The organism is Nostoc linckia z4, from assembly GCF_002608075.1.
Lineage (GTDB): Bacteria > Cyanobacteriota > Cyanobacteriia > Cyanobacteriales > Nostocaceae > Nostoc > Nostoc linckia.
In genome coordinates, this window is the sequence record NZ_LAHA01000005.1 from 1 (window position 1) to 57,671 (window position 57,671).

45 protein-coding genes (1 of these 45 running past the window's edge) are annotated in these 57,671 nt (G+C 40.9%); 20 read left to right on the forward strand and 25 right to left on the reverse strand.

Going from position 1 to position 57,671, the window contains the following annotated elements; genetic code table 11:
- Positions 1 to 351 precede the first annotated feature (351 nt).
- The 3 genes from gcvP to gcvT all read right to left on the reverse strand — a co-directional run bounded on the left by gcvP (position 352) and on the right by gcvT (position 5,403).
- A complete protein-coding gene (gcvP, locus tag VF06_RS06630; protein WP_099069403.1) occupies positions 352 to 3,279 on the reverse strand; it encodes an aminomethyl-transferring glycine dehydrogenase in 2,928 nt (975 codons plus the stop codon).
- A gap of 191 nt (positions 3,280 to 3,470) precedes the next feature.
- Positions 3,471 to 3,860 carry a glycine cleavage system protein GcvH gene (gcvH, locus tag VF06_RS06635; RefSeq protein WP_099069402.1) on the reverse strand — a complete coding sequence of 130 codons (390 nt, stop codon included), beginning with the start codon at positions 3,858 to 3,860 and terminating at the stop codon, positions 3,471 to 3,473.
- A 406-nt stretch (positions 3,861 to 4,266) separates the two neighbouring features.
- A complete protein-coding gene (gcvT, locus tag VF06_RS06640; RefSeq protein WP_099069401.1) occupies positions 4,267 to 5,403 on the reverse strand; it encodes a glycine cleavage system aminomethyltransferase GcvT in 1,137 nt (378 codons plus the stop codon).
- Between the two features lie 245 nt (positions 5,404 to 5,648).
- On the opposite strand from gcvT, the gene VF06_RS06645 reads away from it, so the two are divergent.
- Both VF06_RS06645 and VF06_RS06650 read left to right on the forward strand, forming a co-directional pair.
- Positions 5,649 to 6,143: a pentapeptide repeat-containing protein gene (locus VF06_RS06645; protein WP_099069400.1), complete on the forward strand. Its 495-nt coding sequence runs from the start codon at positions 5,649 to 5,651 to the stop codon at positions 6,141 to 6,143.
- A gap of 228 nt (positions 6,144 to 6,371) precedes the next feature.
- Positions 6,372 to 11,666: a trifunctional serine/threonine-protein kinase/ATP-binding protein/sensor histidine kinase gene (locus VF06_RS06650; RefSeq protein WP_099069399.1), complete on the forward strand. Its 5,295-nt coding sequence runs from the start codon at positions 6,372 to 6,374 to the stop codon at positions 11,664 to 11,666.
- Here the strand turns inward: VF06_RS06650 and VF06_RS41940 are convergent.
- A complete protein-coding gene (locus VF06_RS41940; RefSeq protein ID WP_180267338.1) occupies positions 11,638 to 11,814 on the reverse strand; it encodes a hypothetical protein in 177 nt (58 codons plus the stop codon). The genes VF06_RS06650 and VF06_RS41940 overlap by 29 nt on opposite strands.
- 74 nt (positions 11,815 to 11,888) lie before the next feature.
- Here VF06_RS41940 and VF06_RS06655 point away from each other — a divergent pair, with 74 nt between their 5' ends.
- Positions 11,889 to 13,331, forward strand: coding sequence for an ATP-binding protein (locus VF06_RS06655; RefSeq protein ID WP_099069398.1), 1,443 nt, complete (start codon positions 11,889 to 11,891; stop codon positions 13,329 to 13,331).
- A 240-nt stretch (positions 13,332 to 13,571) separates the two neighbouring features.
- Here VF06_RS06655 and VF06_RS06660 read toward each other — a convergent pair whose 3' ends face one another.
- Entirely contained in the window at positions 13,572 to 13,868 is a 297-nt protein-coding gene (locus VF06_RS06660) for a DUF3288 family protein (RefSeq protein WP_099069397.1), read from the reverse strand.
- A 410-nt stretch (positions 13,869 to 14,278) separates the two neighbouring features.
- On the opposite strand from VF06_RS06660, the gene VF06_RS06665 reads away from it, so the two are divergent.
- Positions 14,279 to 16,735, forward strand: a complete 2,457-nt coding sequence (locus tag VF06_RS06665) for an ATP-dependent Clp protease ATP-binding subunit (protein ID WP_099069407.1) — start codon at positions 14,279 to 14,281, stop codon at positions 16,733 to 16,735.
- 386 nt (positions 16,736 to 17,121) lie between these two features.
- Here the strand turns inward: VF06_RS06665 and VF06_RS06670 are convergent, their stop codons facing one another.
- Positions 17,122 to 18,198: an ATP-dependent 6-phosphofructokinase gene (locus VF06_RS06670; protein ID WP_099069396.1), complete on the reverse strand. Its 1,077-nt coding sequence runs from the start codon at positions 18,196 to 18,198 to the stop codon at positions 17,122 to 17,124.
- Between the two features lie 493 nt (positions 18,199 to 18,691).
- On the opposite strand from VF06_RS06670, the gene hoxE reads away from it, so the two are divergent.
- The 12 genes from hoxE (at position 18,692) to VF06_RS06730 (ending at position 29,345) form a co-directional block, all read left to right on the forward strand.
- Positions 18,692 to 19,213, forward strand: coding sequence for a bidirectional hydrogenase complex protein HoxE (gene hoxE, locus VF06_RS06675; protein ID WP_099069395.1), 522 nt, complete (start codon positions 18,692 to 18,694; stop codon positions 19,211 to 19,213).
- A complete protein-coding gene (locus VF06_RS06680; protein ID WP_099069394.1) occupies positions 19,191 to 20,819 on the forward strand; it encodes a NuoF family protein in 1,629 nt (542 codons plus the stop codon). The genes hoxE and VF06_RS06680 overlap by 23 nt, the downstream gene beginning before the upstream one ends.
- Before the next feature lie 64 nt (positions 20,820 to 20,883).
- Positions 20,884 to 21,714, forward strand: a complete 831-nt coding sequence (locus VF06_RS06685; RefSeq protein ID WP_099069393.1) for a DUF6920 family protein — start codon at positions 20,884 to 20,886, stop codon at positions 21,712 to 21,714.
- Between the two features lie 82 nt (positions 21,715 to 21,796).
- Positions 21,797 to 22,513, forward strand: a complete 717-nt coding sequence (hoxU, locus tag VF06_RS06690) for a bidirectional hydrogenase complex protein HoxU (RefSeq protein WP_099069392.1) — start codon at positions 21,797 to 21,799, stop codon at positions 22,511 to 22,513.
- Between the two features lie 36 nt (positions 22,514 to 22,549).
- Positions 22,550 to 23,074 carry a DUF3122 domain-containing protein gene (locus VF06_RS06695; protein ID WP_099069391.1) on the forward strand — a complete coding sequence of 175 codons (525 nt, stop codon included), beginning with the start codon at positions 22,550 to 22,552 and terminating at the stop codon, positions 23,072 to 23,074.
- A gap of 13 nt (positions 23,075 to 23,087) precedes the next feature.
- Positions 23,088 to 23,633, forward strand: a complete 546-nt coding sequence (locus VF06_RS06700) for an NADH-quinone oxidoreductase subunit B family protein (RefSeq protein WP_099069390.1) — start codon at positions 23,088 to 23,090, stop codon at positions 23,631 to 23,633.
- A 373-nt stretch (positions 23,634 to 24,006) separates the two neighbouring features.
- Positions 24,007 to 24,459, forward strand: a complete 453-nt coding sequence (locus tag VF06_RS06705) for a hypothetical protein (protein WP_099069389.1) — start codon at positions 24,007 to 24,009, stop codon at positions 24,457 to 24,459.
- Positions 24,460 to 24,543: 84 nt separating this feature from the next.
- Entirely contained in the window at positions 24,544 to 25,152 is a 609-nt protein-coding gene (locus VF06_RS06710; RefSeq protein ID WP_099069406.1) for a CP12 domain-containing protein, read from the forward strand.
- 46 nt (positions 25,153 to 25,198) lie between these two features.
- The gene (locus tag VF06_RS06715) at positions 25,199 to 25,567 is read left to right on the forward strand and encodes a hypothetical protein (protein WP_099069388.1); all 369 of its coding nucleotides are present in this window, start codon (positions 25,199 to 25,201) and stop codon (positions 25,565 to 25,567) included.
- 383 nt (positions 25,568 to 25,950) lie between these two features.
- Positions 25,951 to 27,420, forward strand: a complete 1,470-nt coding sequence (locus VF06_RS06720) for a Ni/Fe hydrogenase subunit alpha (RefSeq protein WP_099069387.1) — start codon at positions 25,951 to 25,953, stop codon at positions 27,418 to 27,420.
- Between the two features lie 159 nt (positions 27,421 to 27,579).
- Positions 27,580 to 28,440: a sulfurtransferase gene (locus VF06_RS06725; RefSeq protein WP_099069386.1), complete on the forward strand. Its 861-nt coding sequence runs from the start codon at positions 27,580 to 27,582 to the stop codon at positions 28,438 to 28,440.
- Between the two features lie 239 nt (positions 28,441 to 28,679).
- Complete coding sequence (locus tag VF06_RS06730) at positions 28,680 to 29,345, forward strand: tetratricopeptide repeat protein (protein WP_244918136.1); 666 nt, start codon at positions 28,680 to 28,682, stop codon at positions 29,343 to 29,345.
- 307 nt (positions 29,346 to 29,652) lie between these two features.
- On the opposite strand, the gene VF06_RS06735 is transcribed toward VF06_RS06730, so the two are convergent.
- Positions 29,653 to 31,467: a pyridoxal-dependent decarboxylase gene (locus VF06_RS06735; protein WP_218963802.1), complete on the reverse strand. Its 1,815-nt coding sequence runs from the start codon at positions 31,465 to 31,467 to the stop codon at positions 29,653 to 29,655.
- Positions 31,468 to 31,693: 226 nt separating this feature from the next.
- Between VF06_RS06735 and VF06_RS06740 the strand changes: the two genes are divergently transcribed.
- Together VF06_RS06740 and VF06_RS06745 are read left to right on the forward strand one after the other, a co-directional pair.
- Positions 31,694 to 32,143, forward strand: a complete 450-nt coding sequence (locus VF06_RS06740) for a hydrogenase maturation protease (protein WP_099069384.1) — start codon at positions 31,694 to 31,696, stop codon at positions 32,141 to 32,143.
- Between the two features lie 34 nt (positions 32,144 to 32,177).
- Positions 32,178 to 34,985, forward strand: coding sequence for a bifunctional acetate--CoA ligase family protein/GNAT family N-acetyltransferase (locus VF06_RS06745; RefSeq protein WP_099069383.1), 2,808 nt, complete (start codon positions 32,178 to 32,180; stop codon positions 34,983 to 34,985).
- Positions 34,986 to 35,050: 65 nt separating this feature from the next.
- Here the strand turns inward: VF06_RS06745 and VF06_RS06750 are convergent, their stop codons facing one another.
- Positions 35,051 to 35,956: an ABC transporter ATP-binding protein gene (locus tag VF06_RS06750; protein WP_099069382.1), complete on the reverse strand. Its 906-nt coding sequence runs from the start codon at positions 35,954 to 35,956 to the stop codon at positions 35,051 to 35,053.
- A 137-nt stretch (positions 35,957 to 36,093) separates the two neighbouring features.
- Between VF06_RS06750 and VF06_RS06755 the strand changes: the two genes are divergently transcribed.
- Together VF06_RS06755 and VF06_RS06760 are read left to right on the forward strand one after the other, a co-directional pair.
- Positions 36,094 to 36,999 carry an amino acid ABC transporter substrate-binding protein gene (locus VF06_RS06755; RefSeq protein ID WP_099069381.1) on the forward strand — a complete coding sequence of 302 codons (906 nt, stop codon included), beginning with the start codon at positions 36,094 to 36,096 and terminating at the stop codon, positions 36,997 to 36,999.
- Positions 37,000 to 37,299: 300 nt separating this feature from the next.
- On the forward strand, positions 37,300 to 37,545 hold the full coding sequence (locus tag VF06_RS06760) for a hypothetical protein (protein WP_099069380.1): 246 nt from the start codon (positions 37,300 to 37,302) through the stop codon (positions 37,543 to 37,545).
- A gap of 34 nt (positions 37,546 to 37,579) precedes the next feature.
- On the opposite strand, the gene VF06_RS06765 is transcribed toward VF06_RS06760, so the two are convergent.
- The 17 genes from VF06_RS06765 to VF06_RS06845 all read right to left on the reverse strand — a co-directional run.
- A complete protein-coding gene (locus VF06_RS06765) occupies positions 37,580 to 39,865 on the reverse strand; it encodes an FUSC family protein (protein WP_099069379.1) in 2,286 nt (761 codons plus the stop codon).
- A 500-nt stretch (positions 39,866 to 40,365) separates the two neighbouring features.
- The gene (locus tag VF06_RS06770; RefSeq protein WP_099069378.1) at positions 40,366 to 41,703 is read right to left on the reverse strand and encodes an FAD-dependent oxidoreductase; all 1,338 of its coding nucleotides are present in this window, start codon (positions 41,701 to 41,703) and stop codon (positions 40,366 to 40,368) included.
- Positions 41,704 to 41,862: 159 nt separating this feature from the next.
- Positions 41,863 to 42,156 carry a DUF1330 domain-containing protein gene (locus VF06_RS06775; RefSeq protein WP_099069377.1) on the reverse strand — a complete coding sequence of 98 codons (294 nt, stop codon included), beginning with the start codon at positions 42,154 to 42,156 and terminating at the stop codon, positions 41,863 to 41,865.
- 181 nt (positions 42,157 to 42,337) lie between these two features.
- Positions 42,338 to 43,303, reverse strand: a complete 966-nt coding sequence (fabD, locus tag VF06_RS06780) for an ACP S-malonyltransferase (protein ID WP_180267339.1) — start codon at positions 43,301 to 43,303, stop codon at positions 42,338 to 42,340.
- 164 nt (positions 43,304 to 43,467) lie between these two features.
- Positions 43,468 to 43,743, reverse strand: coding sequence for a phosphopantetheine-binding protein (locus VF06_RS06785; protein ID WP_099069375.1), 276 nt, complete (start codon positions 43,741 to 43,743; stop codon positions 43,468 to 43,470).
- Between the two features lie 91 nt (positions 43,744 to 43,834).
- Positions 43,835 to 44,608 (reverse strand): alpha/beta hydrolase, encoded by a 774-nt coding sequence (locus VF06_RS06790; RefSeq protein WP_180267860.1) that lies wholly within the window; start codon positions 44,606 to 44,608, stop codon positions 43,835 to 43,837.
- A 39-nt stretch (positions 44,609 to 44,647) separates the two neighbouring features.
- Complete coding sequence (acpS, locus tag VF06_RS06795; RefSeq protein WP_099069373.1) at positions 44,648 to 45,079, reverse strand: holo-ACP synthase; 432 nt, start codon at positions 45,077 to 45,079, stop codon at positions 44,648 to 44,650.
- A gap of 22 nt (positions 45,080 to 45,101) precedes the next feature.
- Positions 45,102 to 46,097, reverse strand: coding sequence for a beta-ketoacyl-ACP synthase III (locus tag VF06_RS06800; protein ID WP_099069372.1), 996 nt, complete (start codon positions 46,095 to 46,097; stop codon positions 45,102 to 45,104).
- On the reverse strand, positions 46,094 to 46,471 hold the full coding sequence (locus VF06_RS06805; protein ID WP_180267341.1) for a hypothetical protein: 378 nt from the start codon (positions 46,469 to 46,471) through the stop codon (positions 46,094 to 46,096). The genes VF06_RS06800 and VF06_RS06805 overlap by 4 nt, the downstream gene beginning before the upstream one ends.
- A 321-nt stretch (positions 46,472 to 46,792) precedes the next feature.
- Positions 46,793 to 47,830 carry a calcium-binding protein gene (locus VF06_RS06810; protein ID WP_099069371.1) on the reverse strand — a complete coding sequence of 346 codons (1,038 nt, stop codon included), beginning with the start codon at positions 47,828 to 47,830 and terminating at the stop codon, positions 46,793 to 46,795.
- Between the two features lie 320 nt (positions 47,831 to 48,150).
- Complete coding sequence (locus tag VF06_RS43360) at positions 48,151 to 49,899, reverse strand: calcium-binding protein (RefSeq protein WP_099069370.1); 1,749 nt, start codon at positions 49,897 to 49,899, stop codon at positions 48,151 to 48,153.
- A 1,012-nt stretch (positions 49,900 to 50,911) separates the two neighbouring features.
- A complete protein-coding gene (locus VF06_RS06820) occupies positions 50,912 to 52,159 on the reverse strand; it encodes an ISAzo13 family transposase (protein ID WP_099069369.1) in 1,248 nt (415 codons plus the stop codon).
- A gap of 408 nt (positions 52,160 to 52,567) precedes the next feature.
- Positions 52,568 to 53,914: a lactonase family protein gene (locus tag VF06_RS06825; protein WP_099069368.1), complete on the reverse strand. Its 1,347-nt coding sequence runs from the start codon at positions 53,912 to 53,914 to the stop codon at positions 52,568 to 52,570.
- 45 nt (positions 53,915 to 53,959) lie between these two features.
- Complete coding sequence (locus VF06_RS06830) at positions 53,960 to 54,616, reverse strand: glutathione S-transferase family protein (RefSeq protein ID WP_099069367.1); 657 nt, start codon at positions 54,614 to 54,616, stop codon at positions 53,960 to 53,962.
- A 615-nt stretch (positions 54,617 to 55,231) separates the two neighbouring features.
- Entirely contained in the window at positions 55,232 to 56,272 is a 1,041-nt protein-coding gene (locus VF06_RS06835; RefSeq protein ID WP_099069366.1) for an aldo/keto reductase, read from the reverse strand.
- A 334-nt stretch (positions 56,273 to 56,606) separates the two neighbouring features.
- A complete protein-coding gene (locus VF06_RS06840; RefSeq protein WP_099069365.1) occupies positions 56,607 to 57,320 on the reverse strand; it encodes an SDR family oxidoreductase in 714 nt (237 codons plus the stop codon).
- A gap of 169 nt (positions 57,321 to 57,489) precedes the next feature.
- A protein-coding gene (locus VF06_RS06845; protein ID WP_099069364.1) for a glutathione S-transferase family protein crosses the window boundary here: on the reverse strand, positions 57,490 to 57,671 show its 3' end. It continues 469 nt past the right edge of the window; only the last 182 of its 651 coding nucleotides appear in the window; its start codon lies beyond the right edge, outside the window; the stop codon is at positions 57,490 to 57,492.

Genomic DNA, 57,671 nt, shown 5'->3' on the forward strand with positions numbered 1-57,671 from the left:
AAAGGGGAAGGGGGAAGGGGGAAAGGGGGCATGATTTGAAATTTTCGCTTAGCATCATGATGCGCGTCACCCTACCTCGGCTTTGCGATCGCAAAACCTACTGGCGTGTCTAGACTAAAATAGTGCATTAACAAAATCTTGTAGGGTGGGCATCCTGCCCGCCCGGACGGGTGAAGACACCCATTTCACAATAAAATCTCTCCGCGTCACCGCGTCCCCGTGTCTCCATGTCAGTCTAAACAACAAGTCTTTAACCGGACATGATATGACACGCCTCATTGAAGGATTTTTCGTCATACCACCCGATGTAGAGACGTAGCAATGCTACGTCTCTACAAACCAATTTGTGGGTTAATAAGCATCCATTGGCAGACAAGAACACACGAAATTCCTGTCACCAAAGGCTGCATCAATGCGGCTGACAACAGGCCAGAATTTATGTTCCCGCGTCCAAGGTGCAGGGTAGGCGGCTTCTTCGCGGGAATAGGGATGATGCCATTCTCCGCTAAGCAGACTTTCAGCAGTATGGGGCGCGTTCTTCAAAAGATTATCTTGGATATCTGCCTTGCCTGATTCGATTTCGGCAATTTCTTGACGAATAGCAATCAACGCATCACAGAAACGATCTAACTCTTGTTTTGATTCGCTTTCTGTTGGTTCCACCATGATTGTACCTGCCACAGGCCAGGAAACAGTGGGTGCATGGAAACCATAATCCATCAAACGCTTGGCTACATCATCGATTTCGATCGCCGCAGATTTTTTGAGCGATCGCAGATCTAAAATACATTCATGGGCAACTAAACCATTTTTCCCTTGATACAAAACGGGATAGTAAGATTCAAGTCGCTTGGCGATGTAGTTAGCATTGAGAATTGCCACTTTTGTTGCTTGGGTTAAACCAGCTGTACCCATCATGGCAATATACATCCAAGAAATTACCAAAATACTCGCACTACCCCAAGGCGCAGCCGCCACAGCACCAAGATGAGATTTTCCACCTGACTTGTCGATAGTGACAACGGGATGTCCGGGTAGGAACGGTACGAGATGAGAAGCAACACCAATAGGCCCCATACCAGGGCCGCCGCCACCGTGGGGAATACAGAAAGTTTTGTGTAAGTTTAAGTGACAGACATCCGCGCCAATATCCCCAGGACGACAAATTCCCACTTGGGCGTTCATATTTGCCCCATCCATGTAAACTTGTCCGCCGTGGGTATGAACAATTGCACAGATTTCCTTAATTGACTCCTCAAAAACACCGTGAGTCGAGGGATATGTCACCATTAAGGCGGCGAGTTCTGACTTGTGCTTTTCAGCTTTGGCTTTCAAATCCTCAACGTCAATGTTACCTTGAGAGTCGCAGGCAACTGCCACTACCTTCATACCGCACATTACCGCACTAGCTGGGTTTGTCCCGTGTGCTGAGGTGGGAATCAAACAGACGTTGCGGTGTGCTTCTCCCCGGCTTTGATGATATTGGCGAATTACTAAAAGTCCGGCGTATTCACCTTGAGAACCTGCATTTGGTTGCAGAGAAATTCCCGCAAAACCGGTAATTTCAGCTAACCATGCTTCAAGCTGCTGAAACAGAATTTGATAACCTTGGGTTTGGGATGGCGGCGCAAAAGGATGAATCTTGCCAAATTCCTCCCAAGTCACCGGAATCATCTCAGCTGTGGCGTTTAACTTCATTGTGCAGGAACCCAAGGGAATCATCGATGTTGTCAGCGACAAATCCTTGCTTTCTAGCCTGTGGAGATAGCGCAATAACTCTGTTTCTGAGTGATAGCGGTTAAATACTGGATGAGTTAGGTAACTGCTTTGACGAGGGAGGGGGAGATGGGGAGATGAGCAGATGGGGAGATGGGGAGCAAACCATTCTTCCAAGGTGAAAGGTAGTTCTTTGTTCCCTGCGAAAATTGCCAAGATGTCAAGCACATCATCTACTGTGGTAGTTTCATTCAGCGAGATACCAACAGCAGTTTCATCAAAAATCCGTAAGTTAATTTGCAGTTGTTCTGAGGCTATCAGAATATCTTCTAGATTGTGTGTTCCCAGTTCTACCCGCAGGGTATCAAAGAAATATTCCGAATCGATTTTATAACCTAAACGCTTGAGTCCTTCTGCCAGCAATACCGTCAAAGAGTGGATATTTTCGGCTATTTGCTTGAGTCCACTGGGCCCGTGATAAACGGCGTACATGCTGGCCATTACCGCCAGTAGTACTTGTGCTGTGCAGATATTACTAGTAGCTTTTTCCCGGCGGATATGTTGTTCGCGGGTTTGTAAGGCGAGACGTAATGCAGGCTTTCCAAGAGCATCTTTTGATACTCCCACAATTCGCCCTGGAACCGATCGCTTATACTCTTCCTTAGTAGCAAAATACGCTGCGTGAGGGCCGCCAAAGCCCAAGGGTATACCGAAACGTTGGGTGCTACCCACAGCAATATCAGCGCCAAATTCACCCGGAGGGGTAAGCAAAGTTAAACTTAGGGGATCTGCTGCTACCGTCACCAATGCACCCTGAGCATGGGCTTTTTCAATAAAAGCGCGGTAATCGTAAATTGTGCCATCGCTTGCTGGGTATTGCAGAACAGCACCAAAAATCGGTTCCTGGAAATCAAATGTTTGATGGTCGCCGACAATAATCTTAATCCCCAATGGTTGAGCGCGAGTCTGCAACACATCAATGGTTTGGGGATGACAATCACAAGACACAAAATAGCTATTTGCCTTATTTTTAGAAACGCCGTAGCTGAGGCTCATGGCTTCGGCGGCGGCTGTGGCTTCATCCAGTAATGAAGCATTAGCAATTTCCAAACCCGTGAGGTCGATAATCATGGTTTGAAAATTCAACAGTGCTTCTAATCTTCCTTGGGCAATTTCTGGCTGATAAGGAGTGTAAGCAGTATACCAACCGGGGTTTTCTAGGATATTACGTGCAATCACTGGAGGGGTAATAGTGTCGTAATATCCCATACCGATATACGAGCGGAAAACTTGGTTTTTGCTAGCAATTTTTTTTAAAAGTGCCAGCGCTGCGTATTCGCTTTCTGCTTCAGGTAAATTTAGCGGTTGCTTGAGGCGAATTGCCTGGGGCACTGTTTGGTCGATGAGGTCATCTAAACTAGAAAACCCTAAGACTTCAAGCATTTGCTCCATGTCATCAAAGTTCGGGCCAATGTGTCTGGGGGCAAAACTACTTAACTTTTGACTTGTTTCGTTGAGTAGATGGCGATCGCTAGACTTGATATTAGGGAGATTTGATACCACAAATTACTCTCCAAATGATAGTATATTAACATTTTGCAACAAATACTGATAACAAGTTAGTGTAATTTATCAATTTATCCAAATTTGATTTTTGGGGAATGGGGCATGGGGTATGGGGACAAAGAGAATAACTGCTCACTGGTTACTTCCAATGCCCAATGCCCAATGCCCAATGCCCAATGCCCAATTCCCTACTCCCCTTCTACTTGAGCGCGGTATTCATCAGCACTCAAAGCATCGTTTACATCATCGAGGTCATCGACGCGCACTTTTAAAAACCATCCTTCACCGTAGGGGTCATCTGCTATTTGTTCGGGGTCATCAATCAAAGGATCGTTGCGTTCTACTACTGTGCCCGTCACGGGTGAATTTAATTCTTCAACGGCTTTTACTGATTCAATAGTGCCAAATGTCTCTCCTTTTGTCAGTAAATCGCCAATTTCTGGCAGTTCCAAAAACACAATATCCCCCAACTCATTGACGGCAAACTCAGTAATCCCAATGGTGGCAATATCACCATCGAGTCGCACGTATTCATGAGAATCTAAGTATCTAAAATCTTGAGGATAATTAAAAGACATATCACTTCCTCTCCCTTGTCGAACAATTTATTGCCTTAACAGTCATCCAAGCCATATTCAATAATGAACCTTGCTGTAGATTGATTAACTTATACAAGTGATGCCAAGCCATGAGTGAAAAAATGTGATTTTCACTTCTTTACTTACTACTCGAAACTGGACACCACTGAAAGGGAACTCCAAAAAATAAATTATTCTGCTTAAAGCGTTGAACGCCAGTTGCTTCTCCTAAGGGAGAAGCTGCGCGTAGCTTGCTTCCCCAAAGAGGTACAAACCTCTTAACCCATCCAAGGCACTGGCTCCTGTTGACGGTTAACAGTCAACAGTCAACAGTCAACAATCTTTTATGGAATATTTTTACTTGAAAGTCCCAAAACACATTATTCCTCAAAATCCTCAGCACTTATCAGTTCGCGACACGATTCTTTGAGCGATAGAAGGGACGTTTCACCACAACTGCTGGGTAAGCTTTACCGCGAATATCAACTTCTAATTGTTGACCAACAGTTGCTACCTTGGTGGGAACGTAGCCTAAAGCAATGGGATAACCAAGTGTGGGGGATAAAGTACCGCTGGTGACTTCTCCTACAACTTTACCTGCTGATAGAATTTGGTAGCCATGACGAGCAATGTTACGTCCTTGGGTTTGCAAACCTACCAAACGTCGCTGTACTCGCGTAGCTTTTTGCTGTTCTAAAACTGGTCTACCAATAAAATCGCCTTTGGTATCTAGGTGAACTAGCCAGCCCAAACCCGCTTCTAAAGGTGTGGTGGTATCATCGATATCTTGCCCATAAAGTGCCATTGCTGCTTCTAGCCGTAGGGTATCTCTCGCACCGAGTCCACAAGGAATAACGCCAGCATCATAAAGGCTTTGCCACAATTCTACTGCAACATCAGAATCTAACATTACTTCAAATCCATCTTCGCCGGTGTAGCCTGTGCGGGCGATGAAAGCAGGTTTACCCAATACCGTTGCTTGGAGATGACCAAAAGCTTTGATTGGTTGCAAGTCTTGTTGTACAAAAGGTTGGAGATATTGAATAGCTTTTGGCCCTTGCACAGCAATTAAAGCTTTTTCTGGCGAAAGGTCTTGGAATTGCACTTCATTTTGGTCGAGGTGTTGCAATAGCCATGCTTTATCTTTGCCAGTAGTTGCCGCATTGACTATAATCAATACCCTTTGCGTACCACTGGTGTCTTCACCTTGATAATAAACAATAATGTCGTCAATAATTCCCCCTTGGGGATTTAACAACACAGTGTATTGTGCTTGATGAGGTTGCAACCGACTCAAGTCCGAGGGTACTAAAGACTGGAGTTGGGATATGAGGTTTTTCCCTTGGAGGGTAAATTTGCCCATGTGGGAAATATCGAACATCCCGGCTGCATTTCTCACAGCTTCGTGTTCCCGACTAATGCCACTAAATTGTACCGGCATTTCCCAACCACCAAAGCTAGTAAAGCGTGCTTTGAGTTCTACACCCAATTGATATAAAACAGTCCGCGCCAAGGTTTGGGCGTTATCTTCTTGATTAGCCACAGGTATTTATGCGATCGCACTTTAACATCTCTCTATCCTACGAGATGCTTTCCTGTTTGACAGAATATAGAATTCTCGATTTTAGGTTTTGCATAAAAACCAAAGACGAAGAAGACAAGGCGAAATAATTGTTGCAATTTATCTCCCTCGTCTCACCAGTCACCAGTCAACAATTAACAATCAACACTCTGTACTAAGGTTTAATAGTTAATGGTAGAAATGTTGAGATTTGTTAATTTAACATTATGAAGTATCGGCAAATACTCGCTAGCTTGATCTTAGCCATAGCTCTTTTTGTTTTTCCCCTTTCAGCGCAAGCTGCAAGTTCTTCCAGCATTAGCCGTTCTGCTGGAGATGATTTTCAAACCAAGGATTACTCTGGCCAAAGTTTAATCGGTACTGAGTTTACTAATATTGATTTGGAAAATGCTAACTTTAGCAATGCTGACCTACGCGGCGTTGTGTTTAACGGTACTGTGTTAGAGGGAGTAAATCTGCATGGTGCGGATTTTAGTAATGGCATAGCTTACCTGGCAAAATTTAAGAACGTTGATTTAAGCGATGCAATCTTAAGTGATGCAATGATGCTGCGTTCTATATTTAATGATGTCGATGTTACTGGCGCTGATTTCACCAATGCAGTTTTAGATGGAACGCAAGTGAAAAAACTTTGTCAAAAGGCAAGTGGTGTCAATTCTAAAACTGGTGTAAATACGCGTGATTCTCTAGGATGTAAGTAAAATTTTTGTCATACTATTGACATAAATTTTAATTTATGCTGCGTTAGCCTACGACACAATACTGTTGATTGTTGACTGTGAACCGTCAACAGTCAACAGTCAACCACCATGCGCTGTTGTATAATTTCCCCTTCCCCACTGCTAAAGACTCCAGCAAGTTGATGGGTACACTAACTCTAACAAAGTCATTCCGATAGGATTAAGCCACTTTTGAGGAGTACCCAACCTATGCTGACGCTTTCCGGCTATCAAATTATTGAAAAAATCTATGAAAGCAGCAATTCTGTAATCTATAAAGGCTACCGGGAAGCGGATAACAAACCTGTAATACTCAAAACTCTCCGAGAAGCTTATCCTTCGCCAGAAAGCATTGCTTGTTACCAGCGAGAATATGAGATTATTCACAATATCCATCTATCAGGAGTTGTGCAAGTTTACGCTTTGGAAATTCATCAACAACGACCAGTCTTAGTGTTAGAAGACTTTGGTGGTAGTTCCTTAGCTAAATTGCAACTGGCTGGAAAAATAGAATTAGAGCATTTTCTCAAATTGGGTATTTCTATTGCCAAAAATCTGAGAGAAATTCACGCTGCTAATATTATCCATAAAGATATCAATCCAGCAAATATTGTCTTGAATACTCATACAAAACAAATTAAATTTATTGATTTCGGGATTTCTAATGTTCTGTCACGAGAAACTCAATCTTTCAAAAATCCTCATATTTTAGAAGGTACTATTACTTATATTTCTCCTGAGCAAACTGGTCGCATGAATCGAGCGATTGATTATCGCAGTGATTTCTATTCTCTGGGGGTGACATTCTATAATTTACTTACAGGAAAACTACCGTTTCCAGAAAATGATATCTTAGCATTAATTCATTGTCATATTGCCAAACAGCCGCCACTTTTAAGGGACTGGGGACTGGGGACTGCTAACAAAAAAGAAATTCCTCAAGCTATGTGTGACATTGTGATGAAATTAATGGCTAAGAATGCTGAAGACCGCTATCAATCAGCTTATGGTATTCAGGCAGATTTAGAACAATGTTTGCATCAACTACAAACCAATGGCAGAATTGATGTTTTTCCATTGGCGAGGCAAGATGTGTGCGATCGCTTTATCATTCCCCAAAAACTTTACGGACGAGAACAAGAATTAGAAACACTATTAACGGCTTTTCATCGCGTTAGTAATGGTAGCACTGAACTAATGTTAATTGCTGGCTATTCTGGAGTGGGAAAGTCAGCTTTAGTTAATGAAATTCATAAACCGATTACAGCTAAACGCGGTAATTTTATTACTGGTAAATATGACCAGTACCAAAAAAATATTCCCTATTTTGGCATTGCTTATGCATTCAATGATTTGTGTAATCAATTTTTGACTGAAAGTGAAACTATTTTAAAACAATGGCAAGCAAAAATCTTAAATGCTGTGGGCAATAACGGACAAGTTTTAATTGATGTTATTCCTAATTTGAAATTTGTCATTGGCGAACAACCACCCGTGGCTTTAGTAAGCGGACAAGAAGCCCAGAACCGTTTTAATTTTGTTTTTCAAAATTTTCTGAAAGCTATTTGTCAGAACGAACATCCCTTAGTTTTATTCCTTGACGATTTGCAATGGGCTGATAGTACCTCACTGAAATTGCTCAAGATTATTTTATGCGATGGCGATATTCAAAATTTATTCATCATTGGAGCTTATCGAGATAATGAAGTGGATACAATTCATCCATTGGTCATGACTGTTGACGAAATCCAAAAGGATGGAGGAATTGTATCTGAGATTCATCTCAAAAACCTGACTCCCAAGGATGTGAATGCTTTAATTGCCGAAACATTGTCGTCTTCAATCATTTTGACTCATGGATTATCGAATTTAGTTTATGAAAAAACTCAAGGTAATGCTTTTTTTACAGCTGAATTTTTAAAATGTCTTTATACAGAAACATTACTGAATTTTGATTATCAACAAAGAAAATGGTGTTGGAATTTAAAACAAATAGCAGCTAAAGAAATTACTCAAAATGTTGTAGAATTAATGATGGGTAAAATTGTAAATTTAGCACCAGAAACCCAGAAAATTTTGCAGTTAGCTGCTTGTATTGGCAATAATTTTGATTTGTCTACATTGGCTGTAATTTATGAGCGATCGCTAAAGCAAGTCCTAGATGATTTATTCCCAGCACTCCAAGAAGGCTTAATTGTTTTTTTAAATAATCGATATCATCTGAAATTTTTCCGAGATGCCCAAAAAGCCAGCGAAATTAATTGTAAATTTCAGCACGACCGCGTCCAACAAGCGGCTTATTCTTTGATTTCCCAAGACCGAAAACAAGCAACTCATTTGAAAATTGGACGACTGATGTTGAATAATACATCAGCAGCAGACCAAGAAGATAAAATTTTTGAAATTGTTAATCAATTAAACATTGGTGCAGATTTGATTAACAACCAACAAGAACGAAATAAATTAGCCAATTTGAATTTATTGGCGGGACGTAAAGCTAAGGTAGCAGCTGCTTATGAAGCAGCTTTGGCATATTTTTCAGTCGGCATTAAATTACTAGCAGCAGATTCTTGGCAAAGCAACTATAACCTCACCTTGGCATTATCTGAGTCAGCAGCAGAGGCAGCATTTGTGTGTGGTGATTTCACACAGATGAATGCATGGGTAGAAGAAGTATTGCAACACGCTCAAACTTTACTAGACAAATTGAAAATTTATCAACTTCAAATTGCAACCTTTTCCATTCAAAATCAGTTACCAGCAGCTAATACAACTGGTCTAGAAGTGTTGCAAGCCTTGGGAATTAACTTTCCTTCTACTCTCAGTCCCTTAGAATTGAACCAAGTTTTACAGCAAACAGCAAATCGTCTCGCGGGTAGGGAAGTCAAAGACTTAATTAACTTGCCACAAATGCAGCAAGCTGAACAACTCGCAGCGATGCAAATTCTTTTTGGCATCATGGCATCTAGCTATCGCCAAGCAAATGAGCTAATGCCATTCCTGATTTTAAAGATGGTGGATTTATCTCTGGAACACGGCAATACACCACTATCAACAATTGGTTATGTGATGTACGGTTTAATTCTCTGTGGTGCTTTGGGAGAAATTGCATTAGGCTATCAATTTGGTCAACTGAGTTTGAGCTTGTTAGAACGCTACGATGCTCAAAATCTCAAATGTCCCGTCAGTTTGACATTTCATGCTAGCATCTGCCATTGGCAACAACCACTCCAGAAAACCATCAAGTTTTTGAGGGAAGCCTATCAAATTGGTAGAGACCAAGGAAATATGGAACATACAGCTTTTTGTGCTGCCTATGATAGCCTGCATTCCTGGGGGTGCGGACAAAACTTGGTGGAACTGGAAAAGCAAATTGCTAGCTACTATCATGCCTTTAGTAAATTGCAAAATAAAACGGCTCTTGATTATTTAGCTATTCATTGGCAACTAACCTCGAATTTGCTGCAAACACCGGAGAATTCCGATGATTTGAGCAGCGTAGTTTGTCAGCAACAGCAAATACTATCCCGCTTAAAGCAAACTAAAGATCGCACAGCCCTAGCCCACTTTTATTGCTGTCAGCTTTTTGTGTCCTATCTTTTCCAAGATTTTCCCCAAGCCACAGCCAACGCCCAAGAGTTAGAAAAGTGTCTAGATGCAGTAGTGGGGATGGTGATTGTACCAATTTTCAATTTCTATGATTCCCTGACAGCCTTAGCTTTGTATGGTGATGCTAATACATCAGCACAAATAAAATTACTAGAAAAAGTCACAGCTAATCAAGCCCAAATGCACAAATGGGCCCAGCAAGTACCAATAAATTATTTACATAAATTTTATTTAGTGGAAGCAGAACGGCATCGTGTCTTAGGACAAAAATCAGAAGCAATTGAAATGTACGATATCGCCATTGCTTTAGCCACAGAAAATGAATATTTAAACGAGCAAGCCATAGGAAATGAACTCGCTGCTAGATTTTATTTGCAATGGGGTAAAGATAAAATTGCCCAAGACTATCTACTTAATGCTTATTACAATTACGCTCGCTGGGGAGCTAAAGCAAAAGTCAAAGATTTAGAACAACGGTATCCTGAGTTTTTCACCCAAGGCACTCAAAAATCTGACTTTTCCACCTCTAAAACTATCTCTACTAGTAGTACTACTCTATCAAAATCTATAGACCTCAAGAGTTTTATCAAAGCATCTCAGGTTTTGGGACGAGAAATAAAACTCGATACTTTATTAACAAAATTGATGACAATCGTCATTGAAAATGCCGGAGCAGAAAAGGGTTATTTACTACTTCCGCAACAAGATAAATGGCAAATTGCCGCCTCAAAAATTATCGATTTAGATGCCAATCACATTTCAGAACCTATCCACTGGCAAACTGAGGCAATGCTTTCTACTGCCATTATTGATTATGTCATTCGCACCAAAGATACTGTTGTATTGCATGATGCTGCCCGTGAAGGCAACTTCACCCGCGATGCCTATATTCATCAACAGCAACCTAAATCTATTCTGTGTTTTCCTCTCCTCAATCAAAACAGATTGATTGCCATTGTTTACTTAGAAAATAATCTCACAACCGGAGCATTTACCCCAGAACAAACAGAAATTGTAAATCTGCTTTCTTCCCAAGCTGCGATTTCTCTGGAAAATGCTACTTTGTACAATACTTTAGAACAAAAAGTAGCCGAACGCACTCAAGAATTGTCTCAAGCCCTAGAAGATCTCAAAGCTACCCAAAAGCAACTTGTGGAATCAGAGAAAATGGCAGCTTTGGGAAGTCTTGTGGCTGGAGTTGCTCATGAAATCAACACACCAGTGGGTACTAGTATTACAGTTGCTTCCACCTTAGCTGACGAAACTCGTTTGTTGATTGCATCAATGGAACAAGGTTTAAAGCGCTCAGTTTTAAACAATTATTTGGAAATTGCTCAAGAAAGCACCAAATTAATTCTCAGCAACCTCAATCGTGCCGGAGAATTAGTGCAAAGCTTCAAACAAGTAGCTGTAGACCAAACCAGCTTGGAACAACGGACATTTTTAGTCAAGCAATATTTGGAAGAAATTATCACTAGTTTGACTCCCAAACTCAAACAAGCCTCCCATAGCTTAATTGTCACAGGGGATGAAACAGCGAGCATCAACAGCTATCCTGGAGCTTTGGCGCAAACCATCACCAACTTAGTCATGAATTCCCTAACTCATGCCTATCAACCAGGGGAGTCAGGACAATTGCGGATTCACGTCCAACAACAAGACACCCACATAGTAATTGAATACAGTGATGACGGTTGCGGCATTGCGCCAGAAAACTTAAACAAAATTTTTCAGCCATTCTTTACCACCGCCAGACAGCAAGGGGGTAGTGGTTTAGGTCTGCATATTGTTTACAACCTAGTGGTTCAAAAGTTGCAAGGTACTATTGATGTTCGCAGTGAACTAAAAAAGGGAACTCTATTTACAGTCATATTACCTCTAGGTTGGGAATGGTAACTGATGACTGATGACTGATGACTGATGACTGGGGAGATGTAGCTTTAGCTTCTCTTTGAGAGACGCTAGCACGAACCCGCAGGGTGGGAGTAGAAGGAGCAGGGGAGATGAGTTTTCCCCTCTGCTCCTGGAGCCTTTTGTACCCCATGCCCAATGCCCCATGCCCAATGCCCTATCTCCCCATCTCCTGTTTTTGATTTTCCATGACAAAATTAGTTGAAAATGGTTAACGATACCCACATGTCTCTCTCAGCAACAGACGATGAAGTATTTCTGTTTGAAGATGATGAAGATAATACAAGTCAGAAAATTCAATTAACTTCGTTGGAATTCAAAGGTCAGATACAGGAAACTTCTGAAGCTTGGAAACTGATGATTGTAGACGATGATGCTGAAGTTCATCAGGCGACAAAGTTGGCTTTAAGAAGTTTTACATATCAAGGTAAACCTTTAACCTTTATCTCTGCTTTTTCGGGAATAGAAGCAAAAAAATTAATTGCAGAACACTCGGATACTGCATTTATTTTATTAGATGTGGTGATGGAAACTAATGATGCTGGATTAAGGGTAATTCAGTATATTCGGGAGGAATTAAAAAATCAGATTGTGCGGGTGATTTTACGCACCGGACAACCAGGAGATGCTCCAGAAGAATCGGTGATTTTAAACTATGATATCAATGACTATAAACTGAAGGTAGAACTGACTCGGCAAAAGTTAGTTACAACTGCGATCGCTGCTTTAAGGTCATATCGCGATTTAATCACCATTCAAGAAAAAACAGCACAATTAACTAAAGCATTACACGATTTACAACAAACACAATACAATCTCGTGCAAAAAGAAAAAATGTCGGCATTGGGTAACTTAGTTACAGGCATCGCCCACGAGATTAACAACCCAATTAATTTTATTGCAGGCAACCTCAAACCTGCTGAAAATTACATTCAAGACTTATTAAGATTAATCACACTTTATCAACAAACCTTTCCCCATCCAGGAGGCGAAATTGAACAAGTCATCAGCGAAATTGATTTAGACTACCTGCAAGAAGACTTACCCAAACTCATCTCCTCCTTAAAAGAAGGTAGCGATCGCATCCGTGGTATTAGCGCTAGTCTCCGCATCTTCTCTAGAGGTGATGGCGATCGCAAAGTTCCTTTTAATGTTCATGAAGGCCTTGATAGCACACTACTCATCCTCAAACACCGACTAAAAGGCAACGAACATCACCCACTCATTGAAATAGTCAAAGATTACGGCAACCTACCCCCAATAAAATGCTTTCCGGGGCAACTCAACCAAGTATTTATGAATATCCTCGCCAACGCCATTGATGCTTTAGAAGAAACTCACCAAGAAAGAACTTTCCGACAAATCAAAGACAATCCCAATCGCATTACAATTCAAACGAGATTATCTCCAGACCAACATCATGTCTTAATCCACATTCAAGACAACGGATTAGGAATGTCCGAAAACGTCAAGCAAAAATTGTTTGATTACTTATTTACCACCAAACCAGTAGGCAAAGGCACAGGTTTAGGATTAGCCATTTCCCGCCAGATTATCGAAGAAAAACACAACGGTAAACTCACAGTCACCTCAGAATTAGGCAAAGGCACAGAATTAACCATCAACATTCCAGTGGAAAATGGGGAATAGGGCATTGGGTATGGGGCATTGGGCATGGGGCATGGGGCATTGGGAGTGAGGAGTTAAGAGTTAAGAATTAGGAGTTAGGAATTATTCTTTCCCTGTCTCAAGAGCCTCCCCTGGTTACCCTGCTTTCCTCATCTCCCTTGTCTCCCTCATCCCTCTCATCTTAATAGAGTTCGGATAAGCAGTATGAACTTCCCTTGTTGCCTCTCATCACCCCATGCCCCATGCCCCATACCCTATGCCCTAATTCCAATCCTGTTCTTCTTTCTTGCCGCGACTTTTATATATACCGCCCATCTCGTGCAGTTGACGAGTTTTTTCAAAAAGTTGGGCTTCGGTTAAACCCCACTGCTGCAAGACTCGATCTAAATCTTTTTGAATGTCTCTCGCCCCTGGAAAACCTTGATAGCGAATTCGCAATCTAGCTAATTCTGCCAAATTATAGTCTGTCGCTTGTTGAGCGAGTAAGATATCAATAAGGGGACGATCGCGATTATAAAGAGGGTGCTGTTGATCTTTACCGCCCGTTGGTTCACTCATCGTAATTCCTGAATGATAAGTTGGGAGTTGGGAGTTGGGAGTTAGGAGTAAGGAGTTGGGAGTTAGGAGTTAGGAGTTAGGAGTTAGGAGTTGGGAGTGCTGAGTCTTAGTTTTTAAGTTTAGCCAAGAGTACAGGAGCAGAAAACGCAAAAAAATCATCTTCTGCACTGAAAAATTAATTGTCAAATTGAGAACTCCTTACTACTCCTCACTCCTAACTCCTCACTCCTAACTCCTCACTCCTCACTTAATCATTAGACGGCAACTACACCTGGGGTCTTACGGCTCTCACCACTGCCAGTCAATTTTAAATAAAGTTACATTAGTCCATAAGAAAATACAAAAATCTTTAGATGAGGGTGAATTTTATATCACCCAAAGTCGAAGCAGCAAGGGAGCAAGAACCCGCTATGTTTGAACACTTCACTTCCGAAGCCATTAGAGTAATTATGCTAGCTCAGGAGGAGGCCCGTCGCCTGGGACACAACTTCGTAGGAACTGAACAAATTCTCCTGGGTTTGATGGGAGAAGGAACTGGGGTTGCTGCTAAAGTGCTGGCTGAATTAGGTGTTACTCTTAAAGACGCACGCCGCGAGGTAGAAAAAATTATTGGTAGGGGTTCTGGCTTTGTACCACCAGAAATTCCTTTTACTCCCAAGGTGAAAAGCCTCTTTGAGCAATCGTTTAAAGAAGCTCATAGTTTGGGACAGAATTACATTAATACTGAACACTTACTCTTGGGATTAACTGAGGCGGGTGAAGGTGTTGCCGCTAAAGTGTTGCAGAATCTAGGAGTTGATTTCAAGACTGTCCGCAGCGCGATTATTCGCCGTTTGGGTGAAAATGCCCCAGCTTTTGCTGGTGGTAGTGGTAATCAAAAACGCACCACTACCCTAACTATGGAGGAATTTGGCAGAAATTTGACCAAATTAGCCCAAGCAGGTCAACTCGACCCTGTAGTCGGTCGCGAGAAGGAAATTGAACGTGCTGTGCAAATTCTCGGTCGCCGCACTAAGAATAACCCTGTGTTGATTGGGGAACCAGGAGTTGGTAAAACTGCGATCGCTGAGGGTTTAGCTCAACGTATTATTAATCAAGATGTGCCGGAATCGTTACAAGATAAGCAAGTCATCAGCCTGGATATGGGGTTATTAGTGGCTGGAACTCGCTTCCGTGGCGATTTTGAAGAACGAATCAAAAAGGTCGTGGAAGAAGTCCGTTCTGTGGGCAATATCATCTTGGTGATTGACGAAATTCACACCTTGGTGGGGGCTGGTGGTACAGAAGGCGGTTTGGATGCAGCTAACATCCTCAAACCCGCTTTAGCACGGGGCGAACTCCAGTGTATCGGCGCAACCACCCTCGATGAATATCGCAAGCACATAGAACGCGATGCCGCCCTAGAGCGTCGTTTTCAACCGATTATGGTGGGAGAACCTTCAGTAGAGGAAACCATACAAATTCTGTACGGCTTGCGCGGCGCTTACGAACAACACCACAAAGTCACAATTTCTGACGCCGCAGTGGTAGCAGCAGCCAAGTTGTCAGACCGCTATATTAGCGATCGCTTTTTGCCAGATAAAGCAATAGACTTAATTGATGAAGCTGGCTCCCGCGTCCGCCTGCGGAACTCTCAAAGTTCTACCAATAAAGAACTCAAACGCGAACTCGCTAACGTTACCAAAACTAAAGAAGCAGCTGTCAAAGCTCAAGATTTTGACAAAGCCGGACAACTGCGCGACCAAGAATTGCAACTCACAGCTCAATTGCAAGCTCAAATAGCAGAAAATGAGCAAATTGTCAACGCTGCCATCGTTGACGAAGAAGACATCGCTCAAATTGTGGCTTCTTGGACTGGCGTACCAGTGAATAAGCTGACTGAATCTGAATCAGAGTTGCTGCTGCACTTAGAAGACACCCTGCACCAACGGCTTATCGGCCAAGAGCAAGCAGTCACAGCCGTATCTCGCGCCATCCGTCGCGCCCGTGTCGGCTTAAAAAATCCCAATCGTCCCATCGCTAGCTTTATCTTTTCTGGCCCCACTGGCGTTGGGAAAACAGAGTTAGCTAAAGCCTTGGCTGCTTATTTCTTTGGTTCGGAAGAAGCGATGGTTCGCTTGGATATGTCTGAATACATGGAAAGCCATACCGTCTCCAAATTAATTGGTTCGCCTCCTGGTTATGTAGGATACGACGAAGGCGGACAGTTAACTGAATTAGTACGGCGCAAACCATACACAGTGTTGCTTTTCGACGAAATCGAAAAAGCCCACCCCGATGTATTCAATATGCTGCTGCAAATCTTGGATGACGGTCAACTGACTGATGCCAAAGGTCGAAAAGTAGACTTCAAAAACACCTTGATTATTTTGACCTCTAACATCGGTTCCAAGGTGATTGAAAAAGGTGGTAGTGGCTTAGGCTTTGAATTTGATACCGAAGCAAACGCCAGTTACAACCGCATCCGCAACTTGGTGAATGAAGAACTCAAAGCTTACTTCCGTCCTGAGTTCCTCAACCGTCTCGATGAAATTATTGTCTTCACCCAGCTTTCTAAGAATGAAGTCAAGCAAATTGCTGACATCATGCTCCGTGATGTTGCTAACCGCTTAACAGAAAAAGGAATCACTTTAGAAGTTAGCGATCGCTTCAAAGAGCTTGTGGTACAAGAAGGCTATAATCCCAGCTATGGTGCTAGACCATTACGTCGGGCAATTATGCGCCTGTTGGAAGATTCTCTGGCCGAAGCACTGTTGTCTGGTGAAATTGTAGATGGAGACACAGCGATGGTTGATGTTGATGATGACTCTCAAGTAAGAGTCAAAAAATCAACCAAAAGAGAATTGCTATTGGCAAATGTTGGCTAATATTTATACCTAATCACTTTTTGCGGTAATATTTTAGGAACACTCAAGCCTATTGGTTAGGCAGAGAAACAGGGGCATCTCAGACAAACATCAAGTGAAATGGTATTATACTTTCCCCCTCTGGTATTTCTACCAGAGGCTTTTTTTTAGCTATGAAATACAGTGTTTCTCAGAATAACTAAGTCGGCATGAAAAAAACAAACTATATTAAGAAATATTAAAGGGGAAAGGGGAAAGGGGAAAGGGGAAAGGTTTCAAATACATCCTTTACCCCTTAACCTTTTCCCAGACCACAAGGGAAGTTCATACTGCTTATCCGAAGCGTATTGGAAGTGCAAAGATTAAAATTTTAAATTCCAAAGACGCGATTTACCGCGTCTGTTGCTTTAACCGAACAGTATTGACTCTTCTCCTACGTAAATACCTAATGCCCGTGCTGTTTGTACTAAGAAATGATTGGGATTTACAAGACATGGACTAGAAGCCAAAACTGTTTCTAAAGGAACTGCTATAACTTGTCCATTTTGCCAAGCTACCATTTGTGCAGATTGGCCATTAGCTAATAAATCTACGGCGGCTTTACCAAAAGCTGTTGCAATTAAACGGTCTGAAGCTGAGGGAATTCCACCTCGTTGGATGTGTCCTAAAACGGAAACCCGAATGTCAATTTGATGGTTAGTGCAAGAGCAAAGCTCATCGGCAATGTATTGACCGATACCGCAGGATGGCTTTTGAGAGGATGGCTTTTGAGATGAATCAGCAGCTATTTGAACGCCTTCTGCCACAACTATAATTGCAAATCTGCGTCCCCAGCGATCGCGTAATTCTGCTAAATGTTCGCACACACCTTGAATGGTATAGGATATTTCTGGTATTAAAATTGCATCTGCGCCCCCTGCAATGCCAGATTGTAGTGCTAAGTGACCTGCTGTGCGTCCCATGACTTCCACAATCATTACGCGATCGTGACTCGCTGCTGTAAATGTCAAACGATTTAAAGCATCAACTATTGTATTCACCGCAGTATCAAACCCAATTACTTTTTCTGTACTGCTGACATCACAATCAATAGTTTTGGGAATAGCAACAAAGTTCCAGTTTCCTTGCTTTTGCAGTTGGTTGAGAATAGCTAAACTGCCATCTCCACCAATACCAATTAAAGCATCTAGTTCTAAAGCATGGTAGCCAGCAACAATCTCTTCCACATGAGCTAGAGTGTCTCCTTTGTTGATGCTACCCAGAATTGTACCTCCCATATTTAGCAAGGGGTCAATACCACGTAGGTCTAAACCATGTATGCTCAGAGGAATTGCCTTTCTTTCTAAAAGCCCTCTGGTGGCATAAGGAATACCAACTACCTGCCAGTTATAGGTAAGGGTAGCATGACTAACAACCGCCCGAATTACAGCATTCAGTCCGGGACAATCTCCACCACTAGTCAGAATGCCAAGTCGTTTTTGCATGGCCAATGAATTTGAGATTTTGGATTTAAGATTTTATATTGTTAAATTAATCCCACAGATGAATCTGGGGGTCAGGGAATTGCAAAAAATAGTTGTTGACTGTTGAGTGTTGACTGTGAACCATCAACGTTTAACAGTCGATTTTTTCAAAAATCAAATAGGATTCCTGTAGTTAACTAACTTTATGTTTATATTTAAGCCAAAAATTTGAGGAAGCTGTGAGGATCTCACTTTTGCTAATAAAGCTTTTCTATTTTGCTGTAGCAATCCGATTTCAGTTGTGAATAATATCGGTGTTAACTGTCAACAACCCTAACACGTAATATTTCACAAATTATTTGAGATTGCTATAGTTGATACCAAATTCCGATAGGTAGTCACGATCTCAAATCAAAAATTGATTGATTGTCTTCACAAGTTTCTCAAATTGTTCTTTTATCATCTTAACTGCGAGACGTAGAACATCCTGAAGTTCTCAAAAAGGCTCAAAAAAATGAATTTAGCATCTGCTGTTAAAACTCAGAATACAGCAAAAGATAAGCGCTTTAAAATGCTAGATGCAACTATCAAACGCTACCAGTATCAACAGGATGCACTGATTGAAATATTGCATAAAGCACAAGAACTTTTTGGTTTTTTAGAAAACGATGTATTAATTTACATTGCTCACAATCTGAAACTGCCACCTAGTCGAGTTTATGGTGTTGCTACCTTTTACCATTTGTTTTCCCTTGCACCCAGTGGTGTACATACCTGTGTGGTGTGTACGGGGACGGCTTGTTACGTCAAGGGCGCTCAAGCTATCCTGACAAATCTGGAAAAAATAATCCACATCCACCCTGGTGAAACCACGGCAGATAATCAAATTTCACTGCTGACAGCAAGGTGTTTGGGTGCTTGTGGAATTGCACCTGCTGTGGTGTTTGATAAAACCGTTTTAGGCAATCAAACAGCAAAATCAGTTGGCAATCGCATCAAAGGATGGTTGCAAGATGGATCTATCAGAGTTAATTGAAATTGCCCAAAAAGAACGTGCTTCTGAAAAACCCGTACAAATTCGCTGTTGTGTTGCTGCTGGTTGTTTGTCTGCAAATTCACAAGCCGTCAAAGAACGTCTAGAAGAAACTGTAACGGCAAAAAATTTAACGGCAAAAGTGGAAGTTCGCGGTGTTGGCTGTATGCGTTTGTGTTGTCAAGGGCCATTAGTCGAAGTCAGGAGTCAGGAGGAGTCTCAGCAATTTCCACAGAAAAAATTGTATGAAAAAGTAACGCCTAATGATGCACCTTCAATTGTTACTGCTGTGAATGGGGAAGAGACAACAGTTAAACAAGGAAATTTAAGTCATCCATTTTTTACATATCAAATGCCGATTGTTTTAGAAAACAGTGGCAAAGTCGATCCAGAACGCATTCAATCTTACATTGCCGCCCAAGGTTATCGATCGCTTTACCATGTCTTGCGGGAGATGACAGCCAATGAAGTGGTGGATACCATTACCCGCAGTGGTTTACGAGGACGTGGTGGTGCTGGTTATCCCACGGGTTTGAAATGGGCAACGGTGGCGAAAGCACAAGGAGAACGCAAATTTGTCATCTGTAACGCCGATGAAGGAGATCCCGGTGCGTTTATGGATCGCAGCGTCCTAGAAAGCGATCCCCATCGCGTTTTAGAAGGAATGGCGATCGCTGCCTATGCCGTAGGCGCAAATCAAGGCTACATCTACATCCGGGCAGAATATCCTGTTGCCATCAATCGCCTGCAAACTGCAATTCGCCAAGCCCAACGTCTGGGGATTTTGGGTACTCAAATTTTTGATTCTCGCTTTGATTTTAAAATTGATATTCGTATCGGTGCTGGCGCTTATGTTTGTGGTGAAGAAACTGCTTTAATGGCTTCCATTGAAGGTAAACGCGGTACACCTCATCCCCGCCCACCTTATCCGGCCGAGTCTGGTTTATGGGGTTATCCTACTTTAATTAATAATGTTGAAACCTACGCCAATGTTGCACCAATTATCCGTAAAGGTGCTGAATGGTTCGCCAGTATTGGCACAGAAAAAAGCAAAGGTACAAAGGTTTTTGCCTTGGCAGGTAAAATCCGTAACACAGGTTTAATTGAAGTACCAATGGGAACTTCATTAAAGCAAATTGTAGAAGCAATGGGTGGTGGCGTGCCAGATAATGGTGTAGTCAAAGCCGTGCAAACTGGTGGCCCTTCCGGAGGATGTATTCCCGCATCAGCTTTTGAGAGCATAGTGGATTATGAATCACTGACTCAACTCGGCTCAATGATGGGTTCCGGTGGCATGATTGTCATGGATGAAACCACCAATATGGTGGATGTCGCCCGCTTTTTTATGGAATTTTGCATGGATGAATCTTGCGGTAAATGTATTCCCTGTCGGGTAGGAACGGTGCAGTTACATAAATTGTTAACCAAGATTAGTCAAGGTAAAGCATCCTTAGCTGACTTGGAACTGTTAGAAGAATTATGCGATATGGTGAAAAACACCAGCTTGTGCGGTCTTGGTCAATCTGCACCAAATCCAGTATTTAGTACCTTGCGTTATTTCCGCGATGAATATTTGGCCCTATGCGCTATTCCTGACCTCAACAAATAATCTCGCTGCGTAAGTCCTGATAAAACAGTTAATTTCCCCTATTCCCTATTTTCAAGACAGTCAAATGTTAACCAAGATTTTCCTTTATTTTGGTGCATTGTTGGGCATCGCCTTCATAATTTTAGCCATCGTCCAGCTAAAAAACGAACAACAAGTTGATAGGATTTGGCGATCGCTCCCAGGAATTCCAACAGGCGATCGTTTTACAAAGGATATGGTTGCAGAATTACCTCCCCCCGTACAACGCTATTTTTTGCATAGTATTGCACCGGGAACTTCTCTTGCTTCCTCTGTGTGCTTGGAAATGAGTGGTAGTTTTCGGATGGTGCAGGATCAACCGTGGATACCAATGCGGGCAAAACAAATTACTTCAGTATTGAAAGGATTTGTTTGGAAAGCAGTTATTGATAATGGTTGGTTCAAATTTATGGGGGCTGATTACTATGCAAATAAATGTGGTGGAATGTGCTTTTCCCTTTGGGGACTGATTCCTTTAGTAAATGCTCGCAGTTCTGATATTACCCGCTCTAGTATTGGACGATTTGCAGGGGAATTTTTCTGGCTACCATCTGCTTTGTTACCTCAACGCAACGTAAATTGGAAGGCAATTGATGAAAGAACAATCCAAGCTAATTTCAAAATTGATGGTGAGCGAATAATTTTAACCTTAATTATAGATGTTGATGGCAAACTATTAAAGCTTTTTTTTCCCCGTTGGGGACAACACATCAGTGATGGTAGTTATAGTTATATTCCCTTTGGGGGAGAATTCACAGAAGAAAGGACATTTAGCGGATTTACAATTCCCTCCCAAATTGTTGCAGGCTGGTGGTTTAGCACAGACAATTATTCAGAGTTGTTTCGAGCAAAAATTGAGCAAGCTGAGTTTTATTAAATGATTTATATATTCTCAATTTATAGGAGTCTGATTCAATCAAATATGAGTCTTATAAAATCCACAATTATCTGAGGGGAAAATGGCAGTCAAAACTTTAACAATTAATCAACAATTAATTAGCGCTCGTGAGGAGGAAACTATTCTCAAAGCAGCGCAAGATGCAGGAATTCACATTCCGACTTTGTGTCATTTAGAAGGAGTTGGAGATGTGGGAGCTTGTCGGCTTTGTTTGGTGGAAATTGTTGGCACTCATAAACTCCAACCTGCTTGTGTGACAAAAGTTGCTGAGGGTATGGAAGTCGAAACAAACAGCGATCGCCTGCAAAAATATCGCCGCACAATTATCGAAATGCTATTTGCAGAAGGTAATCATATTTGCTCGGTGTGCGTCGCCAATGGAAATTGCGAATTGCAAGATTTGGCAATTGAAATGGGTATGGATCGGGTGCGGTTGGATTATCAATATCCCAATCGCAAAGTTGATGTTTCTCACCATCGCTTTGGCATTGACCATAACCGTTGTGTTCTTTGCACTCGTTGTGTGCGTGTTTGTGACGAAATCGAAGGAGCGCACACTTGGGATATGGCGGGTAGGGGGACAAATTCCCATGTCATTACCGATTTAAATCAACCTTGGGGAACCTCAGATACTTGTACTTCCTGCGGTAAATGTGTTAACGCTTGTCCCACAGGTGCGATTTTTTACCAAGGTTCTAGCGTTGGTGAAATGAAACGCGATCGCGCCAAACTTGATTTTTTGGTAACAGCCAGGGAAAAACAGCAATGGCTCGTTTAATTGGCCATAAAAAATTAGCACAAGGAGGTAAAACTAATGTTACGCCGTATTTGGAAAGTTTTTTGGTGGCTTTTTTTGCTGGCAATCTTAACAATATATATATACCTGAGTTTAGCCAGCTTCACATCTCAAGAGTTAATGGCTGCTGTAATTAAATTAGAAGAAACACCAAAAGAAATAGTTTATCGTTCACAACAAAAATTGAGCGATAAATTAGGACATTCTTGGCAGGTTGTTTTGTTTAAGCGAATTAATTCTAATAATAATGAAATATCTGCCATTAATCTCCGATTAGTGGGATTTCCTGGTTCTCAAGAAATTCCCCATCCTTTACCATTAAAAATTACCACTGATACAGGTAAAGTATTGACCGCTCCCGATATTTTTATAGATGAAGCACCAGCACCAACCATCGGTCAATATGATTTTAAAGATGTTTTATCTCAATTGCCAACTCAAGATTTATTAATTGGTATACCTGTAGGTAAACAAAATTTCATTAATCTTGCAATTCCCAAACAAATTGTCCAGGAATGGCAAGAAGTTGCACAAAAATCTTGAATTTTAATATCAAATGACTAGTTTAAAATTAGCGACGGTTTGGTTAGGCGGCTGTTCTGGCTGTCACATGTCTTTTCTGGATTTAGATGAGTGGCTGATTGATTTAGCACAACAAGTGGATTTAGTTTTTAGTCCTTTTGTTGATGTTAAAAAATACCCCCAAGGAGTCGATGTAGTATTAGTTGAGGGTGCAGTTGCTAATAATGAACATCTGGAAATGATTCAGATTGTCAGAGAGCGATCGCAAATACTTGTTTCTTTTGGTGATTGTGCTGTTACTGGTAATGTTACTGCTTTACGCAATCCTTTAGGTGGTGCGGAAACAGTTTTGCAACGTTGTTACATTGAAGCAGCAGATATTCACAATTCAATTCCCCATGAACCCGGTATTGTACCAACTTTATTAGACAGAGTGATACCAGTACATAAAGTAGTAGCAGTTGATGTTTATTTACCAGGGTGTCCGCCTAATGCAACTCAGATTAAAGCAGTATTAGAATCACTGTTGAAAGGAGAAAAACCACTGCTAGCAGGACGTGAATTTATCAAGTTTGGTTAACTTCACAAGTTACTCAAATTCTCGATCTAAGGTAAAGGGGACTGGGTAAGGGAACTCCAAAAAATAAATTAAGTAGGCCGATGTAAATAATTATTGTTGGGATAAGGCAGGGGGCAGGGAGCAGGGAGCAGGGGGAGAAAGAGTTTGAGCCTTATTTACTTTTCTTTACATAGTTTGGTTTTATTTCACCGACTTACTTATCAAACAGAATTCAGGAGTCAGTCGTCAGAATTCAATTGGTATTTTGTACAACTGGCGGATAGTGTTCGCTTTAGCGTCTTGATTCTGAATTCTGAATTCTGAATTCTGTATTCTTCTTCAATGAGAAAACTTGTTCTCACCAGTTCCTAATCCTTAATCCCAAAATTATGTTATGGCAGTTAATTATCGAGAAAGAATCATCCCTCTTTGGACAGTATTTCTATTAGGAACACTGTTTCATACACAACTTGGTTTAATGCCGCTTTTTCACGGCTTATCTGTTGTCGAATCTCAAAAAGCTCAAAACATCAACGATATTTCTGGAATTATGTGGTTGATGTTGGGCTTTTTTGCAATTCCAATGCTAGGAATTATTACCACTGCTTTTACTGATTCCAAGCGTTATCGAATGATTCATTTTGGTGTCACCATTTTTTACACAATTATGAATTTATTACATCTGATTTTAGATTTATTTGTCCAGCCAGTTCTTTGGTATCAAATAGCCTTGATGGTGTTTTTATTGATTGTCGGTTTATTACTAAACATTACTGCTTTTCAATGGATGCGACTACATAATACAGCGCATAAATCACCAAAACACCTAGAAGGTTCACTTTTTTAGCTTTTATAGAAATCATATTGAATTGGGTGAAAAATTCACCTTATATATTTTAGTGTAGGTATCATGGAAAATTTAGAAAACATGATGTTGAAAGCATCTGATATTATGACTAAAGATGTTGCCACGATTCGCAGTTCAGCAACGGTGGCTGAAGCAGTTAGACTGTTAAAAGCAAGAGATTGGAAAGCGCTGATTGTAGAGCGTCGCCACGAACAAGATGCTTACGGCATTATTACTGAAAGTGATATTGTTTATCAGGTAATTGCTTATGGCAAAGACCCCTCTAAGGTACGTGTTTATGAAATCATGACTAAGCCTTGTATTGTTGTCAATCCTGACCTTGGCTTAGAATATGTAGCACGATTATTTGCTGACCATAACTTACAAAGAGCGCCTGTTATTCAAGGTGAATTAGTCGGTATTATTTCTCTAGCGGATATTTTAGCTAATAGTAAATTTCTGGAACAGCCCCACACCATCCTGCTAGAACAACAACTCCAAGACGAAATTAAAAAAGCTCGTGCTGTTTGCGCTCAAAAAGGCATTCATTCAGAAGAATGTGCTGCTGCTTGGGATGTTATTGAAGAATTACAAGCGGAAATAGCACATCAGCGATCGCAAAAAGTTATGAAAACGGCTTTTGAAGAATATTGCGATGAATATCCAGAAGCCAAAGCAATTTATAACAGTTAGTTAATGTAGTGGTTAAATTCAACCATATATCAGGAAATATTTAATTATGACCACAGATTTAACAAATTCAAAAAAGCAAAGAATTTTATCTGAAACATTAGCAAGCTTTCAATTAGTAGATGGCAAAATTGGTGAAATATCATTAGTTAATGGAACGCTATACGTTCATTTTCAAACTGATGATGAAAAAGACTTGCTCCTTGTGTTTAAAGATGTGGCTGGAGTTGAAATGTTCAATATCCAAAATGCCGAACTGAACAAATGGACAGTTAGTTTCAACGATCCTTTCAGGGAAAGAGTGAGAAAATTATCAGAAAAACATACTGAAAATCTTGTGTGCTATGCTTTTTGGTCGCCTTGGCTAGAAGAACCACTAATGCGTATTTTAGCTAGCGATTTTCAGATAAAAATTTAATCATTAGAAGATAGGAAGCAGAAGTTCAATCTTGTCTAACTTGGGAACCGTAGTTTATCGAGAAAGGCAGAGGGCAGAAGGCAGGAGGCAGAAGGAATACTGTTTTCTGCACTCTGCCACGACCGGAGGGAGTAAGGGTTTAAGACCCCCACTGAAACGAACTGGCTGTGGCCCCAATTAAGGAGGGGTCTGAATCCCCTTCTTAATTGTCCCTTCTGCCCTCTGCCTCCTGCCTTCTGCCTTCTTCAATAGCAAAGTTTTGAGATTGCTTCCTTCATGGCAATGAAACAACAGAATAATTGCATTTAAAGTTGTCAACAATCATGGAATATTTTTTTAATTAAAAGCCCCTAAATCAATTTCAGCTAGACAGCAAAATTGTAATGAAAAAAGTAATTATCGATCCAGTTAGCCGCATCGAAGGACATGCCAAAATTAGTATTTATCTCGACGATACAGGACAAGTAAGTGATGCTCGTTTTCATGTCACAGAATTTCGGGGTTTTGAGAAATTTTGTGAAGGTCGTCCCCTTTGGGAAATGCCAGGAATTACGGCGCGAATTTGTGGAATTTGTCCGGTGAGTCATTTATTAGCATCAGCAAAGGCTGGCGATCGCATTCTTGCTGTTACAATTCCTAAAGCAGCCGAAAAACTGCGCCGTTTAATGAATTTGGGTCAAATTATCCAATCCCATGCTTTGAGTTTCTTCCACCTCAGCGCCCCAGATTTATTATTAGGAATGGATAGCGATCCTAAAGGGCGCAATGTATTTGGTTTAATTGCAGCCGAACCAGAACTAGCACGAGGCGGTATTCGCCTGCGTCAATTTGGACAGGAAATTATTGAACAATTGGGAGGGCGAAAAATACATCCATCATGGGCTGTTCCTGGTGGTGTCCGGGAACCTTTATCGATGGAAGGACGCACCCATATTCAAAATCGTATTCCAGAAGCACGCCCCATCATCTTAGATGCACTGGGTAGATTTAAAAATTTACTCCAAGATTATGAAAAAGAAATACAAACCTTCGGTAATTTTCCGACTTTGTTTATGGGGTTAGTTACTCCTGAAGGTTTGTGGGAAAACTACGACGGACACATTCGTTTTGTAGATAGCGCTGGCAATATTATTGCCGATAAACTCGATGCAACTAATTATCAAGAATTTATTGGTGAAGCAGTTCAAACAGATTCTTATTTAAAATCTCCTTATTATCGCCCTTTTGGTTATCCCGACCAAACTGACTATTGTCGTTTAGATAGTGGTATTTATCGAGTAGGGCCGCTAGCACGTTTAAATATTTGCAGTCATATTGGTACGCCCTTAGCTGATGCAGAATTGAGAGAATTTCGAGATAGAGGTAAAGGCACAGTCACCTCATCATTTTTCTATCATTATGCCCGCTTAATTGAAATTTTAGCTTGCATTGAACGCATAGAAATAATAATGGATGACCCAGATTTATTACTTGGGCAGAGCGTAGCCGAAGCCTCAAATCGACTGCGGGCTAATGCTGGCATTAATCAATTAGAAGCTGTGGGAGTAAGTGAAGCCCCACGCGGTACATTATTTCACCATTACCAAGTAGATGAAAATGGCTTACTTCTAAAAGTTAATTTAGTAATTGCCACAGGTCAAAATAATCTGGCAATGAATCGCACAGTGGCGCAAATTGCCCGCTATTTTATTCACGGTTACCAAATTCCTGAAGGTATTTTAAACCGAGTTGAAGCAGGAATCAGAGCATTTGACCCTTGTTTGAGTTGTTCAACTCATGCCGCAGGTCAAATGCCTTTACATATTCAATTAATTACCACAGATGGAAATATTGTAAATGAAATTTGGCGATAATAACTTCAGAATTCTGAATTCTGTATTCTGAATTCTGAATTCTTATTTCAAAAGTTCTCTGATAACATTTAACCTTCATTCTTCTGTAATTTGCATTTCAAAACGCAAATCTACCGGAGGCGATAATGCCTCTTGGCACAATGACAGAAGTATGAAAGCGTGAACACACAACTCCTCATTTCTCCTCAACAACTCACGTCGCTATTAGCAGAAAATTCATTAAAAACTGTTCTCATCGATACGCGAAGCCCAGAAAATTATGGTATTGCTCATATTCCGCAATCGATAAATATTAGAGATTTTTTCACATATCTTTTAGAGAATTCCTCCCCAGCAGGTTTAAAGGAATTACAAGAATATTTTGCAGAAATCATGAGCAGGGTAGGAATATCTGGTACAGAACATTTAATTATTTATGAAGATACTCTTAATAAAGGTTATGGTCAATCTTGTAGAGCAGCTTTTTTACTAAAGTATTTGGGTTGTCCTCAAGTATCTATTTTACACGGAGGATATCAAGCATGGCTCAAGGCAGGATTACCTACTACCGATGAAATCCCCAAGCGTGAAAGCAGTATATTTAGATTGCATCCCAACGCTGACATAATGGTAACTACTGCCGAAATGTTGCAAGCAATTGACAATCCAGCAATTATTAAATTAGATGTACGCGATCGCGATGAATGGATTGGGTTAAGTTCTTCTCCCTACAATCCTGATTTTTGTCCCCGCAAAGGTAGAATCCCTAATGCTGTATGGTTAGAATGGCATCGTTTAATGAATTCTGATTCAGAGATTCCCACATTTCGATCGCCAACCGAAATCCAAGAAATTTGTCAGTCAATCGGTATTACTTCTGAGTCTATTGTATATATTTACTGCTTTAAAGGTTCCAGAGCCGCTAATACATTAATAGCCTTAGAACAAGCAGGAATTTCTGCTAAAAATTATTTTGGTTCTTGGAATGAATGGTCTCGTGATTTTTCCCTACCCATTGATAGTACAGTTATCAGCGTGTAGGCTTCAGATAACGAGCATACACTTTTGAACGCTACAATTGCTTGTTTTTTAGATACTGATTTAAGGTGCATTTGCTCAGGGCGATCGCAAACTCGGTTTGCACGCGAGTATCTAAACTTACCTGAGGTTCTTTTGATAATATTATAATATTATTGTTGACATGATGCAGGCACTTTCGTGAACAATGCAATATGTGAACACTATTTTTACTTTAACTGAAAATAATTCTGGATTTGATAATGATGAAAGTTGCTTTTTCTAGACCTTCTCTATTAGTTTATGCATCATCTATTTTGTTATTAGGTTTTTCGTTGCCATTAGTTGCACAAATACCAACTTCTAATGTCTCTACCGAATGCCAAACGATTATGCCAAAACAACTGAATACCATAGACGACTTTATAGCTATGGGGCACTTTCAAGAAGACTGCAAAAAAGACTCACTCGCTGCGGTTTCTTCTTTTACTAAAGCAATTCAGTTAAATCCTAAAGCTGAAAAAGCCTACTATCATCGTGCCAATGCTTACTATAACCTTGGAAATTATCAAGCAGCAGTAGCAGACCATAGCGAAGTGATTAGGCAAAATAGAGGTAGATTCGGTTTTAGCAGTCCCGCATATTGGAACAGGGCTAGGGCTTATGAAAAGTTAGGCGAAAAGTACAACGCAATTGCAGATTGGACTCAAGTAATTAGTGAAAGTTCTTCTTCTGCTGAGGCATACTCTTTCAGAGGAAATATGTATCGGGATTTAGGAAATAAACAAAGAGCGATCGCAGATTATAAAAGAGCAGAATACCTCTTACAGCAATATTTAAGTGGAGTTTTCGGAAGCGGTTTACAAGATCCTATGTATCAAGAAATGCTAGAAAAAATCAGAATTGAATTATCACAACTAAATTCCTAATACCAATTTGCAAAAAGAATGCAACACCTAGACAAGACCCCTCCCCAACCGTGCCCTTGCTAAGATGCAGCTGGTGAATAGAGGGTCATATCATGTCCGGTTAAAGACTTATTGTTTAGACTGACACGGAGACACGGGGACGCTCTTACGCGGAGAGATTTTAATGACAAGTAATTAGCCAGACATGATATTACGCAATATGTGACTGAAAACCTTATTCTTGCGTAGCGGTAATTCATATATTACCGCTACTTTCGTTATCTTTTGCGTAACGTTAAATTTTGTTAGGACTCAGGTTCATACAGTATTATTTAAAGCCACGACCAGTATGTGGAACGTGGATCAGTTTCTTTGGCTTGTGAGTCACGTAAATATCAGTTTCCAGTTCTGGCTTTTCTTCTTCTTGCTTCCCAAAAGCACCAGCCTGACTGAGGTCTTGGATCAGCTCATCAATGAGGGTAGTGGTAACGTGCGCCATGATGAAAATATGCGAGTACTCGCGCTTATGACCTTTGACATACAACGTCTCGCTCGATAGAGAATATTTAAAGACAATGCGATCGTTGGCACGTTTGAAGCGGATAGTAAGTGATAGTGGCGTGTGTCTCACCCACAAATCCTCGCCTAGTTTCTTTTCGAGCGCCTTTAATTGTAAGTATGCATAGGTAGTTATATTCTCCGTATAAAGCACCTTATTAACCTGGGCTTCGTAAGAATTTTTTGCCAGATAGTCCCAGAAAAGTATGGCTGAGAAACCGTTGCGAGAGCCAGCAAATGTAGTATCCTGAGAACCTATATATTCTGGATCGTCGGGTGGACGCAGCTGATATTTTGTCTTGGTCATATAAATCCCGCATGGCAATGGTGCGCCGATCCACTTGTGTCCGCTCATAGCGATGGAGTGTACAAAAGGCAGACGAAAGTCAAAATTCGGCCCACGCTGCGAGATTTTGCCCATGTTATACGCCATTTCAATGAATGGCATATAGGCAGCACCGAGCGCAGCATCTACATGGAACCAGTAACCACTGCGAATATCATACTTGGTTGGATCTTCGGGATCGTAATACACCTTGCGCTCGTCAAGACCATATTTTTTTAATATAGGAAGCAGAGCGTTGCCTGCTGCTTCTACATCGTCATAAGCACCTTTGAATGTAGTGCCGTAGTTAAAGCACACGAGAATAGGATATCCCTTGGCGGCAAAAAACTCGACAAGCTTGCACAGTGATTCAATATCAATCGAGCCAGGGCCATCGTTACCGTCTTGAGATGGCACCTCTTTTGGCCAAGGTTGACCTGGTGCTAGTGGATTTTCCTGGGGATATTTTTCAGTCCCAATCTCGTAAAAATTTTGAATAGCCATCACGCGCATAGCTTTGATAATTGAGTAGTGCGTGTCCTCTGAATAAAATGCAACTGGAGTGTGAGCGTTTGGGTTATTTTCTAAAACGGGTGTCTGCTGATAGATGAGGCGGCGCGGTACTGAACGTGGCTGACCTTCTAAACTAGCCTTTCTAGCTTCTTGTTCAACGGTAGGGTCATTGAGTAGGAACTTACCAGCTAAATAATCACGTCCGTTCCACAAACCGTACAAGTTACCTTCCGTACAACCCATCGTTAAAACATAACCCCAGTAAGACTCTGGGTCATTGGGATCGTGAGGCCAACGCGCATTCCACAGGGAGGCGTAATAATCTAATACCGCACGTTCCATAAACTTACTGTTGATAGTAAAGTTGCCGCTTTGGAAAGGGTCGCCGACATTATTAATGTGGTAGTTGAGGTACGGCTTCAAGTCTTCTTCGTAGTTCAAGCTTTGGTTGACTTGATAGCCAAGGAAGTAAGTTTTCTGCCTAGACTCATAGTTTTGCAATTGAACTAGAGCAATTTTTCGTTGTTCGGGGGTCAAGCCTGTTGAAGATAGCTCGAAGTTTTTGGAAGTAATACCAGGTACTGTGGGGTATGTAGAGCATGAATCTTTCGTGGGAGGTGACACGATCGCAGCATCACCAACCATAGCCGAATCGGACACCGTTTGCTGCCATAATCCGACTTTTAACCTAAAAAACAGAGTATTTTCGGGATTTTTTGAGTTATTTCCGTCACTTATGCTCATCATTTCCTCCAAACAAAAGATTCACTGGAGAGAATTTGACTATGGACGATGGCGTGTAGTCATAATGTCTGCTAGAGAGTACCGATCAGTTGTAATGTTGCTTCACAGCTTTAGTTATATGTCAAGAATCTGAGGAAATTGTGAGCATTACTCCCAAGCTTCTCTATCTGCTCACAAGTTCTTCAAGTTTTTTCCCTAAGTTGAAACTGGTGTTAGAAAGCTAAAAATTATGAATTGGAATGTAATAGCTATTGGTTACGGTAATGAGTTGCGTAGTGATGATGGCATTGGTCAACGAGTAGCTAAGGCGTTGCATCTATCTAATGTGCAATCTCTTGCTGTGCAGCAACTTACCCCCGAACTTGCCCAAAATTTAGCTTATGCTGATTTGGCAATCTTCATTGATGCTTGTTTCGCTTCCCAAAGTTCCGAAATTCAAGTAGAACCACTTTCACCCGCATTTTCCAATATTATCGCCGGACATCTGGGGGATCCATCATCGCTTTTAGCTCTGACTAAAGCAATCTACGGTTATTGTCCGCGGTCTTGGTGGATCAAAGTACCAGGAGTAAACTTTGAATTAGGACAGAGTTTATCATCTATTGCCGAAACTGGAGTGGCGATCGCTTTACAAAAAATTACACAAATTATAGAGGAAAATTTGAGCGTAGTTTTTTAAAATTTCCCTGAACGTTTACCTGAAACACCAACTCATGCACAAGCCTATCCAGTCACCCATCGAACACGCCTATGATATTTTGGGAACTGAGAAAGTTAATCCTCTCGATGCTATCTTTGCTGCAAAAAGTGTTGCGGTAATTGGTGCTAGCGAAAAGGCTGATAGTGTTGGACGCACTCTGTTATGGAACTTAATTAGCAATCCTTTTGGTGGAATAATTTTTCCTGTAAATCCTAAGCGCCACAGCATCCTGGGAATTAAAGCCTACCCGACTATCTTTGATGTTCCGGAACGAGTTGATTTAGCAGTTATCGCCACACCAGCACCAACAGTCCCCAATATTATCAATCAATGCATAGATGCAGGTGTCAAAGGTGCAATTATTCTTAGTGCCGGTTTTAAAGAAGCTGGTGCAGAGGGTGTAGCCTTGGAACAGCAAATACTTGAGCAAGCACATCGCGGCAAAATGCGGATTATTGGCCCCAACTGCTTGGGTGTGATGAGTCCGCGCACGGGTTTAAATGCGACTTTTGCCAGTACGATGGCGCGTCCTGGAAATGTTGGCTTTATTAGTCAAAGTGGAGCGCTTTGCACTGCTATCCTTGATTGGAGTTTTCGGGAAAACGTTGGTTTTAGCGCCTTTGTTTCCCTTGGTTCAATGCTGGATGTAGGTTGGGGAGATTTAATTTACTACCTTGGTGATGACCCGCAGACAAAAAGTATTGTAATTTACATGGAGTCAATTGGAAACGCGCGATCGTTTCTTTCAGCAGCGCGGGAAGTTGCTTTAACTAAGCCGATTATTGTCATTAAAGCAGGACGCACCGCCGCCGCCGCCAAAGCCGCAGCTTCCCACACTGGCGCACTTACAGGTAGTGATGAAGTTCTGGATGCAGCTTTCCGGCGTTGCGGGGTGTTGCGTGTCAACAGCATCTCTGACTTGTTCGATATGGCGGAGGTACTAGCAAAACAACCCCGTCCCCAAGGGCCACGCCTGACAATTGTCACTAATGCAGGCGGCCCTGGAGTTTTGGCTACTGATGCTTTAATTGCAGCTGGTGGAGAAGTTGCACCAATTTCCCAAGAAACTATCGCATCCTTGAATGAAATACTACCCACACATTGGAGTCACGGTAACCCTATTGATATTCTCGGCGATGCCGACCCCCAACGATATACCAAAGCCTTAGAAATTGCTGCCAAAGATCCAAATAGTGATGGCTTATTGGTAATTCTGACTCCCCAAGCAATGACAGACCCCACCCAAACCGCCGAACAATTGAAACCCTACGCAAAGATAGCAAGTAAACCCATCCTTGCTAGTTGGATGGGAGGAGCAGACATCGCCGCAGGTGAGATGATTCTCAACCGTCACCATATCCCTACATATCCTTACCCTGATACTGCGGCTCGGATGTTTAGTTACATGTGGCAGTCTAGTTATAATTTGCGTGGTATTTATGAAACCCCCATAATGCCCGAATTCGACTCTGGATCGGGTATTCCAGACCGTAACTGTGTAGAAAAAATTATCCAAACAGCACGTCAGGCACAACGGACTATTCTCACAGAATTTGAATCCAAGCAAATTTTAGCAGCTTATGGAATTCCGGTGGTTACCACTTGCATTGCAAAAAATGAAGATGAAGCGGTGCAATGTGCAGAAAAAATTGGTTATCCGGTGGTTTTAAAGTTGTTTTCTGAGGTAATTACTCATAAAACTGATGTTGGTGGCGTGCAATTAAATTTAAAAGATGCTGATGCTGTAAGACATGCCTACCGCGCTATTGAATCGTGTTTACGAGAGAAATTGCAACACGACCCTGATTATTTAGATGCGATGAATCGCGTCTCCACAGGATTGTTTTTGGGGGTGACGGTGCAGCCAATGGTCAAAATGACTGGCTATGAACTAATTATTGGTAGTAGTTTGGATGTACAGTTTGGGCCAGTGTTGCTGTTTGGCGCAGGAGGACAGCTCGTTGAGGTTTTTCAAGATCGGGCGATCGCACTTCCACCCCTGAATACCACTTTAGCACGCCGGATGATGGAGCAAACACAAATTTACAAGGCCCTTCAAGGAGTCCGGGGGCGCAAAAGTGTTGATTTAGCTGCTCTTGAACAATTAATGGTGGTATTTAGTCAATTAGTTGTGGAACAGCGTTGGATTAAGGAAATCGACATTAATCCGTTGCTGGCTTCATCTGAACAATTAATAGCTGTGGATGCTCGAATTATTCTTCACGAATCAAATGTTAAACAAAGCGAACTGCCAAAGTTAGCCATTCGACCTTATCCTACACAATATATTAGTAACTGGACGATGAAAGATGGCACTGCTGTTACCATTCGTCCCATCCGTCCAGAAGATGAACCGCTAATGGTGCAATTTCACAACACCCTCTCCCAGGAAAGCGTTTATTTTCGATATTTTCACTTAATTAAACTCCAGTCGAGAGTAGCACACGAACGACTCACACGTATCTGCTTTATTGATTACGATCGCGAAATCGCCTTAGTTGTAGAATATCAAAATCCCCAAACGCAGACACGGGAAATATTGGCAGTTGGTCGGTTAAGTAAAATACATGGTACGAATGCAGCCGAATTTGCTATTGTAGTGAGCGATCGCTGTCAATGCCAAGGTATAGGAACCGAGTTATTACAAAGGTTACTGCAAGTTAGTCGAGATGAACAGCTAAATACAATTACTGCTGATATTTTGGTTGATAATTATGGGATGCAAAAAGTTTGTGAAAAACTAGGTTTTCGCATCCAACCCACAGATGATTCTACTGTGGTGAAAGCTCAAATTGATATTGTTACAGGGAATGGGCAATAGGCATCTCCACAAATAATGTAAGGGCAAACAACCGTTTGTTCCTACCGATGTTTCCCTATTCCCTTTCATTTTGTCTTAGTTGGGGTTGATGTGAGTTCTATATAAATATGTTCTAATCGCACGGGTTGACGTGCGATGGCATTAATAGGAATACCTTCAAATCGAGAAATAATTTCTTTTAATTCTAGTGGTTCTGGTAACCAAAAAGTTAACTCATCACCATAACGTCGCGGTGTAAAACCGTATTCTTGGGCGCGGGCGATCGCTAGTTCTTCTTCTGGAGTTTGCACCACTACAATTTCAGAAGTTGGAATTAAGGCGCGTAATTGTGCTAAACTACCTTCAGCCAAAATTTGACCATCTTTTAAAATACCAATTCTCTGACAAAGACGCTCAGCTTCATCTAATAAATGAGTCGTTAATAAAATCGTTACTCCCTGATTTTTCAATTGTCGAATTAGTTCCCAAATTTCATATCGCGCCTCAATATCTAAGCCAGTAGTCGGCTCATCAAGAATTAGCAACTGCGGCTGATGTACCAAAGCCACTGCAATATTCAACCGTCGTTGCATTCCACCACTGAGAGTTTCTACCGGACTTTTGGCTCTGTCTAATAAATTTACAGCCGCCAGAGTTGCTTTTATTTGTTGCTGGCGCGTTTTTCGATCTAAACCATAAATATCAGCAAAAAACTTGAGATTTTCTTCACAAGTTAAAGTTTTATAGAGTAAATTTTCTTGGGGGGCAATGCCAATAATTTTTTTGGTTGCTTGAGAAATAGGCTGATTGTTAATTATAACATTACCGCTATCGGGTTTTAACAAATTACAAATAATATTAATAGTAGTGGTTTTACCTGCTCCATTAGCACCGAGTAAGCCATAAATTTCCCCTGCATCAATATGGAGATTTAAATTTTGTAAAACTTTTCTCAATTTATAAGACTTATTTAAATTTTGGATTTTTAACATAATGTAGCTGCAAAACAAAGGAGTCTGTAAAGAATAATTACTAGATAACCTGATTATGTACTCGATAATGATAACTTCTTGAACTTAACATATAAATTAGATTTGATTTCTGCAACAACAACCTACTCTAAAAGCTGATGTCTAAAAAAATTGCTATTCCGATTTTAAGTATCATGTTTGCAATGCTCGTGCCTCATGTAGTAGCTGCTGAGACTGTGATGGAAAAAGTAGCCAGAACGGGAGTATTAACTGCTGGTACTAGTAGAGATGCGCTACCTTTTGCCTATGTGGATAGTCAAAAAAAGTTAAATGGCTATTCTGTCGATATGCTAACTCTGATTAAAGAGCAATTAGAAAAAAACCTGCGAAAAAAAATTAAACTGGAATTAGTTGGTCTTAGTCCCTCTGAACGGATTCCCAAAATAGTTAATCAACAAGTTGATATTGTATGTGATGCTAGTAGTTTTACATGGGAGCGAGATAAAAAAGTAGACTTTTCTGTAAGCTACGGTGTCACCGGAACCCAATTATTGGTTAACAAAGAAAGTAATCTAGGTTCTGCTGAATCCCTGATTGATAAACGAATTGGCGTGTTAGCAGGAACCACAAACGAACAGGCGATCGCTCGCGTACAACCAAAAGCCAAACTGGTGTATTTTAAAACTAGGGCAGAAGGATACACAGCTTTACAAAAAGGTACTATTGACGCTTTTTCATCCGATAGCATTATTTTAGAAGGATGGCTGCAACAGCAAAAAAATCCAGATGCTTTTACCATCGTACCCCCTCGCCCCTATTCGCAAGAAGGTATCGCTTGCATGGTACCAGAAAATAACTCGAAATTCTTGGATACAGTCAACTATTCTCTAGTCAAATTTATGCAAGGATTTATCAACGGTAACCCCCGATATGTTGCTATTTTTGACCGTTGGTTTGGGTCTCAAGGCACTGTAGCACTCAATCGTGATTTACGCGATTTGGTAGTGGAAACTATGCGATTAGTTATAGAATTTCGTGAAGAAATTCCCAAAAGCGAACTGTGATATCGCCTGTGGTGGAATTTAAGCTGATGCGCTTTTAAATTGCATAACTCAACTCGTTAGAAAGACGTGGGGACACGGAGATGCAATTTGAATGACGATTAGCTTATTCTCCCCGACTTACTTAAGATTAAAACTCTTGTGCGGTGGGCATCCTGCCATTGGTGTAAACTTAAGCTCAAACGCTTGTCCCACAACCGTTTTACCCCACCCCTCAATTCCCTGGGAGGTTTTGCGTTAGCAAAGGTGGGGTGGGGAGTTATGCAAATTCAAAGCATATTAGTTTATTGACTCACAATTGAGTTGCGTCGCCTGACAATTGAGTTGCGTCGAGTCACAATTGAGTTGCGTCGCCTGACAATTGAGTTGCGTCGCCTGACAATTGAGTTGCGTCGAGTCACAATTGAGTTGCGTCGCCTGACAATTGAGTTGCGTCGAGTCACAATTGAGTTGCGTCGAGTCACAATTGAGTTGTGTCGAGTCACAATTGAGTTGCGTCGCCTGACAATTGAGTTGCGTCGAGTCACAATTGAGTTGCATCAATCGTAATAACGAAATTACGTTATTTTTGCCTAAGTCCTGCTCAATTTTGCATCCGCGCAATCACACAATGTATAACTTTAACTTCATTAACAATTCGCTCTAGTTCTATGGATAAAGGAGTTTGTTCTCGAACGGCTTGTAATGTGGGAGAAGTCAAAATATTAGGATTTGTGGCAATTTCTGATAATCGAGCAGTATGCAGTTGTTGAATTTGGCTTTGAATCACTTCGAGATAGCTATCGAGTGGTGGTAACTGTTGGGGTGGCTGTCTTTGTTGCAGCGCATCTGCTAAATTTTCCAAAACTTGAATAATCGTATCAGTTAAGCGGTTGAGTTCAGTAAATTGATACTCGCCGCTAAATTCCCGCATGTGTTCCCCCAGTGTTGTCACTGAACCGAAAAAGCCACGAATATATAACATCAAGGTCATTACAGGTTCAATTTCTCCCTGGACATGACGAGGTTCGCTGAACAATCTTTGAGCTGCGGCGCTGGCGTTGGCGTTTTCTAATGCTGCTTGATGACGTAGCGTATTAATAGAATCAGTAGATGCACTGCGTTGTGGATGGAGATAATTGGCTATTACCTGCTGAAAGTAAGCGAGATTTGCTCGAATTGTCTTTTCTAATTGTGCTGGAAGTTGCTCTCGTTCCCAACGCGGAAAAAGCAAATAACTGCCAAGCAGTGCTAACACACCACCAACTAAACTATCAACAATACGCAATATTCCAATCTTCCAGTCACCTGCATTAATCAAGTTGAGTAATAAAATAATAGCGGGAGTTAGCAGTATCGTAAATATACTGTAACTTAGCGATCGCACTGACATTGCTGTAAACACAAACAATAAGAAACAAAGGGCGATGGCCAAATGATTATTCACTAATAAAAGCACAGCTATCGCAATAATTCCACCAAAAATAGTACCGATGACTCTTTGCACCGTTGTCTCGGAAGTTCCACCAAAGTTGGGCTTGAGTGCAAATAAAGCTGTTAAGGTTATCCAGTAACCTCTAGGTATTTGCAATACCGAAGCCAGGAATTGAGCAAAGGTTGTTATCAACGCTAAACGCAATGCATGACGAAACAAAACTGAATCAAAAGTGAAATTATTTCGCAGCGTATCAATAATTGTAGAATTATTTGGTGGAGTGGGCAAAGAAATATTTCGAGTAATAGGGCGCTGTTTTCCCTGTTGGAAATCTGCAATAATTTCTGCTTCAGTATGAATTTGCTGCGCCAAGTTTATCAAACTCATTGTAATTTTGTTGAGGTTGAGTAACTCGGCATATTTATTTGTTGGAATATTTGCGTTTTCATTGAACAGTTGAGCGCGGATAACTAGCCGGTGGTGTTCCAGTGCTTCCACTGTCCGGTCTAAATCTCCCAGGTGAACTAACTTCTTTTCTTTGGTAATTGCTTGTGATAACATTTGCACAGCAATTATCAACTGTTCCATTGTTAACTCAATTTCTGTTTGCAGTTGCAAATATAATTGGTTTGTGGATGCGATCGCTAACAATTCACTCAATGCAACAACAGAATTGACAATTTGATTTGCATCCTCAATTAACACCAAAAAGTAATTTCCCCGCAGATTAGCACCCCTTTGCCTAGTCCACATCGCTGTCCAGACACTACGGGCAAATATCAAATCTTGAGTGACAATATCCTGGGTTTGCACAAATCGTTGCGTCCATTCTTGCACATCCTCTGGATTTAATGCCCTCTCCCTTGCTAAATCTACAAATTTACTCAGCGAGTCATAACACCTAGCAACCACCTCCTTGACGGGTGCATCAGGATGTACTAACCACAGCACTGAAGATAAAACAGTAGTCCATATTCCTCCAGCCAAACACAAAGCACATTGCTGGATAAGAGTGGATAAATTAGAGAATGAAGCAAATTTTGCAAGGGCGATGACAAACATAATAGAAGTGACCAAGCCCACAGACCCCGCCACATTACCGTAGAGACTGGCTAAAGCTGCGATAAATATTACCAAAAACGTCACCGGGATAGTCAACCACAGATGACCGCTAGCCAAACTTGCAATTAAAAATACCACAGTTATGCCAATGGTTGCTGCTGCAAGCGCCGTTGCTTTTTGGCGGTAAGTACCCTCAACATTTACCATACCAACAAACCAAGCACCCATAGTGGCGATGGCACTCGTAGCACCTTGACCAGTAATAATTCCGACTCCAATGGGTACGCCCAGTATCAAAAGACTACGTAATCCAGAGAAAATGTCGGGTTTACCTGGCTTGAGTTGAAATTGCTGCAACAACCAACCCAGACGGCGTTTATCTGTAAATGACATTAATTTAGGCTAGCCACCATAACACAGCGATCGTCTCTTACAGCATTTTACCTACATTTAACTACGTGCAGAATAAGGAACTTGCAAATAAAAAAATAATCAACTACTTCTTGTGGGGTGGGCGTCTCGCCCGCCCGTGGACAAGGGCGGACAAGATGTCCACCCCACAAGTAGTGGTAATTAATTTCTTGGAAATCTCCAAATATAATATTAAAGCTGACTGATGACCGTTGACCGTTGACAGAGGAGTTTAGGACGTACCGCAAAAACTCTCTCAAACTCTATTTCTTTGCGTCCTTCTCTGACGAGACGCTGCGCGAATGCGTCCTACCCTGCGGGAAGCCGCTACCGCGTCTATGCGGTTTGTTTTTTCATAATTTTGCGTAAGTCCCAGACTTATTATTCCCCTTGTCCCCCATCCCCAATAAAAAAAGAGGGCTTCTGTTCCTAAAACACCACCCCCTGAATTTACGATCCTCTACTTGCTGAACTACTACCTATTAAATAGCAGCCAATTCAGATTTTTGTGAAACTTGGAATTCCTCAGCTTGAACTACTTGGTCAGCACAAGCTTTACCAGCTTCAAAACAGGCTTCTAAAGAAGCTCCTTTCATATAATCACCTGTTAAGAAAAGCCCTGGTAATTCAGAAAGTTGAGTTTTAAGATTATTAGCAAATTGATTGTAATTGCTAGTATACGCACACAACCCAACTGGATGATATTTCGCAACATACTTGATGCGATCCGAACCACTAATCGGAATATATTGATTTAAAGCTTCCTCTGCTAAACGAATCAATTCCTCAGGAGTAGCTCCATCCTTCATATAACGGCGACCTGTGCGACCACTAAAAGTGTAGCGAATTACGTTACGCTCATTAATACCATAAGCACCAGCATTACTAATAGGATAAGTGTCATTAAACACTAAAGCGCGTACTTTTTTCGAGAAAATATCGCGGGCGTATTCCGCAACAACCACAGTTACAGGATAGTAGTTAACAGTGTCTAAAATTTGAGACAACTGTGAATTTTGAGATGCAACAATTTTAGAAGAAATTGTCGCTGGAGTTGCTAATATCACACCTGCATACTCTTTTTCTTGCACGCCAGAAGCATCCCGTAAACGCAAACCCGCAACACGTCCATCACGTACAATTAAAGATTCTACACGGCTGTTTAATCTCACAGGCCCAGTTTTAGCAAATTGCTCCAATACAGGTTGCATTCCATGAATTAACTGGTCGTAAGTATCAAGAACCATGCGGAGATTACTACCCAAATTACCAACATAAGCTTCATCAGGTTCTGCTCCATTCATCCTCACAGTCATAGGCCGCATCACAACCTGACAAAATTTAGAACTGAAGTATTCACTCAGAGGTTGATCTCCCATGCGTCTACAAAGGTCATTGAAGTAAGGGCCGCCCAAAAGACCATTTTGCATATTCCGCATCACGGCTCCACAAACATTCCAAAACCGCCAAATATCTCTGGGAGTTCCTTGGCTCATAAATTCCAAAGTAGCTTTAACACGGCGACTATTATCTAAAGTCAATAATTTATCATTCTGAACTTGAGAAGAATTCAGCCCAAAAAATTCATAGGGATTGTTACCCATTGCTGCTGTAAACTCTCTAAAAAGGCGGTAAGTTCTCCCAATATTTTTTCCTCCCAATTGCACTGGTCTTTCTCCTAAGAGAAATGGGCGAATGCGTCCGCCAATGGCATCATCTTGCTCAATTAATTCAACATTAAAACCACGTTGACGTAAGTAGTAAGTTACAGCAATACCAGTAGCACCACTACCAACAACTGCATATGTATGTAAACTCATGATTGACCTCTAATTTTGTTTACGAAAGATAACAATTCAAAATGATTTGTGAAATATAGCAATCATATTATTGTTAGTAAAAAAAGAACACTTGTTAATATTTCTTGTTCCTTTTTATCTAACTTAATTGCTATATTTGTCTTTTGATTACCTTGGAAATCACAAATCTTCTAAAACAGTAATAGTTACTTTGTGATAAGCTTGGTCTCGAAATGGCAAAACTTCCAAGTAACGTGGATCTGTTAGCCATCCGCGTACATGCTCAACAGAAGGAAATTTTAAAATCCGGATAGATTCTTCCTCAAAAGAACCTAGCAATCGTTCTTTGGTTTGCATACGTAAAACTACTTCTGCTCCATATTCATCACGAATTGCTACAGCCCGTTTTTTATACTTCTCAGCAGCTTCCGATGCTTGAGGATTAGGCGTTAATGTGACTAATACATGAACCATTAATCTTCCTCTACATTAATTGGGACAAAGGGACAAGGGAGACAAGGAAGACAAGGGGAATAATAACTCCTCTGCCAATAGTCAGTACTCCTAATGACTAATGACTAATGACTTTTATCTCTATGAAAAATCAATTTTTGCAAGAAATCTAATGATTAGATTTTTGGCAAAATTTTCTAGACTACACAAGTTGTAGGTCAAAAACTTCTTGTAGTTTCACCAATGTCTGCTGCAAAGATTGAATATTTTCGACATTCAAAGTGATAGCAGACGGAAGAATTTTTTTGATTAACTTTGATAAAACTTTACCAGGGCCGACTTCAATAAAAACATCAATTCCTTTTTCGTGAATGTAACGAATTGAAGCTTCCCAACGAACAGCAGAATAAATTTGTTGCTCTAACAACTGGCTCCAATTATAACCACTGATTACTGGCTTTGCTGTGACATTTGAAATCACGGGTATATCAGCATCATGGAATTGAGAATTAGCAATTATGTTAGCAAACTCTTGTGCAGCCTCGTGCATTAAAGGAGAATGAAATGCCCCAGAAACAGATAAAGGAATTGCTTTCAAATTATTGTCAAAGGCAAAAATAAGAGCTGATTCTATAGAATCAGTATCGCCAGATATGACAATTTGTTCTGGTGAATTCAAATTAGCAGGAACTAATACACCACCAGGCTGGACATTTTGTTTGCATATTTTTTCTACTTCCTCTAATGTCACTCCTTTGAAGGCCACCATACCACCTTCTTTAGTTTTTGACATTAAAGCTCCCCTAACTTGCAGCAAATTCATCGCATCTGTAAAAGATAATACTCCCGCAGCTACCAAAGCAGAATATTCTCCAGCACTATGTCCGCAGATAAATTTTGGTTTTTTGGAAAAATGCTCTTGAAAGACAGTGTACAATGCTATATTTGTCGCTAGCAAGCAAGGTTGAGTGATGGAAGTTTCCATCAAATTTTCTTCATCACCAAAAAAACACAGATTGCGAATATCTAAATTGCTAACTCCTTCGGCAATTTCATAAATTTTTTCTGCTGAAATAAACTCTTTAAAAATCTCTAGTCCCATTCCAACATATTGCGAACCTTGTCCGGGAAAAACTAAAGCATAATCAGTTGTTGTTAATGTTTTCATGGCTGAAATAATACTCCATATCTGTAGCCACATTTGAAATTTAAAATTTTGGATTTGGGATTGAAAATTTAACTATCAATCGCTATAAAATCTCACAAATAAGCAGAGAATAAATTTTCACCCTCAAATCCAAAATTATTTGCTTATCAAAGATTCAATTGACGCTATTTATTATTTAATCCTGATTCCAATAATTGATAAGCATTTTCTACAGTTTTGATTCTTCCTGCTTGAGTTGTGGATATTTTCACATGAAATTTTTGACGTATTAGCATCACAATTTTGACAATATCTACAGAAGATATTCCCACATCGTCTACCCAATAAGCATCTGGACGAAGTTTATTTACATCTATGTTTAATCTTTGAGCGACAGCATGACAAAATTCATCAAAAGAAACTGCTTGTACTTGAGTGGGTTTTTCATTGATAGCAACCATATTTTTCTCCTTTGATGTTTAGATGTTTAATTTTCGGATGAGCTATTGTCATTTTTATGTCGTAAATAAATCATTCTTCATAGCTAATGACTTATTTAGAAAACCAATCGATTGTTAGCTCAAACAATTCTTCTTGATGGAATGGAAAAGAATGATGCGCTCCTTCTATTATTTGTAATTTGGGTGGATTTGGAGAAGTTATTTGCACTTGTTCTACTAATTGCTTAACTTCTTGTAAAGGAACTGTTGCATCTTCGGTTCCATGAATAATTAACAAAGGTTGATGGATTTGTTCAATTTCTTTGAACATATCAAGTTCAGAAGATTCGGTGATAATTGCTGGGCCGCATTTCATCAGTTCTCCGTGGTAGATAAATTCTGCTTCATCACCATCTTCTAAAACAGAAAATGAATCTTCACCTATCAGTCGCATTACAGTGCCGGCTAAATCAGTAAACGGTGCCCATGCGACGGTTTTATATATTTTTGAATTTTTGGCACTTTCTCGGATAACTGTGACTGCACCTAAGCAATGTCCTACTAATCCAATGGCATTTTTATCAATACCATCGATTGTGGTAACTAAATCAATTGCAGCTTCTAAATCTTCTAATTCTCTGTCTAAAGTCAGGTCTACTAAATCACCGTCACTATCACCTGAACCTGCAAAATCAAACCGGAATATTGAGAAATTATGTTTGATTGCATAGCGGGCAAATTCTACAAAACGGCGACTTCCACCAATCTTAGTACCTGCAAAACCGTGACAAACAATTAAACAAGGTTGAGGTTCATTTCCTTGTCCGTGATGTAAAACACCTACGAGGTTTTGCCCACGCTTATTTTGGAAAACAAATGCTTCCATTCTGGACATATTATAACACCTTTTTGAGTATTTATACTTTCAATTTTTTAAACAGATAGCAATAGCGATCGCTATTGCAAAATTGTTGTCATGGCTAATGCTGACATCCAATTGAGTAGCTGAAATTTTTTCCCAAAATTCCAGAGCAGTTTGATGCAAATAAACAATTGGTTTTCCCGAATTATCATGCAATATTTCTATATCAACCAATTCTATTTGACTCATACCAGCTTGCAAAACCTTAATAATTGCTTCTTTACAAGCGAATTTTCCTGCTAATCTTTGCAGCCGATGATTTGCATTGCCAAGACCTAAAACGTCTTTCCATTCCCGCTCTGTCAGCCAGACTCCTATTGGTGCATCTACTACATCTTTGATATCTTTGAGCGAAATAATATCTATTCCGGTCTTAACTTGAATTGCTGACTGAACAGAAGACGCACAAACTTTGTCTTCTACAAACATATCCATTTTGTAATATCTCAACGATTCTCTAACAAACAAAGGATTTATCCCAGCGAATTAAACTCGCTCCACAAGTTAGTCCTGCTCCAAACCCCACCACCATCACATAATCGCCTGCAACAATTTTTCCTTGTTCCACAGCATCATATAAAGCAAGTGGAATTGAAGCCGCAGAGGTATTTCCATATTTGTGAAGATTGCACATAAAACGCTCAAATGGAATTCCCAAATACACAGCTACTTCTTCAATAATATGGATGTTAGCTTGATGGGGAATAATCAACTCCACATCTTCTATGGAAATCTCAGCTTTATTGCAAGCATCGCTGATGGTTTCGCACACTATAGGTACTACTGCTTGAAATAGTTCTGGGCCATTCATTTTCAAAAAATGTTGCCTGTTTTCCACAGTTTGAATTGAAGTCGGCTGTTTAGTTCCGCCACCAGGCATATACAACAAATCCTCACCCGAACCATCAGCACGCAGTACACAACCAAGAAAACAATTTTCTTCCCCTGACTCTAATAAAGCTGCTCCTGCACCATCTCCAAACAACACACATGTAGAACGATCTTGCCAATCTATACATCTAGAAAGGACTTCTGCACCTATAACCAAGGCATTACGAACTGCACCGGCTTTGATAAAAGAAGCTGCTGTTTCCAGACCATAAACAAACCCAGAACAGGCCGCAGATATATCGAAAGCAAAGGCATTAAAAGCCCCTATATTATCTTGCACTCTACAGGCAACTGATGGAAATGGCATATCAGGCATCATAGTCGCCACTAGAATCATTTCTATTTCCAGTGAATCGATACCGCGTTTGTCCAATAATTGTTTTGCTGCGGCTGTTGCTAAAGTTGATGTGCTTTCTTCACTAGACGCAATTCGCCGCTCAATTATCCCGGTTCTTGTACGAATCCACTCATCAGATGTATCCACAATTTTAGCTAGATCGTGATTTGTCATCACTTGAGTTGGTAAATAAATTCCCAAAGCAGATAACTTTACAGGTATCAATTTGACCTCCCCTTTGATAATCGGATGTTAGGTTTCCCATCTACTAGAGTTAGTAAAAGACAGCACTTACCACTAGTTTCAGAGTCCCAGCAATAAATTGGAATTCCTGAGTGTTGTGAAAAGTCTTCTGTTACCTTTTCTAAATCATCAAAGGTAACATTTTTAACTTTAATTACTTTGGTTCTTAAAATTGCTTCTGCAAGGATGAATACTGAGCCAATTTCACTTAAATCTCTGCTTGTCAGTGAAATATTATTGCCAGATTTGAGTTCATCCAATTCTTGTTCGGAAATTTCTAAACCAAGAATTTTAACTGCTTTTTGAATATCGCAAGTTTCTAAATTCAGTGTTGTTTCTAGGATAGAGCTATTCATAATTTTTGTAAAGTGTTGTAACAATTTTAATGAAAGCAATGATTTGGTAGCTACTCACATAGAACGCAACAATAATAGTTACGTTTTTCATAAAAAAGAATTGAGCATCAATTTTGTATGACCAGGTGATGAATATTGGTCTAAAATCTGGCTTTTTGTGGGCGAAATAAACTTTAAAAATATTATCTCTACCTCACTTAACTGGGAATCGCTATAGTTTGATGAAGAGTTGTGATACGATGAAGTACCACAACTATTAACATCACAAACACAGATTGCCTAGAAACTAAAATTTTAGCCTTTCAATCAATTGAACTGACCTTAAACAAATGAAAACTGATTGGTATTATTGAGATTTAAAGTTGTAGCTACTTGTCCTTCAATTACGCCAATGAGTTCGGGAAGAATGTTGGAACCACCAGTAAAGAATATAGATGTGCCATTGGGAACGCTACCAGTAGATTGAATCAATAAATAATTGGATGCAGGGCCTTTGAGTTCGATGCGATCGACACCTAATTGGAAGTCTTTGATCAAAGCGTAATCTTGATTTCCTACAGAAGATTTATTACCGTCGTTGTAGTACACAGCATTCTTATCACCTAAAACAAAGGTGTCTGCTCCTTGGCCACCTGTGAGAACGTCAATTTCACCTTTGCCAAATCCAGAAGTAGTGTTGACACCAATCAGTCTATCTGCTCCTGCACCAGCATCTAAGGAGTCATTTCCAGCGCCACCATTTAACAAGTCTACGCCATCATTTCCAAAGAGTATGTCATTACCGACATCACCAAACAGTCGGTCATCTCCTCTACCACCAACTACGGTATCGTTACCAAGCTGACCATTGAGTATGTCGTTACCACCTTCACCGGTGAAAAAGTCATCGCCAGCACCAGCAAAGACACTATCATTACCGTCACCAGCATCAACTAAGTCAACGCCATCGCCACCATAGATAATGTCATTGTCACCCTCGGCAAAGACTACGTTCACTTCACCTGCAAGATAAATAGTGTCGTTACCTGCACCACCGATGATAGTATCGTTGCCAGTACCAGATATAATTACATCGTTGCCAGGGCCGCCTCCAAGAAGGTCGTTACCCGCACCACCATCGATAAAATCATTACCTTCTTGGCCGGGAACCAAATCGTTACCATCACCTGCATAAATAGTATCGTCGCCTTCTCTGGTGGGAATAATGTCATCCCCACTACCTGCATAAATCAAGTCGTTACCGCTTCCAGTAGAGATGATGTCATTACCTCCAAGGGCATTAACAGTGATATCGTCCTGTGAGGCGATCTGAATGATAAAGTCGTCTCCTTCAGTTCCGGTAATAAATAAGCTGGCCATTTTTGCTTTTACCTCTTGTAGATTGTTGTTGGTGTTGTTGGAAAAAAGTCAGATTCAGGAATTCACTTAAGAGTGAATGCACATATATGAAAAAGATGTTTAATATCAAGTCCAGTAACCATCGTGAAGACTGACGCTAAAATGCCAAGAGATTTGAATCACAAGTAATTAGCCGGACATGATATCAGTTTGAGAAAAACTAGTAGTATGCCAAGGCAACTTGGGTCTTTAAAGGAAAAGGACTCATGTTTTTTACCCCTTACCCTTTTCCCTTTCCCCTTTCCCCAACCCTCACCCAGCATTTTTGGGTTGACAGACTACTAGGTATTTGATGCAGATATCTCTGGTAGCGTTTGTGCAGTCAAACGAACATCATCAAAATTAACTACCAATCCCGGCCCTTCTATGAGATTGATCAATCGGATGCCTAAATTCTGTCCTAAATAGGGGTTTGATTCGGTAGCAGTGAATTTGACTGTGGAGGTTTCAAAGGTTTTATCTGCAATGAATACGCTGTTATTGTCTGCTGCAATCACTGTATCCCCTGCTAGTAGTTCCACACGATAGCCAGGGAAGCCACTCAAGTCAATTCCGATGTAGATACCTCCGATATTACCTACTTCTACCTGTAGGGTATATTCGGTATTGGCTGTTAAAACAGTATCAAGTTCTTGGAATAGACCTAAAACACCACCACTTCCAGGTGGTTGAACTACATAAAGATCGGCAACGTTTTCACCTTCTGGTGCTTCATTAATGAAGTATTCAGTGTTGGGATCTAATACATCATAATTGGAAGTCTCGATTCCATTGGGATTTTCAGGTATGTAGCCGTTGGGGTCGTAAACTACCCAACCAGGTACATCTGCAATATTAAAGCTTCCATCTTCCAATTCTGGTTCTTCAAAGCCAGCATTTTCAATGAATATGTTTGTGGATGAATCATTTACAAAGGAGAACTGGCTGGTATTATTCAGATTGAAATTACTTACTGGTTGTCCTTCAATTACACCAATCAATTCACTCAGAATGTTTGAACTATCAAAATAGTATATGGCTGTTCCACTTGGCAAATCTCCAAAAGATGCAATTAATGAGTAATTTGATGCTGAACCTTTCAGTTGGATAGTATCAACTCCAGATTCAAAATCTTTGATAACTGCATAATCTCCAAATCCAAAAGATCCTGGCTGACCATCGCTGTAGTAAACAGTGTTTTTGTCACCCAAAACAAAAGTATCGGCGCTGAGACCCCCTGTGAGAATATCAATATCGCCTTTTCCAAAGGTTGAATTAGTATCGGTATTGACACCAATTAATGTATCGCTACCACTACCGCCTTGCAGTTCATCGTTACCATCACCACCAATTAAAGTATCATTGTCTGTACCACCAGTCAGCAGGTCATTTCCTTGACCGCCATTGAGGACATCGTTCCCCGCATCACCATTCAAGAAATCTGTGCCATCATTTCCATAAATTACATCGTTACCGACATCTCCAGAAAGCTCATCATTTCCGCTTCCGCCTTCTATTAAGTCGTTACCAAGTCCACCATTAAGGCGATCGCTACCACCTTCACCACTTAAAAAGTCATCTCCAGCACCACCAAAAGCAATGTCGTCACCGTCACCTGCATCAATGACATCTACACTACTATCACCAAAGATTTTGTCATTACCGGCTTCGGCAAAAACTGTGTTTGATTCACCTGCAAGATAAATAATGTCGTCGCCAGAACCACCATTGATATTGTTGTTACCAGTTCCAGATCTGATGATATCGTTGCCAAGTCCACCTTCAATCAAATCGTCTCCGGCTCCAGCATTTATAAAATCATTACCTTCTTGTCCATCAATGATGTCATCTCCGTCGCCTGCGTCGATAACGTCGTTTCCATCACCAGAACTAACAACATCATTGCCACTACCTGCATTAATAAAGTCATTCCCTAATCCAGTAAAGATTAAGTCATCACCGGCCAAGGCAACAACAGTATTGTTATCTTCTGACGCTATCAGCAGGATAGAATCATTTTCTTGAGTTCCGACATTGAATTTTCTTGCCATTTTTGCCTTCTAGCTTTTATAGGTCGTGGTTGGAAATTATGAGAATCAACGCATTGAAGCCAGTAAGCTTTGAATGCGTAAGCTTTGATAGAAACAGACAAGAACTACCTGACTCAAATTCCACTGAATGCAGATAAATTCAGTAGTCTTGCAGCGATACCTACAGGTATTGCCTCAGAAGACCTAATAATTGAAAATTATTAACTCTACAGCACTACAAAATTCACAACTGCTGTCACGGAATTGAGCTATTTTGCTGAAAAAACTTAAATCAAGAACAGTAGTAGCCAATGCTAACCATGTAATTTTGGCTTAACTCTTGTTTAGCATTGTTTACTATTGTGAAATTAATCTTTACGAAAATACAATAACATAACTAAAACGACTGTTCAAGTAAGATTTAGCCATTATTAATCGCGCAGAAATAAGTTACTTATTTGAAAAACTCGTTAGCTTTTGCAAAAGATGACAGATTAGGGATTTATAGAAATATCAGTGGATTCTTATTTGGTTGGAATTGTCAAAAATAGCATTGACTGTTGAAGTCAGGACTTACGCAAAAAATAACGTAATTTCGTCATTACGAGCGATAGCGTAAGTAGAACAGGGTAAATAATTAAAGGTTTGTAGTGAGAACTAAAGTTCTCAAAAAAGGACTAAAGTCCTTACTACGAACTGATTTTTGTTCTTTTTAGAATATCGGCGTTGCGTAAGTTCTACCTAAATCAGAAAATGAAATCTTGCATGGAGGCTGTTGATTGTTGACAGTTGACTGTGAACTGTCAACTGTCAACAATATCAATGGAATATTTTTTTTATTGGAACTCCCATAGAATTGCTATGGTTGAGTCTGATGCCAAAACACAAGGATTATTGTTGATGCAAATGCCAAAATTATCCTGCAATATTGAATTTGCGTCTTTTGTTCGGATATGTGCTAAAGTTGCATGACTAGTTATGTATCAATCAGAACAATTCATGCAACTATAACTAATTTACTCCTAGATAATTTTTATTCCTTGTCTATCTCCAAGAGTGTGCTACTCCTTTTCAAAGAAGAGGAGAAGTCCAAAAAATTTTGAGGCACAAATCTGTAGTTCCAGTCACTATAGAATTTGGGTTTTTCTACCAAGACTGTTGACAATTCTTTCTCAGTCACGCCAGCGTCTATGTGGGAGTTATTTCCATTGGTAGTAGGAGTACCGATAAGATTAATTATGACTTCTTTAATGGTTAGTGGTTGACCTTTCCAATTTTCCGTAATCAGGCAAGACATCCGATGTTCTATGTTGTTCCATTTACTTGTACCAGGAGGAAAATGTGCAACGTCGATGATAAGTCTAAATGTATCAGCAAGTGTTTGGAGTTGGGTTTTCCATAATTGCAAACAATACTCATCCGCTTCACTACAGTCTGCTATAATCAACAATTCTGTGGCATTTTTGTACATTTTTTTGCCCATATCTTGCCACCAGCGATGAATTGATTCAACCGCTACCTCTGCGGTATCGTGATTAATTCCCACATTTACCCACTCATGGTTTGTAGTTAAGCTATAAGCTTCGTATGGAACAAAATTTAAAAGTTCTGGCTGGGTGAAATAATCAGTTGATTCCTTGAAAAATTGTTTTTGAGATTGCCACGCTTGTACATCGCTCTTGTATTTGATCGTTTCTTTTTTCTTGATGTCAAGTGAAACTATAACTTGACCGCGGGCTTGGAAATTTCGTACTTGGTGATGAATATGTTGAAATTGAAAGTCCCGGTGGTAAGGGGAGTCTCCTTCTTTGGTTTTACGGTTATTTTGTAGCCTGTAGCCAAGTTCAGACAATAAAGAAGCTACTTTTCTTGGGCTGATGACATGACCCTTGATTCGCAACTTTTCAGCTATTTTGGTGGTGCTTTCAGAAGTCCAACGTAGAGGCGATTCTGAATATCCACAATTTAACGGTTGGATTAATCCTTCTAGGTCTGGAATTAAGGTTTGGTCAATTTCTAGCAGACGTTTTCTACCGCCTCCCTTACATCTAATTTTCTCTGTCAATTCGGTGTTTTTAATTTGAGTATCTGGCTTAATTTCTAGTTCGCGAATTCCCACTCGAATTGTTTTTGGTGAGAGACCTGTGGCTTGAGAAACTTGTGTAATTCCACCTCTGCCTAATGCAATAGCTTCTGCGGCAGCCCAGAGGCGTATCGATCTTTCATTCAGATGGGGGTAAAGCGAATTAAATTTAGATTTGAGAAACTCTCTTGCTGACATACAGCAACCCTGATATCCTAAACATCTAAAAGTTATCAGATAATGTTTAAGATTTTATGCATATTTCTTGCGTAACAGGTTAAGAATTTTTTAATAATTCCTGACATATAAATATTAATTAATCCTTTCATAAGTTTTCAAAAACTATAAGTGAGAGGTTAACAAGAGTTTATCCTCAAGAAAAACATATCTAATAAGCTCTTGCAAATTTAAGAAAGGATATATTTTTGTGTTGGTTGTTGACGGTTGACTATAGGAGTCCGATTTGATTTATAAACATATCTATGTGGGTAGACAAGAGGCAAAAGGCAATAGGCAAGAGGTTTATAGAAGATTAAAGGGTAGGGAATTTTCTTCGCAAATTAAATAGGGGTCGTATATTTTGAATTGGTCTGACTTGCCTGAGGTTTAAGGAACTAGTACCATTGAATGTGCGCCACGGGTGACTGGGATAGAATAACGAGTTTGTACTAACTGCGGTTGGGGATTTAGCGGGTCGCTAGCAATTCGCCAGAAATCTATGGAACCGCCTTTAATGCGATCGTCGAAATGGTCATAGTTCACAACTGCGAGATATTGGCTAGAGGCATCAAAGGCAGCAGCTTCGGGTAAAATGCCATCAAAAGGATAATCTGCTACTCGGTTGAGTTGTCCGGTTTGGGGATCTAGGGTCATCAATGTCAGTGATGAGAACCAAGTGATGCGATTGTCATTATATGGTAAGTAACTTCGCTCTAAATTTGTAGTCACTACATATCGACCATTGGGGCTAACTGTCAATCCTTCTGGACTGACACTTGTCATGGCTCGTGACACTAAAGCATGGCGGGGGGAACCATCGGTTTGTGTGCCGGCTTCTAAGCGAATACTCACCACACTACCACGTGGGGCTTCATTCCAAGTTCCTTGCACATCTGCTCCCCAAAACAGATTATTCACAATCAAATGTCGGCCATCTGGTGTGAATCGTGCAATGTAAGGAGCCTTTTCTATTTTGACTATATTTCCCCAGGACTCAAGCCCAAGATTACCATCCTTAGTCACAACCTTGGCGAAAGAGATTTCAGCAGCATTTGTATTAACCAGTGCTAATGTATTTTGAGTGGGATGCCAAGTTGTATGGATTAGTTCCTGTCCTGGCGGCAAGGAGGATACCGGAGGATAAATTGGTTGTCCTAGTCTGCCGTTGGTTAAAGGAATTAATGCTATAGGAGTTTTTACCCCAGCTCCTTTGGGATGAAAAGTAACTGAAACAAGGGAACCATCACCATTGATGCTAACGGATGTAGGACGCTCAGCGATCGCTACTTCTTGCACTTGAGTTGGTCGAGTCGGATTACTCAAGTCAAACAATAACAAGCGCTTGCCATGCTTGAGATCGGCAAAGGTTTGCTTTTGCCAATCGCCTTCGGGTCTTTGTTCTAGGGTTTCAACCACCAATGCATAACGACCATCAGGTGTAACCGCCACTGCCCCTGGTGGCCCAGCAACCGAATTACTCGCCTCAGCTTCGTAAGCGCGTAAATCTCGGATATGTTTCCCTGCCAAAGGAATTACACTAATGGCATCGCGCCCCTCACGAGGCCCTAGTTTACCATCGACGTAAGCAGAAGCAAGCATATCTGCATCCGATATGGAAACAAGATAACGACCTTGAAATTCCAGAGGAGCAGCACGATTTAGAGTCTGGGCGATTGTCTTTGCAGATATGCCGATTAAAGTTGCCAACGCTAGGGCCAAGATTTTCAGGTTCATGATTGGGGAGTGGGGAATTAGGTTTTGCGAATGCAAATTGGTAAATTAGGCGACTAATTGTAGTCCAAATTTAGGCACAGGTACGATGGTTTCCAGGAAGCTTGGGCGCTTTGTCAAGTGATGTAGCCAAGTTTTTAACTGCGGACGGCTGTTAATGAGTTCTTCTCCCTCTGGGGCTAGCTTCATTGATAAAAGAACGGGTGCCATAAAAATATCTGCCAGAGTAATGGAATCACTAACCAAATAAGTTTGGGTGAGAGCTGTTTCTAACACATCAAGATGAGACGCGATGGCAGTTACACCACGCTTAATTATGCCTTCATCAGCTTGTCCGCCGTTTTCAGGAATGTAAACACGCTGCACAAAAATTTGTCCGATGGCAATTGGTTGAATATAACTAACTGTGACGCTCATCCATTGGTGCATTCGTGCGCGTTCTAAAGGCGTTTTGGGTTGAAACGAGTCTCCATCGAATGACTCATCGATGTAGTGCAAAATTGCTTGGCTCTCGTAAATAATTTTGCGATCGTGGACTAATACCGGGACTCTGCGAAACGGATGTAGGCGAGTAAAGTCATCTACTGTCAAATCTTGAAATGTTACTGTTTCAAAATGATAATCAACCTTCTTCTCCAGTAACAAAATTCGCACAGCACGAACATAGTTGCTAAATGCCCAACCGTAAAGTTGAGGTCGATCCATATCAAAACTCCTTATGGTAAACAGGACTTATACCAATACTGCTGGCTTTGTGCATTTTCAACTCGGAATTTGGTTTTGGGTAAAGGTGAGCCAGCGCGGTCTTGGGGGTTTCCCCCATGAGCGACTGGCGTTAGCGTCAGCGTTAGCGACGAAGGAGCGTCACCCCGAAGGGGTTAAAGGGTAAAGGTTAAAGGGTAAAGGTTTTTTCTTTCCCTTTTCCCCAAAACCCGACAAGTATTGGGAATTATACCAATTCAAAATTTATGCATTACAGCAGTTTTCATCTATTTGAACCACAATCCCCGGTAGGGGCGAACAACCATTCGCCCTTACAACGTGGTTTATCGGGAAAGGCAGAGGGCAGGAGGCAGAAGGCTTTTATGGAATTCTGCTTCCTGTCCTCTGCCCGTGACCGGAGCGAACTTGCGGTTTAAGACCCCCACTGAACAAGAGTTCAGTGGCTCCAAGTCAGGAGGGGTTTGAATCCCCTTCTGACTTGATCCTTCTGCCCTCTGCCTTCTGCCTTCTGCCTTCTTCAATTACCTGAAAATTGCTGTCAAAAAGCCAGATATTACAATGGCTTAGGCGTGTGTACTTCTGTGAAATTGGTATTAATCATGAAGCTGGGCGACTTCCTCCAGGCGATCGCTCTTGAGTTTGGTAGTTTAGCATCCATTGGGGATACTCCACCGGTAAATGACTAACTTTATCAATGGCAGCAAGTTCGTCATCTGTAAGTATTAACTCAGCAGCCATTAGGTTATCACGTAATTGTTCTACAGATTTCGCACCGATGATGATACTTGTGACATGGCTACGGCTGAGTAGCCATGCTAGAGAGATTCGAGCAATGGAACAATTATGGCTTTGGGCGATGGGTTGCAAAACATCGATAATGTTGTATGTTCTTTCTAAATCAACGGGAGGAAAGTCAAAGGTAGTGCGTCTTGCACCTGCGGGGTTGTCTTGATGGCGTTGAAATTTACCGCTTAATAAACCACCAGCTAAAGGACTCCAAGGTAAGATACTCAAGTGTTGGTCTTGAGCTAGGGGAATAATTTCCCGTTCCAAATCGCGACCAGCTAGAGAATAGTATGCTTGTACTGACTCGAAGCGATGCCAGTGATATTTGTCTGCGATCGCCAATGCTTTCATAATCTGCCAAGCAGAAAAGTTACACAATCCAATATAGCGGACTTTACCAGAGGCAATGACATCATTGAGAGTACTTAAAGTTTCCTCAATGGGGGTTAGTGGATCGAAGCCATGAACTTGGTAAAGGTCAATGTATTCTACTTGGAGACGTTTTAAACTGCGATCGATTCCAGTGAGAATATGATGGCGAGATAATCCAACTTGATTTGGGGTATTTCCTAATCGCTCGCGTACCTTTGTGGCAATCACCACTTCTTCGCGAGGCAATCCCAATTTTACAAGTGTTTTTCCTAAGATAACTTCAGACTGCCCCTCTGAATAAACATCAGCTGTGTCAAAAAAATTCACGCCTTTATCGAAAGCAGTTTTGACCAGTTCTGTGGCTGCATCAATACCCAACTGACCGATAACTTTCCAAAAGCCAGCACCACCGAAGGTCATAGTACCAAGGCAGATTTCAGAGACGTATAAACCCGTTCGTCCCAGTAATCGATACTGCATTTGTGTATCCAGTTTGATTGCGTGGAAAAATAGTCTACATATGAAGGCAACAGGCAATTAATTTTCTCCTGTTTTTTATTGCCTATTTCCTATTCTCCAAGAAAAAATAAATTACGCCTAATGTGAATTAGAAAAAAATGCAGGACAAGTAAGAAGATGAGAGTTACCAACTCTTCAACTCAGACTTTCCCCGTAAATTTAGACCTACTAGCGTGACCGGGCTAAAATAGTACATTAGTAAACTCTTGTGGGGTGGGCATCCTGCCCGCACGGACGGGTGAGGACACCCATCCCACAAGAAATTTTATTGCAATATTTTAGCTGTGTCAGTCCACTACACGTAACGATGACCACCATCAATGTGAATTACTTCGCCTGTAATTGACGGATTGGTCATCAGAAAAATAACAGCACTAGCTACTTCTGAGGCTGTTGCTAATCGCCTAGTGGGAATTTTAGAAGCAACATCTTGAAAAGCTTGTTCTTTAGCTTCGCCAAAAATTGTATCCCACATAGGAGTATCAGTCCAACCAGGGGAAACAGCATTGACTCGAATGGGAGTTAATTCAATGGCCAAAGCACGAGACATTTGTTCAGCCGCAGCAGTTCCCACCGCAGTTGCCCAAGCACCAGGAACTGGGCGGTCTGTGGATAATCCACCGGTGAGGGTAATGGAGCCGCCAGAAAGCATTTTTGGCACAGCAGCTCGAATGACATAAACGCTTCCCCAAACACGGGTTTCAATGGCAGGGCGAAATTGTTCAACAGAACCATCAAGAACTTTACCACCAACAAAACTACCGGCTGAAATGTAAACGTGGTCAACTGGCCCTGTTGTGGTGAATAAACGCTCTACTGCGGCTTCATCAGTGATGTCTACTAGACCGGTGTAGACTTTTCCTAGCCGCTCAGATGCTTCCTCTAATTTGCTTAATGAGCGACCTGCAATTGTGACTTCTGCACCCAATTGTTTTGCCAATCGGGCAGTCTCATAGCCAATGCCCTGACTACCACCAACCACAACTACATGCTTTCCATCTAACTGCATTGCTGAAACCCTCCTGGGCAATAGATTCTTTTGGGAAAATTTTTGAATGAACAGTTGTAGCTATTGTTGACTGTGAAGCGTCAATGCTTTAACTGGAATAATTGATTTTTTTGAGTTCTTAAACCCAGTTTTTCAGTAACTTGCAAGCACATCCGCTTGCTATTTGTATCTAACCTTGTGCCCTTCCTTCCAACAGTCCGGCTAGAGTTTGTTGAAAACTTTGCCGCTGGCTGAGATTGTCTAACCATGCTGCTGTTTTAGGTCTGGCTTTAATCAGTGCCGATCCTTCTTTGGTCATATTGACGTAGTACACCATTGAACCAGTTATGATATCAGCCAAGGTCAATGTAT

What these genes read in the sequence shown, in the direction of transcription:
- VF06_RS43360 (WP_099069370.1), bottom strand. Translation starts at nt 49,899, where the DNA reads ATGGCAAGAAAATTCAATGTCGGAACTCAAGAAAATGATTCTATCCTG.
- VF06_RS06745 (WP_099069383.1), top strand. Translation starts at nt 32,178, where the DNA reads ATGCACAAGCCTATCCAGTCACCCATCGAACACGCCTATGATATTTTG.
- VF06_RS06650 (WP_099069399.1), top strand. Translation starts at nt 6,372, where the DNA reads ATGCTGACGCTTTCCGGCTATCAAATTATTGAAAAAATCTATGAAAGC.
- VF06_RS06670 (WP_099069396.1), bottom strand. Translation starts at nt 18,198, where the DNA reads ATGCAAAAACGACTTGGCATTCTGACTAGTGGTGGAGATTGTCCCGGA.
- VF06_RS06740 (WP_099069384.1), top strand. Translation starts at nt 31,694, where the DNA reads ATGAATTGGAATGTAATAGCTATTGGTTACGGTAATGAGTTGCGTAGT.
- VF06_RS06830 (WP_099069367.1), bottom strand. Translation starts at nt 54,616, where the DNA reads ATGGATCGACCTCAACTTTACGGTTGGGCATTTAGCAACTATGTTCGT.
- VF06_RS06700 (WP_099069390.1), top strand. Translation starts at nt 23,088, where the DNA reads ATGACTAGTTTAAAATTAGCGACGGTTTGGTTAGGCGGCTGTTCTGGC.
- VF06_RS06715 (WP_099069388.1), top strand. Translation starts at nt 25,199, where the DNA reads ATGACCACAGATTTAACAAATTCAAAAAAGCAAAGAATTTTATCTGAA.
- VF06_RS06785 (WP_099069375.1), bottom strand. Translation starts at nt 43,743, where the DNA reads ATGGTTGCTATCAATGAAAAACCCACTCAAGTACAAGCAGTTTCTTTT.
- VF06_RS41940 (WP_180267338.1), bottom strand. Translation starts at nt 11,814, where the DNA reads ATGGGGTACAAAAGGCTCCAGGAGCAGAGGGGAAAACTCATCTCCCCT.
- VF06_RS06720 (WP_099069387.1), top strand. Translation starts at nt 25,951, where the DNA reads ATGAAAAAAGTAATTATCGATCCAGTTAGCCGCATCGAAGGACATGCC.
- VF06_RS06665 (WP_099069407.1), top strand. Translation starts at nt 14,279, where the DNA reads ATGTTTGAACACTTCACTTCCGAAGCCATTAGAGTAATTATGCTAGCT.
- VF06_RS06735 (WP_218963802.1), bottom strand. Translation starts at nt 31,467, where the DNA reads ATGATGAGCATAAGTGACGGAAATAACTCAAAAAATCCCGAAAATACT.
- VF06_RS06825 (WP_099069368.1), bottom strand. Translation starts at nt 53,914, where the DNA reads ATGAACCTGAAAATCTTGGCCCTAGCGTTGGCAACTTTAATCGGCATA.
- gcvH (WP_099069402.1), bottom strand. Translation starts at nt 3,860, where the DNA reads ATGTCTTTTAATTATCCTCAAGATTTTAGATACTTAGATTCTCATGAA.
- VF06_RS06695 (WP_099069391.1), top strand. Translation starts at nt 22,550, where the DNA reads ATGTTACGCCGTATTTGGAAAGTTTTTTGGTGGCTTTTTTTGCTGGCA.
- hoxE (WP_099069395.1), top strand. Translation starts at nt 18,692, where the DNA reads ATGAATTTAGCATCTGCTGTTAAAACTCAGAATACAGCAAAAGATAAG.
- VF06_RS06645 (WP_099069400.1), top strand. Translation starts at nt 5,649, where the DNA reads ATGAAGTATCGGCAAATACTCGCTAGCTTGATCTTAGCCATAGCTCTT.
- VF06_RS06775 (WP_099069377.1), bottom strand. Translation starts at nt 42,156, where the DNA reads ATGGTTCATGTATTAGTCACATTAACGCCTAATCCTCAAGCATCGGAA.
- VF06_RS06660 (WP_099069397.1), bottom strand. Translation starts at nt 13,868, where the DNA reads ATGAGTGAACCAACGGGCGGTAAAGATCAACAGCACCCTCTTTATAAT.
- VF06_RS06755 (WP_099069381.1), top strand. Translation starts at nt 36,094, where the DNA reads ATGTCTAAAAAAATTGCTATTCCGATTTTAAGTATCATGTTTGCAATG.
- VF06_RS06710 (WP_099069406.1), top strand. Translation starts at nt 24,544, where the DNA reads ATGTTGAAAGCATCTGATATTATGACTAAAGATGTTGCCACGATTCGC.
- acpS (WP_099069373.1), bottom strand. Translation starts at nt 45,079, where the DNA reads ATGGATATGTTTGTAGAAGACAAAGTTTGTGCGTCTTCTGTTCAGTCA.
- VF06_RS06820 (WP_099069369.1), bottom strand. Translation starts at nt 52,159, where the DNA reads ATGTCAGCAAGAGAGTTTCTCAAATCTAAATTTAATTCGCTTTACCCC.
- VF06_RS06810 (WP_099069371.1), bottom strand. Translation starts at nt 47,830, where the DNA reads ATGGCCAGCTTATTTATTACCGGAACTGAAGGAGACGACTTTATCATT.
- VF06_RS06835 (WP_099069366.1), bottom strand. Translation starts at nt 56,272, where the DNA reads ATGCAGTATCGATTACTGGGACGAACGGGTTTATACGTCTCTGAAATC.
- VF06_RS06685 (WP_099069393.1), top strand. Translation starts at nt 20,884, where the DNA reads ATGTTAACCAAGATTTTCCTTTATTTTGGTGCATTGTTGGGCATCGCC.
- VF06_RS06655 (WP_099069398.1), top strand. Translation starts at nt 11,889, where the DNA reads ATGGTTAACGATACCCACATGTCTCTCTCAGCAACAGACGATGAAGTA.
- VF06_RS06730 (WP_244918136.1), top strand. Translation starts at nt 28,680, where the DNA reads ATGATGAAAGTTGCTTTTTCTAGACCTTCTCTATTAGTTTATGCATCA.
- VF06_RS06680 (WP_099069394.1), top strand. Translation starts at nt 19,191, where the DNA reads ATGGATCTATCAGAGTTAATTGAAATTGCCCAAAAAGAACGTGCTTCT.
- VF06_RS06840 (WP_099069365.1), bottom strand. Translation starts at nt 57,320, where the DNA reads ATGCAGTTAGATGGAAAGCATGTAGTTGTGGTTGGTGGTAGTCAGGGC.
- VF06_RS06805 (WP_180267341.1), bottom strand. Translation starts at nt 46,471, where the DNA reads ATGAATAGCTCTATCCTAGAAACAACACTGAATTTAGAAACTTGCGAT.
- VF06_RS06765 (WP_099069379.1), bottom strand. Translation starts at nt 39,865, where the DNA reads ATGTCATTTACAGATAAACGCCGTCTGGGTTGGTTGTTGCAGCAATTT.
- fabD (WP_180267339.1), bottom strand. Translation starts at nt 43,303, where the DNA reads ATGAAAACATTAACAACAACTGATTATGCTTTAGTTTTTCCCGGACAA.
- VF06_RS06790 (WP_180267860.1), bottom strand. Translation starts at nt 44,608, where the DNA reads ATGGAAGCATTTGTTTTCCAAAATAAGCGTGGGCAAAACCTCGTAGGT.
- VF06_RS06705 (WP_099069389.1), top strand. Translation starts at nt 24,007, where the DNA reads ATGGCAGTTAATTATCGAGAAAGAATCATCCCTCTTTGGACAGTATTT.
- hoxU (WP_099069392.1), top strand. Translation starts at nt 21,797, where the DNA reads ATGGCAGTCAAAACTTTAACAATTAATCAACAATTAATTAGCGCTCGT.
- VF06_RS06770 (WP_099069378.1), bottom strand. Translation starts at nt 41,703, where the DNA reads ATGAGTTTACATACATATGCAGTTGTTGGTAGTGGTGCTACTGGTATT.
- VF06_RS06750 (WP_099069382.1), bottom strand. Translation starts at nt 35,956, where the DNA reads ATGTTAAAAATCCAAAATTTAAATAAGTCTTATAAATTGAGAAAAGTT.